The following is a 57,671-nucleotide window of genomic DNA, read 5'->3' as shown; positions in this document are numbered from 1 at the left end:
CCGGGTCGGTGGACGACGGCAAGTCCACCCTCATCGGGCGCCTGCTGCTGGACACCGGCTCCCTGCCCACCGACCACCTCGCCGCCGTCGAGGGCCCCGACGGCCCGGACCTGGCGGCCCTGTCCGACGGGCTGCGCGCCGAGCGCGAGCAGGGCATCACCATCGACGTGGCCTACCGGTTCTTCTCCACGGCCAAGCGCAACTACGTCCTCGCCGACACCCCCGGCCACGAGCGCTACACGCGCAACATGGTCACGGGGACCTCCAACGCCCACCTGGCCATGCTGCTGGTGGACGTGCGCGCCGGGGTGCTCGACCAGACCCGCCGGCACGCGCGCATCGCGACCCTGCTGGGCGTGCCGCACCTGGTGGCCGCGGTGAACAAGATGGACCTCGTCGACTTCGACCGTGCCCGCTTCGAGGCGGTGCGCGAGGAGCTGCGCGCGGTCGCCGAGCGCCTGGGCGTGCGGCTGCTCGTGGTCCCGGTGGCCGCCAAGCTCGGCGACAACGTCGCCCGGCGCTCGGAGCGCACCCCCTGGTACGACGGGCCGACGCTGCTGGAGCACCTGGACGCGGTGGAGGTGCTGCCGCCCGACTTCGGCGTCGGGCGGCTGCGGCTGCCCGTGCAGTGGGTCTCGCGGCCCGTGGCCGGGCGCCGGCGCAGCTACACCGGCCGGGTGGCCGCCGGCACGCTGCGCGCCGGCGACGAGGTGGTGGTGCTGCCCTCCGGGGCCCGCACCCGCGTCACCGCGCTGGACACCCTGGACGAGTCGCGCGAGGTGGCCGTGCCGCCGCTGTCGGTGGCGGTGGAGCTGGCCGACGAGGTCGACGTCGGCCGCGGCGACGTGCTCGTGGCCCCCGGCGCCGAGCCCACCGTCACCCGCGAGCTGCGCGCGCAGGTGTGCTGGATGCACACCGACCCGCTCTCCCCCGGCCGCCGGCTGCTGCTGAAGCACACCACCCGCACCGTGCGCGCCGAGGTCGTGGCGCTGCACGAGCGCATGGACTCGGCCACCCTGACCGAGGTGCCCGACCCGGAGGTGCTGCTGCTCAACGACATCGGCGCCGTGACGCTGCGCACGGCCGTCGACCTCGTCGTCGAGCCGTACGCGCGCAACCGCGACATGGGCGCCTTCGTCCTGGTCGACGAGCACACCCACGACACGGTCGCCGCCGGCGTGGTGCGCGAGGCCGTCGAGCGGCGCGCCGGGTCCCGGGCCGAGGAGGACGCGCGCTGGCGCCCGTCCACCGCGCACCGCGCGCACCCGGGGGCGGCGCTGTGGCTGGTGCCCGGCGAGGGCGCGCCCGACCCGGCCGACGTGGCCGGCGCCGTCGAGGCGGCGCTGCTGGCCGCCGGCCGGCCCGGGTACGCGCTGCGCGCGGAGAACCTGCGCGCCGGGCTGCTCGCGGACCTGGGCGCCTCGGCGCCCGAGCGGGCCGAGGCGCTGCGCCGCAGCGCCCAGGCGGCCCTGCTGCTGGCGGACGCCGGCGTGGTGGCGGTGCTGAGCGCCGAGGACGCGGACGCGGCCGAGGCGGCGGCGCGGGTGGTGCGCGCCGCGGGCGCGGCGGCGCACGTCGTGCCCCTGCTCGCCGGCGAGGACCCCGCCGCGGCCGCGGCCCGCGCACTGGGAGCGCTGGCACCGGGCGCGGAGGACGGGCCGGGCTGATGCAGCCGGTGCACCTGGACCTGCGCGGGCGGCGGGTGCTCGTCGCCGGGGGCGGCCCGCTCGCCGCGGCCTCGGCCCGCGAGCTGGCCGGCGCGGGCGCGGACGTCCTCGTCGTCGCGGCGGCGTTGTGCGAGGAGCTGCGCGAGCAGCACGCGCGCGGGCGGGTGCGCTGGCGCGCGGGCACCGCGGCGGAGGCCGACCTCGTCGGCGCCTGGCTCGTGCACGCCGCCACCGGCGACGCGCGCGAGGACGCCGCGGTGGCCGCCCTGGCCGAGCGGCACCGGCTGTGGTGCGTGCACCCGGGCGACCCGGCGACCGGTTCCGCCGCCGCGCCGGCCGTGGTGCGCCGCGACGACGTGGTCCTCTCCGTCGGCGCCGGGGCGGACACCGGCCGCACCCGGGCGCTGGCCGCCGCGCTGGGCCACCACGTGGACTCCGGGGGTGCCCCGCTGCGCCGGCACCGCCGCGGGCGCGGGCGCGTCGTGCTCGTCGGCGGCGGCCCCGGCGAGCCGGAGCTGCTGACCCTGCGCGGGCGCCGGCGCCTGGCCGAGGCCGACGTGGTCGTCGTGGACCGCCTGGCCCCCACCGGGGTGCTCGCCGAGCTCGACCCGGACGTGCAGGTCGTCGACGTCGGCAAGGCCGCCGGGAACCACCCGGTGCCGCAGGAGGAGATCAACCGCGTCCTCGTCGACGCGGCCCTGGCCGGGCGCACCGTGGTGCGCCTGAAGGGCGGGGACCCCTACGTGCTCGGCCGCGGCGGCGAGGAGGTCCTGGCCTGCCGCGAGGCCGGCGTGGAGGTCGAGGTCGTGCCCGGGGTCACCAGCGCCTTCGCGGTGCCCGCCGCCGCCGGCATCCCCGTCACCCACCGCGGCGCCGCGCGCTGCGTCACCGTGCTCTCCGGCCACGAGGACCTCGACGAGGACGACCTGCACGCCCTCGCCTCCCTGGACGGGACCCTCGTGGTGCTCATGGGCGTCACGGCGCTGGAGCGCCTGGCCGCCGCCCTGCTGGCCGCCGGCAAGGACCCGGCCACCCCCGTCGCCGTCGTGCAGGACGGCTGGAGCCCACGCCAGCGCACCACCACCGCCACGCTCGCCGACGTCGCCGACGTCGCGCGCGCGGCCGGGGTGCGCGCACCGGCCGTCGTCGTGGTCGGCGAGGTCGTCGAGGCGCTGCGCGGCCCCGTCGGCTGAGAACCCCGGGCGCACGCGACCCCGGGCGCACGCGGTGGCGGGCGCACGCTCCCGGGCGCGCGACGGCCCCGGGACCGCGGCTCGTCACCGCGGGTCCCGGGGCCGTCGTGCGCGGGCCGCTCCGCGCTCAGCGCTCGCCGGGCTCGGTGCCCACGACGATGGGCGCGCGCACCGCGTTGCCCCACTCCGTCCAGCTGCCGTCGTAGTTGCGCACCTTCTCCAGCCCCAGCAGGTGGGTGAGCACGAACCACGTGTGGCTGGAGCGCTCGCCGATGCGGCAGTACGTCACGGTGTCCGTCTGCGGGGTCAGCCCGGCACCGGTGAAGTAGATCTCCTCCAGGGCCGCGCGGTCCTTGAACGTGCCGTCCTCGTTCGCGGCCTTCGCCCACGGCACGCTGGCCGCGCCGGCGATGTGCCCGCCGCGCAGCGTGCCCTCCTGCGGGTAGTCGGGCATGTGGGTGCGCTCGCCGCTGTACTCCGGCGCGGAGCGCACGTCCACCAGGCCGCCGCGGTGCTCGCGCACGTCCTGCGCGAAGGCGCGCACGCGGCTGTCGTCGCGCTCGACGACGGGGTACTCGGTGCGCTCGCGCTGCGGCGCCTCGGTGGTCAGCTCGCGGCCCTCGGCGGCCCACTTGGCGCGCCCGCCGTCGAGCAGGCGCACGTCCTCGTGGCCGAACAGGGTGAACACCCACAGGGCGTAGGCGGCCCACCAGTTGCTCTTGTCGCCGTAGAGCACGACGGTGTCCTCGCGGCGGATCCCCTTGCGCGAGAGCAGCTCCGCGAACGCGGCGCCGTCGAGGTAGTCGCGGGTGACGGGGTCGTTGAGCTCGGTGTGCCAGTCGACCTTCACGGCGCCGGGGATGTGGCCGGTCTCGTACAGGAGGACGTCCTCGTCGCTCTCGACGACGACCAGGCCCTCGCGGCCGAGGTTCTCGGCGAGCCATCCGGTGCTGACGAGCTTCTCGGGGTGCGCGTACTCGGCGAACTTCGCCTCGGTGGTCGCGTCGGTGGACGTGGACATGCGTGGCCCTCCAGGGCGTGTGCGGGGTTCTGCGGGCTGGTCGGGGTCGTGCGCTGCGCTGCGTTGCGCGCGGTTGCGCGGTGGTGGTGCGCGGGCCGGGGTGACCGGCCGGGCGGGCGGTGGCGGGGCGCTCCCCGGGTCCGCGGGGGGCGCCCCGCGTCGGGGGACGGGGCGGGTGCCGGCGCGCGGCGTCAGCGACAGGCGGCCGAACCGCAGCGGCACAGGTCGACGTGCCGGCGCGAGTGCAGCTCGGTGGTGCGGTCGTGCGTCATGCCGTGCCCTCCATCGGTCCTGGCGGAAGCACCCACGCCCTCTGCAGGGGGGTTGCTGCGGCGTCGTCGAGCCAGGTCTCTCGGCCGCTCTCGATGGTCGTCGGCATACCGTGCCCGCTGCCCCGGCACCGTGTCAACCGCCGCACGGTGCGCCGCACGGGGCGCCGCACCGGCCACCCGCGGCCCCGCCGCGGGAAGTTCGACGGGGCACCGTGTTAAGGCTGGGTAACACCTGGGCGGCCCGGTGCCGCGACGGCGCGGAGCACCACTGAGCGTGACATATGGTCGGCGACGGCTGCCCGACACCGTCGTCCGGAGACCCCTCCGGCGGCCGGGCGCCGTCCGCTGAGACCAGGAGCACCTGCGTTGAGAAGAACCCTCTGCGCCGTCGTGGGCGCCGCGCTCGTCGCGGCCACGCCCGCCGTCGCCTCTGCAGCACCCGCCGCCCCCGCGGCCCCCGCCCCCGCCGCCGCGAGCGCCTTCGGCGGCGCCGCCGCGCCGGGCCCGCAGGGCGCCGGGCGCAGCCACGACCTGCCCAACCCGCTGGCCGACAAGCAGCGCGCGCTGCGCCAGGCCGGGCTGGAGAAGGTGCTGCGCGGCCAGGCCGCCCCCAGCGGGGACGGGAAGGTCGTCGAGGTCGCCAAGGGCCAGTACGTCGAGCTCGCCCGCGAGGACACCGACCAGATCTTCACCGTGCTCGGCGAGTTCGCCGACCTGCCGCACAACAGCATCCCCGCGCCGGACCGGTCCGTGGACGACACGACCATCTGGACGAAGGACTTCTCCCGGCCGTACTACGAGGACCTGCTCTTCTCGCAGGCCGAGGGCGACGTGTCGATGGCGAACTTCTACGACGAGGTCTCCTCCGGCCGCTACACCGTCGAGGGCGCGGTCACCGACTGGGTGCGCCTGCCCGGCACCGGCAAGTCGTACGGCGACAACGCGCTGGGCGACCGCGCGGCGTGGGGGTTCGTCAACGACTCCCTCAACGGCTGGTACGCGCAGCAGCTGGCCGCCGGCAAGTCGGTCGCGCAGATCGACCAGGAGCTCTCCCGCTTCGACCAGTGGGACCGCTACGACTTCGACGGCGACGGCGACTTCGACGAGCCGGACGGCTACATCGACCACTTCCAGGCCGTGCACTCCGGCGAGGGCGAGGAGGTCGGCGGCGGCGCCCTGGGCCAGGCCGCGATCTGGTCGCACCGCTGGTACAACCAGACCACCCGCGTGGGCACCGGCGGCCCGGCCGTCGGCGGCACCACCAACGCGCTCGGCGGCACCCGCATCGGGCAGTCGAAGTACTGGGTGGGCGACTACACCGTCGAGCCGGAGAACGGCGGCGTCGGCGTGTTCTCGCACGAGTTCGGCCACGACCTGGGCCTGCCCGACCTGTACGACACCTCCGGCAACTCCGGCGGCGCGGAGAACTCCACCGCGTTCTGGTCGCTGATGTCGTCCGGCTCGTACGGCAACAGCGGGCGCCCCGAGGACGGCATCGGCACCGAGCCGATGCACATGGGCGCCTGGGAGAAGCTGCAGCTGGGCTGGCTGGACTACGAGACCGTCAAGCCGGGCGCGAAGGTGAGCACCAAGCTCGGCCCGGCCGAGGCGACCACCAAGCAGGCGCAGGCCCTCGTCGTGCAGCTGCCCGACAAGGAGGTCACCACCACGATCGGCACCCCCTTCGAGGGCGGCGACTTCTGGTACTCCGGCGCCGGGGACGACCTGGACAACACCATGCTCACGCCGCTGCCCGCAGGAGCGAGCACGCTGAGCGCGAAGGTGAAGTACCAGATCGAGCAGGACTGGGACTACGCCTACGTCGTCTACTCCACCGACGGCGGCAAGACCTTCACCCCCGTGGCCACCAACCGCTCCGTCACCACCGACCCCAACGGCCAGAACTTCGGCCAGGGCATCACCGGCAGCACCGGGGGGCAGTGGGTGGACCTGAGCGCCTCCCTGGCGGGCGTGCCCGCCGGCGCGCTGGTCGGCTTCCGCTACTGGACCGACGGCGCGGCCACCGAGCCGGGCCTGCAGGTCGACGCGGTCTCCCTGGGCGGCACGCCGGTGACGAGCTGGACGCTGGACGGCTTCACCGTCAGCACCGGCACCACCACGGAGTCGTTCTTCAACGCCTACCTGGCCGAGTACCGCCAGTACCGCGGCTTCGACGCCAGCCTGGCCACCGGGCCGTACAACTTCGGCGACCCGGCGCACCCGGACCACGCCGAGCGCTACGCCTACCAGGACGGTCTGCTCGTCACGTACTGGAACACCCAGTACGGCGACAACAACGTCGGCGCCCACCCCGGCGGCGGCCTGGTCCTGCCCGTCGACGCCCACCCCGGGCTGCTGTACGAACCCACCGACGACGAGGGCACCAACCGCACCAACGGCGAGAGCTGGCGCCCGCGGGTGCAGTCCCACGACTCCACCTTCGGGCTGGAGGCCACGGACCGCTTCACCCTGCACGACCCGGACACCGGCAAGGCGGGCACCTACGGCGGCCTGCCCGCGGTGGCGACCTTCGACGACACCAAGGACTGGTACGTCGCGGCCGGTGAGCAGCCCGACGCCGACGGCTGGTCCGGCGTGGACGTGCCCAAGACGGGCACGAGGATCACCGTCGTGAGCACCAGCGCCCGCGACTCGTTCATGCAGGTGCGCGTCAACGGCTGACCCCGGCCCGCGCGAGGTGCAGCGGAGGCCCACCGGCGCACGCCGGTGGGCCTCCGTCGTCCCCGGGCGGCGCCGTCCCGGAGCGGCGCCGTCCCGGAGCAGCACCGCCTCCGTGCCAGACTGCGGGCGTGCTCCACGGGTGGCAGGCGGTCGCGGCGGCCGGGGCGGGCTCGTGAGCGACCCGCGCGCCCTGCGCTCGGCGGCGGGCCCCTTCGTGCGGCCGCTGCGCGCCCTCGTGCGCGCCCTGGCCAGCGGGCCGGCGACGCTGCCGGAGCTGGTGGCCGCCAGCGCCCTGACGCGCCGGCGCGTGGAGGCGCTGCTGCGGGAGGTGGCCGACGACCTCGTCGAGGACGGCGGCCGGTACGCGCTGCGCCCCGAGCGCGCCGCCGAGTACGCCGCGGTCTTCGAGGTGGGCACCGCCGAGGACCCCGCCGGCTTCTGGGACCGCGCCCTGGGCGTGGACGGCGCGCTCGTGGCGACGATGGCCGAGCTGATCGCGCAGCGCCCCGCGCCCGACCGCGACCTCGACCACGTCGGGGCCACGCCCGCCACGGCCGCGCGCCGCGGCCGCTGGCTGGCCGACCGCTACGACCTGGCCGCGATGCGGCTGCTGTGCGTGGGCGACCACGACCTGACCTCCCTGGCCGCGGCCGCCACCGACCCCGCGGTGCAGGTCGTCGTCGTCGACCTCGACGAGCGCGTCCTGGAGTTCATCGACACCACCGCCCGCCGCCGCGGCTGGTCGGTGCGCTGCCTGTGGGGCGACTTCCGCCTGGGGCTGCCGGCCTCGGCGCGCGAGTGGGCGGACGTGGTCTTCACCGACCCGCCCTACACCCCCGAGGGCGTCGAGACGTTCCTGCTAGCCGGGCTGCAGGGCCTGCGCGACGCCGAGCGCGGCCGCCTGGTCGTCGCGTACGGCTACGGCGAGCACCAGCCGGCGCTGGGGCTGAAGGTGCAGCAGGCCGTGCAGGGGCTGCACCTGGTGCACGAGGCGGTGCTGCCCGACTTCAACGCCTACGACGGCGCCCAGGCCATCGGCTCGCACGGCGACCTGTACGTGCTGCAGCCCACCGCCCGCACCCGGCGCGCCGCGCCCACCGCGGCCGAGCGCCAGCAGGTGCGCATCTACACCCACGGCAGGCAGTCCCTCGAGGGCGGCGCGCAGGCGCTCGAGGAGGCCGCCGTGGCCGGGGCGCTGGCGCTGCTGGACGGCGCGGGCGGCAACGCCCCGCTGATCGCCGTCACGGCGCAGCCCCTGGAGGACGCGGCCCCCGGCCAGCACGTGCTCCTGCCCACCCTGCTCGCCCAGGGCGTGCCGGCGCAGCTGGCCGGCCGCCGGGCGCGCGCCCTGGTCGACCTCACCGACGCCCCGGAGCCGTGGGTGCTGCGCACCCTGCTGGCGCTGAACGCCGAGGCGGCCGCGCTGCTGCTGCCGCCCGGCGCGCAGGCGTCCCTCGCGCAGTGGCGCGAGCTGCTGAGGGGCAAGTACGAGCTGAGCGCGCACGCGCTGCCGGGCACCGCGCTCACCGCGCTGCTGGCCCGCGCGCGCCCGGGCGGCGGCCCTGCCGCCCGCGTCCTGGCCAGGGCGCACGGCAGGCTGGGCAACGTCGCGCGCGAGGCGCTGGTCGCCGCCGCCCGCGAGCGGGGGCGGGTGCTGACGAAGAACGCCGCGCGCGACCTGCTCGCCGAGCACGTGCGCCCGGAGCTGCTCAGCGCCTCGCTGGTGGAGCTGCCCCGGCACCAGGTCGCCGAGGTGCTGCGGGGCCTGGCGGCGTGCGCGGCGGCGTGGACGGAGACGCCGGCGGAGGCGCCGGGGGGCGGGGACGCGCAGCCGTAGCGGCGCGCCGGCGCAGCAGCAGCAGGGCCACCGCGGCGGCCAGCGCGGCCGCGGTGGCGGGCAGCGACCCGGTCAGCACCGCCCACTGCGCCCCGGCGCGCGTGCCCACCCAGCCGACGAGGGGGGCGCCGAGCACGGCGCCGCCCTGCAGCAGCGCCAGGTACAGCGCGACCACGCGGCCGCGCACCGCCGGGTCGCTGCGCGTCTGCACCGTGGCGTTGGCCGTGGTGAAGAACGTCAGCGACGCCACGCCCATGGGCACCAGGACGAGCAGGTACAGCTCGTAGGTGGGCACCAGCGCCGACAGGCTCGCCAGCGCGCCGAACGCGGCGGCGGCGCCGACGAGCACCCGGTGCCGCGGGCCCTCGCGGCGGGCGGCCACCAGCGCCCCGCCGAGGGAGCCGACCGCCACCGCGGTGCCCGCCAGCCCGAACTCCGCCGCCCCCAGCCCGAAGCGCTCACCCACGACGAGGGCGCTGGTGAGCTGGAAGTTCAGCCCCAGGCCGCCGACGACGGCCACCAGGGCCAGCACCACCACCAGCTCGGGGCGCTCGCGCACGTGCCGCAGGCCCGCGCGCACCCCCCGGGAGGAGGCGGGCGCGCGGGCCGGGCGCCCGGCCCGCCCCTCCGCGCCGGCCGCACCAGCGGCACCACCGGCACCACCGGCACCAGCGGCACCACCGGTGCCGTCGGCGCCGTCGGCGCGGTCCACGTGGCGCACCGCGCGCAGCGCGGCCAGCGCCGGCACGAAGCTCAGCGCGTTGAGCAGGAACACCGGCCCGGCGCCGATCGAGGCGATGAGCAGCCCGGCCACCGCGGGGCCGATCAGCCGGGCGGCGTTGAAGGACGCCGCGTTCAGCGCCACGGCGTTGGGCAGGTCCTCCTCGGGCACGAGCTGACCGGCGAACGTCAGGCGCGCAGGCCCGTCCAGCGCGGTGACGCAGCCCAGCAGCAGCGCCAGCACGTACAGGTGCCACAGCGCCGCGTGCTCGGTGACGACCAGCACGCCCGTGGCGGTGGCCAGCAGCGCCGTGACCACCTGGGTCACCACCAGCAGCCGGCGCCGGGAGAAGCGGTCGGCCAGCCCGCCGGCCAGGGGCGCCAGCAGCAGCACGGGCGCGAACTGCAGGGCGGTCGTCACCCCGCCGGCGGTGCCCGAGGCGCCCGGCAGGACCTGCACGGCCAGCCAGTCCTGGGCGATGCGCTGCATCCACGTGCCGGTGTTGCTCACCAGCGCACCGGCCGCCCACCAGCGGTAGTCGCGGTGCCGCAGCGAGCGGAACGTGCGGCTCACCACGCCCGGCGCCGTCCGCGCGCAGGGCTCGGGGGGCGGCGGGCGGGGCTCACCCCCCGACGCTAGGGGCGCGGCGCCCCCGGGCGGCGCGCGCGGCGCCGCTCGCGGCAGGGCACCGCCGACGTGGGCGGTGCCCCGCCGCCGGTGGACGGCCCGCGCAGCACCGGGCACCCCGGAACGCGGAGAGCGGGTGGCCGTCCTCCTCGGACGACCACCCGCTCTGACCGGAACCTGCTCCGGTCGGGCTGACAGGATTTGAACCTGCGACCCCTTGACCCCCAGTCAAGTGCGCTACCAAGCTGCGCCACAGCCCGATCGACCCGGCCCCTCGCGGGGCGAGCCGGGTAGAACCCTACCTCATCGCTTGCGCTTCTCCCGCACCCGCACGCTCAGCTCGATGGGCGAGCCGGTGAAGCCGAACTCCTCGCGCAGGCGGCGCTCGAGGAAGCGGCGGTAGCCGGCCTCGAGGAAGCCGCTGGCGAAGACCACGAAGCGCGGCGGGCGGGTCGAGACCTGCGTGGCGAAGAGGATGCGCGGCTGCTTGCCCCCGCGCACCGGGTGGGGCTGGGCGGAGACGACCTGCCCGAGGAAGCTGTTCAGGCGCCCGGTGGGGATGCGCGTGTCCCACGACTCCAGGGCGGTGTCCAGCGCGGGCACGAGGCGGTCCACGTGCCGGCCCGTCAGCGCCGAGACGTTCACCCGCGGCGCCCACGGCACCTGCACGAGCTCCTTCTCGATCTCGCGCTCGAGGTAGTGGCGGCGCTCCTCGTCGGTGAGGTCCCACTTGTTGTAGCCGATCACCAGCGCCCGGCCGGACTCCACGACCGTAGAGACGATGCGGATGTCCTGCTCGGTCAGCGGCTCGCTGGCGTCGACGAGCACGGCGGCCACCTCCGCCTTCTCCAGCGCCGCCTGCGTGCGCAGGGAGGCGTAGAAGTCCGCGCCCTTCGTCAGGTGCACGCGCCGGCGGATGCCGGCGGTGTCCACGAAGCGCCAGGTGCGCCCGCCCAGCTCGATGAGCTCGTCGACGGGGTCGCGGGTGGTGCCGGCGGTGGGGTGCACCACGACGCGCTCGGAGCCGGCGAGCTTGTTGAGCATGCTGGACTTGCCCACGTTGGGCCGGCCCAGCAGCGCCACGCGGCGCGGGCCGCCGGTGGGCAGCGCACCGCCGACGGCGGAGACCTCCGGCAGCAGCCGCACCGCGGCGTCCAGCGCGTCGCCGGTGCCGCGCCCGTGCAGCGCGGAGACCGCGTGCGGCTCGCCCAGGCCCAGGGACCACAGCTCGGCGGCGTCGGCCTCCTGGCGCGGGCCGTCGACCTTGTTGGCCACCAGCACGACGGGCTTGCCCGAGCGGCGCAGCATCCGCACGACCTGCTCGTCGGACGTGGTCGCCCCCACGGTGGCGTCCACGACGAACACCACGGCGTCGGCCAGGTCGATGGCGATCTCGGCCTGCTCGGCCACGGCGAGGTCCAGGCCGGCGGCCTTGCGCTCCCAGCCGCCGGTGTCGACGAGGGTGAAGTCGCGCCCGGCCCAGTTCGCCGGGTAGGAGACCCGGTCCCGGGTCACGCCGGGCACGTCCTCCACGACCGCCTCGCGGCGGCCGATGATGCGGTTGACCAGCGTGGACTTGCCCACGTTGGGCCGGCCCACCACGGCCAGCACCGGCAGCGGGCCGGCGGGGGCGTCCTCCGGGCCGCCGGGGCCGTCGGCCTCCAGCAGGGCCACGTCCTCCGGGGAGAGGTCGTAGTCCTCCAGCCCGGCGCGCAGGGCGCCCTCGACGCCGGCGTCCAGGCCGTCGTCGGGGCCGGTGCCCGTGCCGTCGTCGTGCTCGTGCGGGGTGTTCGGGGTGCTCACCGCGGACCTCCGGTCGCGTCGTCGGACGCCAGCTCGCGCAGGCCCAGCCCGGCGGCGTCCAGGTCGTCGGGCAGGGGTGTCCCCGTGCGCCGCATGCTCTCCAGGACGTGCGCGGACAGCTTGTCGCGCACCTGCTCCACGGCCGCGGCCAGCGCCGCCCGGCCCGGCACGCCGGGCTCCTTGACGACGGTGAACGGCTCGCCGAAGCAGTAGTGCAGCCTGCGCCGCGGCGGCGGCGCGGTGCGGCCCCGCTCGCCGGGGCGGTGCGCGCCCAGGCACGCCACCGGGACCACCGGCGCACCGGACTGCAGCGCGATCCAGGCGATGCCCGAGCGCACCGAGGCCGCGTCGCCGCGCCCGCGGGTGCCCTCGGGGAAGACGCCGGCCGCGCCGCCCTCGGAGAGCACGCGCAGCACCGTCTGCAGCGCGTCGCGGTCGCCGTGGCTGCGGTCGATGGGGATCTGCCCGGCGCGCAGCAGCGCCCAGCCGACGGGGCCGTCGAACATCTCCTTCTTCACCAGGAAGGCGACGTCGCGCGGGGCCACGCCGAACAGCAGCGGCCCGTCGGTCAGCGAGGCGTGGTTGGAGGCCAGCAGCACCGGGCCGGTGGCCGGCACGTTCTCGGCGCCGTGCACGGTGGAGGACCACACCACGTGCGCCAGGAACCTGCCCAGCGCCTTCGTCCACGGCTGCGGGCGGCCCGCGCGCGGCACGGCCACCGGGGCGGGGGCCGGCGTCACGCCCGCTCCCCCACCGCGCTGCGCACCAGCTCCAGCAGGGCGGCGACGGTGCCGTCGAAGTCCAGGTGCGTGGAGTCCAGGGTGACCACGCCGTCGGCGGCGGTGGTGAAGGCCGTGGTGCGCGCGTCGACGCGGTCGCGCTCGGAGACCGAGCGGCGCACCGCCTCCAGCGCGGCCTCGTCGGCCGCGCCGAGGTCCTGCTGCGCGCGCCGCGCCAGGCGCACCGACTCGTCGGCGGTCAGCAGCACCCGCACGTCGGCCTGCGGGGCGACGACGGTGGTGATGTCGCGGCCCTCGGCCACCACGCCCGGGCGCGCGCCGGGGGCCGGGGCGGCGCACGCGGCCTCGATGAGCGCGCGCTGGCGCAGCACCAGGTCCGAGCGCACCGCGGGCACGGCGGCCACCGCGCTGACGGCGGCGGTGACCTCGGCCCCGCGCACCTCGGTGGTCACGTTCGTCTCGCGCCCGTCGGGGCCGACCACCGCCACGGCCGGCGCCTGCGGGTCGGTGCCCACCGACAGCGCCACGGTGCGCACGTGCGCGGCCACGGCCACCGGGTCGTGCAGGTCCACCCCGGCGCGCAGCGCCGACCAGGTCACGGCGCGGTACATCGCGCCGGTGTCCAGGAACGCCACGCCCAGGGCGCGCGCGGCGGCGCGGCTGACGCTGGACTTGCCGGAGCCGGAGGGCCCGTCGACGGCGACGACCACGCCCGCCCGTGGCGGGGCGGCGGGGGGCGCGCCGGTGGGCGCGGCGGGACCGCGGGAGGAGGTGGGCACCGGACGAGGTTAGTCGACCGCGCCCGGCCCGCTCGACGCGCGCCCGGCGGCTCAGCGCCCCCGGTGGCTCACGAGGCCGGGACCGTCCAGCCGCGCGCGCGCAGCGCCTCGGCCAGCCGAGCGGCCGCCGCGGGCAGCACGTCCACCGCGGCCAGCGCCACGGCCTGCCCCGGGGAGTGCTCCAGGCGCAGGTCCTCCAGGTTGACCCCGGCCTCGCCCACGTCGGCCAGCAGCCGCGCCAGCGCGCCGGGGCGGTCGGGCACGACCACCACGACGGTGGCGTACAGCGCCGGCGCCCCGCCGTGCTTGCCCGGGATGCGCTCGCGCCCGGCCCCGCCGGCGGCGATCAGCTGCGCCAGGCGCCCGCGCGCGCCGGGCGCGGTCGGGTCCGCCTGCAGGGCGCGCAGCGCGCCGACGACCGCGTCGAGGTCCGTGCGCAGCTCCTCGAGCACGTCGGCGACGGGCCCGGCGTTGGCGGCGAGGATCTGCGCCCACAGCACCGGGTCGCTGCCGGCGATGCGGGTGACGTCGCGCAGGCCCTGCCCGGCCAGGCGCACGGCCGGCTCGGGCGCGCCCCGCAGGCGCGCGGCGACCAGGCTGGCGGCGACCTGCGGGGCGTGCGAGACCAGCGCGACGGCCTCGTCGTGCTCGGCGGCGGGCATGGCCACCGGCACCCCGCCGCAGTCGACGGCGAGGTCGTGCACGCGCGCCACCGCCGCCGGGTCGGCCGCCTCGGTGGCCGCCACCACCCACGGCCGGCCGGCGAAGAGGTCCGCGCGCGCCGAGACGGCGCCGCCGCGCTCGCGCCCGGCCATCGGGTGACCGCCGACGTAGCGGCGCAGGTCCGCGCCCGCGGCGCGCAGCGCGGCCAGGGGCCCGCCCTTGACGCTGGCCACGTCGGTGACCACGGCGCCGGGGTGCGCGGCCAGCTCGGCGACGACCACCTCGGCCACCACGTCCGGCGGGGTGGCCACCAGCACCAGGGACGGCTCGTCGCCCTCGGCGGCCAGGCGCCCGGCGCCCAGGTCGCGCGCCAGCGCCGCCTGGGTGGGCGAGGAGTCGCTGAGCACGACGTCCACGCCGCGCAGCGACAGGGCCAGCCCCGCGGAGGCGCCGAGCAGGCCGGAGCCGACCACGCGCACGGTGCCGGCGGTGCGCGCGGGCGCGGCGGCGTCGAGGGTCACCGGGGCCTACTGGGCGATGTCGCGGCGCAGGGCCTGCGCGCCGCCGAGGTAGACGTGGCGCACCCGCGCGCGCGGCAGGGCGGTCTCCACGTGCGCCATGAGGCGGATCACGCGCGGCATGGAGCCGTCCACCTCCAGCTCGCGCGCGCACATCAGCGGCACGTCGCCCATGCCCAGCTCACGGGCGGCGACGGCGGGGAACTCGCTGGTCAGGTCCGCGGTGCAGGTGAACAGCACGCTGATGAAGTCGTCCAGGGACAGCTCGTTCAGGCGGATCACCTCCGAGACCAGCTCGCGCGTCGCGGCGAGCACGACCTCGCGCTCGTCGACGTCCACCTGCACCGCACCCCGCACCGCCCGCACCGACACGGCGCTCACCGTACCGACGCCGCCGGCCGCGGCGAGCGCGGCCCGCGGGTTCACAGCCCCACGGCCGCCATGAGCTGCTGCACCTCGCCGCGCGTGAGGCGGCGGTTCCTGCCCGGCTTGAGGTCGCCGAGCACCAGCGGGCCCATCTGGGTGCGCACCAGCTTCAGCACCGGGTAGCCCTCGGCGTCGAGCAGGCGGCGCACCACGTGCTTGCGGCCCTCGTGCAGGACGACCTCCACCAGCGCGTAGCCGGGCTTGGAGTCCACCAGGCGGAAGGAGTCCACCGCCACGGGACCGTCCTCCAGCTCCACGCCGGCGCGCAGGTTGCGGCCCAGCTCGCGCTTGACCGGTCCGCGCACCTCGGCCAGGTACGTCTTCTGCACGCCGAAGGAGGGGTGCTGCAGGCGGTGCGCGAGCGCGCCGTCGTTGGTCAGCAGGATCAGGCCCTCGGTGTCCAGGTCGAGGCGGCCCACGTGGAAGAGCCGCTCCTCGCGCGGGCCGACCATGTCGGCGAGGTTGAGGCGGTCCTGCTCGTCGAACATCGTGGAGACCACGCCCTTGGGCTTGTTCACCATGATGTAGACGAGCTGGTCGTCGATGGAGAAGCGCAGGCCGTCGACGTGCACGACCTGGCGGGTGGGGTCGATGCGCACGCCCAGCTCGGTGACGACCTGGTCGTCGACGGTCACGCGCCCGGCGGTGATCATCTCCTCGCAGGCGCGGCGCGAGCCGGCACCGGCCTGGGCGAGGAACTTCTGCAGGCGCACGCCCTCGGGGTCGTGCACGTCGCCGCCGCGGGCGACGGGGGCGGGCCCGCGGCGCGGCGGGGCGGGGGCGGGCTTGATGTCGTCGGTCATCCGGCGCGCGGCGCCGCGGGCACCGGAGCGCCCGCCGGGCCCGCCGCCCTTGGCACCCAACGCCTTGCCGCCCTTGCCGGCGGCGCCGGGCCGGCCGCCGCGGCCCTGGGCGGGCCGGCCTCCGGAGCCGCCCTGGCGGCGGCTGCCGCCCCCTCGGGGCGCGGTGGGGCTCATCGTGGTTCCTCCTGGTCGTCGGGCGTCGCGGGGGCCTGCGGCTGCGCCGTGGCCGCCGGCGCCGCGTCGTCCGCGGCGCTCGCGCGCACCCCACCATCATCCCCCACCCCGGCCGCGGCGCCGACCGCCTCGGCCCCGAGCGCGTCGACCGGCTCGTCGGCCACCGCGTCGACCGGCTCGTCGGCCACCGCGTCGGCCACCGCGCCGGCGAGCAGGGCGCCGGGCTCGGGGGCGAGCACCTCGCGCGGGCCGAGGTCGTCCGGGTCGACGTCCTCGGGCAGGAACGGCGCCAGCGGCGGCAGGTCGTCCAGCGAGCCCAGGCCGGTGCGCTGCAGGAACTCCTCGGTGGTGCGGTACAGCGTCGCGCCGCTGGTGGCCTCCACCCCGGCCTCGGTGACCAGCCCGCGCGTGAGCAGGGTGCGCATGACGCCGTCGACGGAGACCCCGCGCACCGCGGAGACGCGCGCCCGGCTGACCGGCTGGCGGTAGGCGACGATCGCCAGGGTCTCCAGCGCGGCCTGCGTCAGCTTCGCGGTCTGCCCGTCCAGCAGGAACGCCTCGACGACGTCGGCGTGCTCGGCGCGCGAGTACACCCGCCACCCGCCGCCGGACTCGCGCAGCTCGAAGCCGCGACCGGCTTCGTCGTACTCCCCCGCCAGCTCGCGCAGCAGCAGGTCCACCTCGTCGGCGGACTCACCGGTGGCGCGGGCCAGGGCCTGCGCGGCGACCGGCTCGTCGGCCACCATGAGCACCGCCTCGATCGCGGCGCGCACCCGGCGCCCCGGCTCGTCCGGGCGCACCCCGTCGGAGGTCCCCCCGCGCACCTGCTCGCTCACCGCTCTCCCCCCGGCGCGGTGTCCGCGCCCTCGAACTCGTCGACGCCCGCCAGCACCGCCGCCGCGCTCGCGGCGTCGTCGGCGGGGTCCCAGCGCACCGTCAGCGGTCCCAGCGCCTCGGGCTGCTCCAGGCGCACCCGCTTCTCGCGGAACAGCTCCAGCACCGCCAGGAACCGGGCGACCACCACCAGGGTGCCCAGCTCCCCGTCGCCGGCGTCGGCGGCGATCTGGGCGAACGTCAGGTGCCCGGCGCGGCGCAGGCGCTCCACGACGAGCGCGGCCTGCTCGCGCACGCTGACGGCGCTGGCGTGCAGGTGGTCCAGGCCCACCACGGGCACCGGCTTCGGGGTCAGGGCGCGCGCGGCGATCGCGGCGAACTGCTCGGGGCTGACGCTCAGGACCAGCTCGGGCAGCAGCTTCTCGAAGCGCGGTTCGACCGCCACCGCGCGCGCCACCCGCCGCGAGGCCCGCTCGATGCGCTCGCCGAGGACCGCGGCGACCTGCTTGTAGGCGCGGTACTGCAGCAGCCGCGCGAAGAGCAGGTCGCGCGCCTCCAGCAGCGCGAGGTCCTCGGGGTCCTCCACGTCCGCGGCCGGCAGCAACCGGGCGGCCTTGAGGTCCAGCAGCGTGGCGGCCACGACGAGGAACTCGCTGGCCTCGTCCAGGTCCCACTCGCCCTCGCCGGCGGAGGCCGCGCGCAGGTGGGCGATGAAGTCGTCGGTCACCCGGGCCAGGGAGACCTCGGTGACGTCGAGGCGGTGCTTGGCGATGAGCCCGAGCAACAGGTCGAAGGGGCCCGCGAAGTTCTCCAGCCGCACCTCGAAGCCGCCGGTGCCCGCGGGCACCGGGGTCGGGGAGGGAGGCGCCACGGGGCCCACCGTACCGACCCGGCGGCGGCGCCCGCGCCGCTCGGGGGCGGCGGGCGGCGCGGGTGCCGAGCGCCGTCCACGGGGCGGGACGCGCGGGCTTCAGGCGAGCGGGGCGAGGGCCCCGACCCAGGAGCGGTACTGCTGCGGGGTGGCGCGCCGGGCGCGCCCGCGCAGCCCCAGGACGCCGAGGTCCAGGTCGCCGGCCGCGTCGACCGAGAAGCGCCACGCGCCCGTGGGCACGTCGCCCACGCACAGCACCGCCAGCGGGGTGCGCCCGGTGGACAGCAGCCGGTGCACGCGCTCGGCGTCCTGCGGCGACGGCGGCCCGGAGAGCACGACCACGCGCGGGCGCGGCCGGTCGGCCCCGCGCGCCAGGCGCCCGGCGAGCAGGTCCGCCCCCGGGACGGGCGCCTGCCGCTCCAGCTCCTCCAGCAGCCCGGCCAGCGCGGGCCGGGCGCGCAGGTTCCCCGGCGCCAGCACGGTCAGCTCGTCGCCGAAACCCACGAGGTGGACCTCGACGCCGTCCGACCAGCGGTTCGTCGCCAGCTCCAGCGCCACGGAGGTGACGACGTCGCGCGCGACGCCGGCGTCGCCGCCGACGCTGACCACGCCCGGGGCGCTCTCCAGGTCCAGCAGCAGCGCCTGCTCGCCGTCGGCGGCGACGTCGACGAGCGCCGGGTACGGCGCGGGCACGTCGCCGGACGCCCCCGGCGCCCCCGGCGCCCCGTCGGGCAGGTCCTCGCGCAGCACCCGCCACGCTCCGCCGGGCAGTTCGCGCCAGGGCGCCGGCGGGTGCGCGGCCGGTCCCGGCGGCGGGGTGGCGCCCAGGTGCAGCACGAGCTCGTCGGCGCCCAGGTGCGCGGCGACCACCTCCGGCAGCGGGTGCCCGGTGGCGCGCCGGGCCGCGGCGAGCTGGCGCAGGGCGACGTCGAGGAAGCGGGCACCGGCGAGGTCGGCCCCCCGCCGCAGCTCCTCCTCGACCGCGGCCGCGGTCGGGCCGCGCCGGCGCGCGGAGCCGGCGGTGAGCACGCCGGCCAGCAGCAGCCCGCCGCTGACGGCGGCGCGCGACGCCGTGCCGTGCGCGCCCGCGTCCACCTCTCCCGCCGGGGCGGTCGCGGGCGCGGTCGCAGGTGCTGCGTCCGCGGGTGCGGGCGCTGCGGGCGCTGCGGGCGCTGCGGGCGCGGGCCCTGCGGGCGCGGGCGCTGCGGCGGGGACCAGGGGGACGTGCACGTCGCCGGTGGCGTCGGCGGGCAGCAGCAGCACCCACCCGGGACGCACCAGGTCGGCGTCGACGAGGCGGATCCCGTCGGGCTGGACCCGGTCGCGGTTCAGCTCGAAGATCTCCCGGTAGCGCAGCGGGTCGCCCAGCGTGCGCTCGGCGATGTCCCACAGGCAGTCGTGGTGGCGCCCGTCCGGCGGCCGCACGACGTAGCCGACCGGCCCGGCGGGAACCTCGGGGGCGGGTGCGGCGGGAGCCCAGCCGGCGTCCACGCCGGGCAGCACCGCGGCGCCGGACGGCGCCGGCCGTGCCGCCGGCACCCGCGCGCCGGCCGGGTCCGCGGGGTCCGCGGGGTCCGCCGGACGCGCGGCACCGGCCTCGGTGCCGCCGGCGAGGGCAGCGGACACCGGCAGCACCGCCGTGCTCGGCGGCGCCCACACCGCCCCGGCCGCCAGCAGCAGCACCGCGGCCACCAGGCGCTGGGCCAGGACGTGCCCGGGTCCGCCCAGGCGCACCCGGGCGGGGGCCCCGCCGCGCGCCCACGCGGTCAGCTCGGCGAGCACGCACGCGGCGAAGTGCGCCCACAGCAGCCACAGCACGACGGCGAGCACGTCGAGCACGGCGGCCGCGGACAGCTCCGCGTCCAGCCACGAGCGCGTCGGCGCCGTCGAGGGCAGCGGGTTGCCGACGAGCTGGACCAGGGCCGCGGGGACCCCGCCGAGCACGGCGAGCAGGACGAGCGCCGCGACCGCGCCGCGCAGCAGCTCCAGCGGGCGCGCGCCGCGCGACGGCTCGGGCCGCGGCAGCCGGGCCGGGGCGCGGCGGACCGGGGTCGGGGTGGGGACGGGCATGGCTCCTCGTGTTCTCCGGCGCGTTCTCCGGCGCGTTCTCCGGCGCCCGGTGCGGTGGGGGTGCAGTGCGGTGGTCGTTCAGGGGGTCAGGGGCACCACGAGGGTCTGCACCTCGGTGACGCGCAGGCCGGTCGCCGTCTCCAGCTCGGCGACGTGGAAGGGGCGCCAGGTGGCGCCGGCGTCCTCGCTGACCTGGATGTCCCACGTCTCGCGGGCGCGCACGGTGACGTTGCCCGGCGTGCCGCGGAAGTCGCTGCCGGCGGAGGTGCGGCGGTAGGCGTGCGAGCACAGGCCCGGCCCGGTGCGCACCCGGGCGCCGGGTTCCAGGCGGGTCCCCTCCCCCGCGCACCGCAGCGGGGCGCTGCCGGGTTCGCCGGGATCGACCTCCAGCTCGCGCGCGACGGCGCGCATGCGCACCGAACCGGTGCCCAGGACCTTCGGCTCCTCCTCGGAGCCGCGCGAGAACGCCACGGTCTGCCCCACGCGCGGCGTCGTGGACGGTGACGTGCGCACCCCCAGGGTGGGGATCTGCCCGCGCCGCTCCTGCGCGAGCTCCACGTACGCCTGCTGACCGGCGGTCAGCTCGCTCCACAACGGGCAGCGCCGGGGGTCGTCCACGGAGACGAACACCGTGGACGGGGAGAACCGCAGGTCCCACGACGGCACGCCGCTGCGCGGGTCGGGCGCCGGCGTGAGGGTCACCTGCTCGAACTCGCGCGGCGGCGCGGTCGGCGGCGGTCCGGGCGCGGGCGGCGCGACGGTCGGCGACGTGGTGGGCGACGCGGTCGGCGACGCGGTGGGCGACGCGGTCGCCGAGGGCGTCGGGGAAACCGTCGGGGAAACCGTCGGGGAAACCGTCGGAGGAACCGTCGGCAGGGCCGTCGGGGAGATCGTCGGGGTCGCGGTGGCGGCCAGCAGGCGCACGGCGGTCGTCTCCGCCCGCTCGACGGCGCCGCGCGCGGGCGCCACCGCCGCACCTGCCCGCGGGTCCAGCAACCAGCAGGTGGGCGGGGGTGCACCGTGCAGCAGGTCCAGGAAGCTCCTGGCCGCGCGCCCGGTCCCCGCGCAGCGCATCGAGTACTGGCCGGCGGAGGTGGCGCGCGTCAGGCAGGAGCCGGCGGTGCCCTGCGCGCCGGCGGCCGGGCGGGCGGCGCCGGCCTCGGCGGCGACGGCCGCGGGTGCCGCCACGGGCAGAGCGAGCAGCGGCAGCGCGGCGCCGGCGAGCAGCGCGAGCAGCGGCAGCGCGGCGCCGGCGAGCAGCGCGCGCACGCGGCGCGCGGGACGGGTCGGACAGGTCGGACGGGCCGGTGGCATCAGAACCTTTCCTCCCTGACCTGGTCGGCCGGGCACTCCTCGGCCGCGGCGGTCAGGTCGTCGACGAGCCAGCGCCCGCCCTCGCGCACCACCACGGCGGTGGCGCGCGAGCGGTGCGGCGGGTTCAGCGGGCGCCCGGTGGCGCGGTCGACCTGCCACCCGCGGTCCTGCAGGCACAGCGCGAGCTCGACGCGGTCCGGGGTGCGCGTGCTGCCGAGCACGCCCACCGGGTAGGGCCCGGGCATCTCGTCGCCGATGTTCGCCGCCAGCAGCGGCAGCGCCCACGCGCGCGCCGCGGGGGTCAGGGTTGCGGTGAACGCCGGCAGCGCGGCGGGGTCGCTCTGCCGGGCGTTGACGGCCAGGGCCTGCTGGCGCAGGTAGTCGTGCAGCACCGCGACGGCGGCGTCCTCCGCGGCGGGCTCCCCGACGGCGCCCGCCTCCTCGGTGGGCGGCTGCGCGGCGGGCGGCTGCGCGGCGGGGGCGGCCGCCGCGGCGCCGGTGCCCGCCTGCGCCGCGGGCGGGGAGGGCGCGGCAGGCGGCGCCACCGCGGACGTGGCGCGGGTGCAGGCGGACGGGACGGTGAGCAGGGCAGCGCTCAGCAGCAGCACCGCGGCGCGGCGCGCTCGCGCGGCGCTCACGCGGCGTCCTGCCCGTCGGTGCCCTCGAACGGGCGGGCCCGCCCGTCGCCGGCGGCGCGCAGCTCGCGCACGCCGACGATGCCGAGCAGCGTCGCGGGCACGACGACCTCCACGTGGGCCTGCACGACGATGCGGCGCCCGAGCGGGTCGCCCTCTGAACTGGTCCCGCGGAAGCAGTCCCCGCCGACCAGGACGGGCCCGCCGGAGGCGGCGGCCTCGCGGCAGTAGGCGTTCACCCGCTCGGCCACCTCCTGCTCCGGCAGCAGCCGCAGGTCCGGCGCGTCCAGCTCGACGGCGGCCGCGCCGGCGCGGGCGGCCTCCTCGGCGTAGGCGATGGCGCGGGCGCGCGCGGACAGCTGGCGCGAGGCGTCGACCACCAGGCCGGCGAGCAGCAGGAGCACCAGGGCCAGCACGGGCACCGCCGGGGCCAGCGAGCCGTCGTCGGCGCCGGCGCGCCGGCGGGACCGGCGGGGCGGGTGGGACGAGCAGGCGGTCACGACACCTCCCGGTTGGGGTCGAGGGGGCTGGAGAACGACGAGCGCACGCCCACCCCGCCGGGCACGCCCGGCAGGCCCAGGTCGGCCAGGGGGTACGTGCAGCGGGCGCGGACGGTCACGGCCGCGCCGGGCTCGAACCGCTCGACGGGCTCGACGACCAGCGAGGCGGCGCACTCGCCCGGTCCCAGCGCGGTGGCGATGACCTCCCGGGCGCGGGCGGTGGCGTCCTCGGCCGAGCGCGCCTGGGTGGCGGTGCGGGCGGCGTCGCGCACGCCGGCGTCCAGGGTCGCGGAGACCTGCGTGGCGCGCGCGCACGCGAGCAGCAGCGCGACGAGCAGCAGCAGCGCCGGGGCGACGAGCGTGAACTCCAGCGCCACGCTGCCGCGGTCGCCGCCGGAAGTTCGCACGGGCGCGCGGGAGGGGGTCCCGGCGGGTTTCACCGCGCCCCCCGGAACCGCTCCACGGTGCCCACCGCGCGCTGCGTGGTGGTCAGCTCCAGGCCGGGCACCAGGCTGACGACGCGGCCGGAGACCTCCACGGCGACGCGCTCGGCGTCGGGGCGCCACTCGGTGCGCACCCGCGGTTGCAGCAGCGACTCGCGGCCCAGGGTCCAGGCGAAGCGGCGCACGTGCTCCTCGACGGCGGGCTGCCCGGCGTCGGCGGACTGCTGGTCGGGGAACAGGCGCAGCTGGGCGACGCCCTCGCGCGCCGCCTCCAGCGCGATCGAGCGCCCGTGGGCCCACAGGCCGACCTGGATCGCGAAGAACACCAGCAGCAGGAACACCGGCGCGACGAACGCCGTCTCCAGCGCGGCGGAACCCCGGTCGCGGGGGTTCACGACCCGGTGCCGACGGGGGCGACCCCGCCGGCGCACGCCTCGCCCACGGCGACGCCGGCGCACTCGGCCAGGTCCGCGCCCTTGGTCTTGACGACGTTGAACACCACGCCGCCGATGACGGAGGCGGCCACCACCACGACGGCGGCGATGATCGCCCACTCCAGCGCCGAGGCGCCGGCGTCGCGGCCGCCGGCGGCGGCGCGGCGGGCGCGGGCCGCGAGGGCGCGCAGCGCGCGGGTGGAGGGGCGGCGGTCGTGGGTCACGGGTTCCTCCGGGAGGTGGTCGTCGGTGGTGCGGCGCGGGCCCTGGCCCGCAGCGGTGCCGCGGTGGTGGTGCGCGCGGGGCCTCACGAGCGGCCCAGCAGGTTCGAGACGGCGGGGAAGGCGAGGAACACCATGAACGCGGTGCACAGCAGCAGCTGTGCGACGAGCATGGACTGCGACTTCTCCCCCGCCTCGCCCTCCACGTCCGCCATGTCGCGCCGGCGCACCGTGGCCGCGCGCGCGGCCAGCGAGGCGCGGATCTTCGCCCCGTCGTCGGCGGCGAGCACCAGGGCGCCGGCCAGGTCGGTGAGCTCGGCGACGGCCAGCTCCTCGCCCAGCGCGCCCAGCGCGTCCCAGGGGTTCTCCCCGAGCAGCCGGGCGTTCGCCAGCGCCTGCCGGATGCGCACCAGCGCCCAGTAGTCGCTGACGGAGGCGGAGCTGAGCAGCGCCTCGGGCAGGCCGCGCCCGCCGGCGAGGTTCATCGCCACCAGGTCGCAGAACACCCCCACGACGCGGCGGAAGTCGCGGCGGCGCCGGGCGGCGTCGGCGCGCAGCGCCAGGTCGGGCACGGCGAGACCAAGACCGCCCAGCAGCAGGGCCGGCAGCAGGGGGGCGCCCGCCGGCAGCGGGACGCCGCAGGTGCGCAGCACCGCCCAGCACACCGGCGCCAGCAGCAGCAGCACGAGACCGGCGACCACCTTGGTGGCCAGGAACTCCCCCGTGCCGCGGCCGAGCACCGCCAGGTCGGCGCGGGTGCGCCGCAGCCGCCAGCCGCGCTCGGCGCTGAGCACCTCCAGCCGGTCGCCCAGCGCGTGCACCAGGCGGCCGGTGGCGGCGGACAACCCCGGCACGCCGCGTTCGGGCGCCGCGGAGGCGGCGGCCTCGGCGGCGCTGAGCAGCCGGCGCCGCGAGGACCTGCGCAGCCCGTCGTGGCGGGCGACCTGCACCGCCAGCGAGGGGCGCGCCGGCAGCAGCACCGCCAGTACGAGCAGCAGGCCGGCACCGCAGGCGGCACCGCCGAGCAGCGCGGGGGTCACCGCGCCACCGCCGCGGCCGGAGCCGGGGCCGGGGTGACGAGGAACCGCTCGTGCGTCTCCACGCGCGCCAGGCGGCGCAGCCACAGCAGGCCGGCGAGCAGCACCGCGCCGACGACGAGCAGCGCGAGCTGCCCGCCCACGGAGGAGTACGGCGCCACGTAGGGGCGGTTGAACACCGCCAGCAGCCCCATGACGCCGAGCACGACCAGCAGGACGATCTGCACGCTGCGGCGGATGCTGCGCCTGCTGGCGTCGATGCGCCGGCGCACGTCCAGCTCCTCGCGTGTCGAGGCGGCCAGGGCGGTGAGCACGTCGCGCAGGCCCGGCCCGCGCAGCCGGGCGTTGAGCACCAGCGCGGCGCACACCACGTCCGCGCTGGGGTCGTCGACGTCGTCGGCGAAGCGCAGCAGCGCCTCGGGCAGGGGTTCGCGGATCCGCAGCCTGTCCACCAGCAGATTCAGCGACGGGCGCAGCACCGGGGCGGACGTGCTCGCGGTGGCCGGGATGGCCTGGTCAAGCCCTGGCGTGGGACACTTTAAGAATGAAGAGACGCGCCGCCGTGTACTGCCGGATCAGCAAGGACCGCGCCGGCGGCGGACTCGGCGTGACGCGCCAAGAGGACGACTGCCGAGCCCTAGCGAAGCGGTTGGGCTGGGAGGTCGTCGCCGTCTACGTCGACAACGACCTGTCCGCGTACAGCGGTAAGCCCCGCCCTGGCTACCGCGCTCTCCTTGACGACCTCCAGGCCGGGCGTGCCAATGCGGTAGTTGTCTGGCATACCGACCGACTGCATCGCTCCCCGCGTGAGCTAGAGACCTTCGTGGACATTTGCGAAGCGCACGACGTGACCACCCACACAGTGACCGCCGGAGAACTCGATCTGTCCACGCCTTCGGGTCGCCTCTTCGCCCGGCAGCTTGGTTCCTACGCCCGGTATGAAGTTGAGGTCGGCATCGAAAGGCAACGACGAGCCAAGGAGCAGCGGGCTGCCGCGGGTGAGTGGCTGGGCGGGCCCCGACCCTTCGGCTGGCAGACGGACGGGACAGTCGTCGAGGAAGAAGCGCGTGCCTTGCAGCACTGGACGACGTCGATCCTGGCTGGCGTGTCTGTCGCCTCGTTGACGCGGGAGGCCAATGCATCCGGCATCAAGACCACAACTGGCGGTCGCTGGAGCGCAACGGAGCTGCGCCGGGTGGTCTCCCGCGCACGCAATGCTGGCCTCGTGGTGCACCGCGGGACGATCCTCGCCGGTGTCAGCAGTGGATGGCCAAGCATCGTGCCTGAGGACGAATGGCGAGCAGTCAGCACACTGCTCCTCGATCCCGCACGGCGTACGAATCCCAGCCCGTCCCGGCGCCACCTTGGCTCTGGCCTGTACTTGTGCGGGCGCTGCGCGGATGGCACAACGATGACTGCTGGCACCGCAACTGGTGGTGATTTGCGGTACCGCTGCCGCGCTCAACACCACCTCTCCCGCCGCATGGAGCCGGTAGACGACATCGTCCTAGCCGTGGTGGAGAAGCGGCTGCGAGAACCTGATGTGTCGGCACTCCTCGCCAAGCCCGCCAGCCCTGCTGGGGAGGCAAGCACCGAGGCGGCGGCTCTTGCCGCACGGGAGCGCATGACGCATCTCGCCGAGGAATTCGGCGCCGGACGCCTCCCCTTGGCGGCCTTCACCGCTGGGACGGCACTCGCTCAACAGGTGATCGACAAGCACGAGCGCCACCTAGCAGCCCAAGCCGCAGGCACAGCTTTGGCCGGCATCATCGACGCTGGCCGTCCAGCACAAGCGTTCGCCAGTCTCGTCGCTATCGCACGAGACGAGGACCGAGAGACTGCCGCCGCATCACTCGATCGGCTGCGCGCCATCATCGGCACGCTTGTCACTGTGACCATCCTTCCGCAGCATCGAGGCCGCCCCTCGGGATGGCAGGCAGGACAGTCCGTATTCGATCCATCGTCTGTGCAGATCGAGTGGCGTCAGTGATGACTGGCGCCCTACCTCACAGGTACGGGTCACAGTTCGAGCAGCGCCCGACCGAGAGCCGCCAGCCACCGTCTGCAGGCGATCGCCACCACGTCCACCACTCACTCTGCTGCCCACACAAGGGGCAAGTCTGGCGCGGGTAGCTGCGAGTTTCTTCGAGCGTGAAGATGCGATCGGCCTCAGGATGCGCGGAACCGAACCTCATGAGGACATTTCTGCGCGCCAATACTCCTGGGACCCAAGCCCTCGAAGAAGCCGGCCAATCAGCCGACCCACCACCAGGCCGGGACTAGCAGTCATCTCATCTCGAGACGACTCAGTGGTTTCCTGGTATGTCTCAGCGTCGTAAGTGGTTGCTCGCGCCGTAAAGTCGTCGACAACTCTCGAACTTAGCGCTCCGCGCAATCCACCGATCCTCACCCCAAACGCCCACGGCCCGTAATACTCCGTCGCTTGAGCAATGTCTCTAGACCACGCCAGTAGTCGAAAAGCGTATGCAATCGCCAATCCATCAGCGGCCACCCTGGTACCGCTATGGTCACCATCGTGTCCCCTCATCTGCACAAGACGACCGACCAGGAGTCGAATTCCCCCGTCCTCCCTGAACTCAATGTCCAGCAATCCGCCTTCAGGATCACCATAACCGTATTCGGGATCCATAGTGCGACCAGGACCGGAAAGAACGCCGGAATGCATTGAGCATCCCTGGGCTCGAGGCGCGAAGTTCGACGCGTACCTTAAAGTGGGACTCCAATCGCGCACCATCGCTGGAACTAGCGCATCACCCGCGAGGACTCTAGAGAAGAGGCCGTTCTGACTGGTCAGAAGTTCGCGGCCCATTCCAGGGCGCCCTAGAACTGGGTGGGCAACTGCATGCAAATGCCCGAACTTGCGCTCGTGCAGCAAAACCGGGTCACGCAGCTCCTCTTCTTCGAGGGCCGCCTCTGTCAAGCGACCTGCAGAATGCCGACGTGCGTGAAACCGCACAACCTCAGCATCCGAAAGTCTGCTTCGAGTACGGTCCCCCCTGCCGTAATAGATTCCATCCACCATGTGAGGAGACTGGCCAGACTGAGCGATCGTGATGACGAGGTACCCGGTTCGCTCGTCCGCACCGCTCGGAAGGTCAACGCAGGACACATACACCGGTGGATCAATCTGGCTAGTAGCGATCTGTTCGACCCGCTCGCCAAGCCCATCTAACTGCTGAGGGGCTGGAATCCATGTGCGGTTCTCCTTGTCCTCCTCAATGCCAATGAGGAGGGTACCCCCGTCGATAGCAAAACTGGCGATATCGCGAGCCAGTTCCTTACGCCCCCTAGAAGTTGCCTCCACCTCACGCTTGATGTCCATGTAATGGGTTTCTGCGAGAAGTCCTCGCTCAATGCCAGCAAGGATGTCGCCTTCGCTGCGGGGCACCCAACGCTCGAGCTGACCACTCGGTGGCACATACATGGCTTCGACCGTAGTCTGAGGCACCGACGAACCACACCAAGCGACACGCGTAAGACGAGAAGCCCTAGAGCAGACGCTCTAGGGCTTCTCGTCGGCGCTGGTCGGGTCTTCGGTTAGGTGACCTCGCCGACCATCCAGTCCGCCTCGAGCGCCTTCAACGACACGCCCTGCGGTGAGGTTGACGCCGAAGCCGTCACTGCTCCTTGCGAGCGCGGGAACGGCTGGTCTTGGCCGGCACGAGGCTGACCCAGCCGTGCCGGATCCACCGCTGAGCGGTGTCGTGGTCGACGTGCACCTCGGCACCGCCGGTGTGCTGGACGCCGTCGACGTGCACGGCGTAGCCCTCGGTCACGACCACGCTCGTCGTCTGCGCGCCCATCAGGCGGTGACGACCTTGACGACCGACTGCGGGTGCCCGAAGGCGAAACCGACGCGCATGGTGGCGCGGATGGCGACCCGGTCGGACTCGAAGTAGCGCGAGCGGTCCACGTCGAGGGTGACGTCATCGCGCAGGACCGTCCACACGCGCGAGCGGTCGTAGCCCCAGACGGTGCCGGCGGCCACCGCCGGGGACGTCCGCAGCTCCACACCCAGGATCCGGCGCTGCCCGGCGGCGGTGGGGTCCTGCCCCAGCAGCGGCACCGGGGAGCCGTCCGCGGTCTTGATCTTCGCCAGCGCCAGGGCGGTGCTGGGGTGGGTGACGAAGCTGGTGACCTGCGCGCCGACCTGCTCGGCCTTGGAGACGGCCTCGGCGAAGGCGTCGAGGTTGGTGAAGCCCCCGGTGGCGGTGACGGTCTGGATGCCGCTGAGCGCGGCCAGCCCCGACGGTGCCGGCGCCGGCAGAGCGGCGAACCACGCCTGGTCGACCCTGCGGGCGATGTCGCGCGCCAGGCCCTCACCGACGACCGCAGCGGCGGCGGGCGAGGAGTCGTCGGCCAGCTCACGCGAGATGATCGTCAGCCCGGCGACCTTGCGCGGGGTGATGGTGAGCTCGTCGAGGTCGGCGTCGGAGACGGGGATGTCCTGCCCCTCGGCGACCCACGCGGCGGTGGGGTCGTCGGTCACCAGCGGCACCCGGAAGGTGAACCCGGAAGTCGTCACGGTGGTGGACGTCTCGAACGCGATCGAGCCGGCGGTGACGGGCTGGATGACAAGAGGACCGATGTCCTCGGTGGAGATCGGCTGACGGTTCAGCATGACCATGGTGGAGCCCCTTTCAAGAGCAGCGAGGAAGTGAAATGCGCCGCGGTCCTGCCGCGACCAGCGCTGCCCTCCTGGGGCGAGGGGGTGTCCCGTTGCCGGACTCCAGGTCCCGCGCGACGGGACACCACCTCATCACGATCATTCTACGGCGAAACCCTCGAGCCCGTCAGGAACGGGCGCGGATGACGTCCTGCCAGCCGGCGCCCCCGGAGACGTCCACGCCGCGCCGGCCCTGGCCGATGTCCCCGCTGGGGCGGGCCTGCCAGTGCGGGCGGTCCTGCACCAGGCGCGTCACCGCCTGCACCACCCGCTCCTCGTCGACCGCACCGGAGTCGTCCACTACGTCCGCCAGGCCAACGCCGTCAGCCCACAGGTCCGGGCCGTGCCGCAACGTCAACCACCCCTCCCGCGCGGTGGTGGCGATCGCCTCCGCGTCGCGGAGGCGGTAGGCGTCCAACTGCTGCTGCAGACGGTCCCGCTCGGCCTCAGCCTCGCGCAGCCGCGCCCGGTAACCGCCAGCCTCCCGGCGGGCGCTGGACAGGGCGCCGTCCTCGTGCGGCTCCTGAGGCTCCGCGGGGATGGTGTCAGCCTCGACGACCTCGGGGTTGTCCTGCTCGATGTGCTCACTCATCACGGGCTCCGATCGGGTGTGTGGCATGACGCGGGCGGGGGGATACGCGCTGACGGGGCTGGGCGCCCCCGTGGACTGGGACTGCGGGGGGATATTTCTAGACGGTGGCGGCTGTCTAGGAGTGGGCGGGGGAAGGATCCCGCCCCTGGGGTCAGGAATCGTCGTGGTCGAGGCCGGGGACGTGCAGCGTGGCGGGGCCGTGGTCGACACGCTCAACGGAAAGCGGCAAGCCGTCGATGTCCTCGCGCAACTCGTCGGTGCTGACGTTGACGACGTGTCCGTTGGCGGCGAGCAGCTTGTTTCGCAGGTCGGGCGTGAGGTGGTCCCACATGCCGTTGGTGTGCTCGTCGGTCATGGCTGCTCCTATCTCAGGCCGCGTTGCGGCGGTTGGCGAGTGGGGCTTGGCGGTCGATACCAGCCCAGGTGCCGAAGCGTTCGCGAGCGGCATCCGCGTAGGCGCCACACGGGCCGAAGAGAGGGCAGTCGAGACAGGCGTCCGCGGCCCGCGCCCGCTCAGCCCTGTCGTCGGAGAACCACAGCTCAGGCTCCTGCTGGCACGGCGTGAGCTGGTCAAGGTCGTCGAGTGCGTCCTGCAGTGTGCGGTACTCGGTGTCAGCCTGGCTGGGCTTGTGGCTCACGCTGCCTCCTGGGTGCAGGCGGGGTGTGTGGACTGGTGTGGTTCGACGGCGGTCATGGGCTCCCTGCAGGTGGCACATCTAGCGACTGGGGCACCGGGGCCCACTGGGGCCCGACTGGGGCCCGCCCCGGTGCGGATAAGGTGCGTCTGACTGGGGCCCGGGGCCCCCTCTCTTAAGGGGCCCCGGTCCCGGACGCTCCGATGGCTTGAAGAGCCCCCCTGACCGGGGCCCGAATCCAACCCCTCCCGGAAGGGCTTGGTGGACGTGTGCAGCGTCGCGTTGCGGCTGCCGGCCTGGGTGGCGACGTACCCCTCAGCGACCAGGAGCTTGAGGGCAGCCGCCTTCGCCTCGCGCTTGCCCGGGACGTAGGTGGACTCCTTCACCAACGCATTTGCGGACAGAGGCTCGGGAGCAGTCTCGAGAGCCATGGAGATGCGTTCCATGAGGTGCGTGGGCCGGAAGGTTGCACTTCCCTGCCCGTCCTCAGGGGCCAGGACTTGCACGTCGATGGAGTCACCGGTCGAGTCGACGATGATGGTGGCGGCGTGCTGCGTGCGGGACTCGGCGACCCATCGACCGCAGGTGGGGCGAATGGCGCCCTCGCGGTCCTTGCCAATCCACAGTCGCAGGGAGCCACGCATCCCGCGTCCGATGGGCTCACGCACCTCCAGGGAGTAGGACGCACCGCTGAGCGTCGCCATCTTGGCCTGTGCGCCGATGGCGAAGCGGCCACGGTTCTCGCTCGACTTCGTGACGTGGTCGACGAGGACGACCGCGGCACCGGTGGCCTCCGCGAGGCGCTTGGGGACCATCCGCGACCAAAGGGTGACGTCGTCGTTGGAGTTCGTGGCCAGCCCCATCGTGGCGAGGGCTTCGGTAACGCCGTCGATCACGATGAGGTCCACGCTGACGTCCAGCAGCGCACGGAACGCTGTCCGCTCCACGTCTGAGCCGGGATCACGCTCGGGACGGATGTAGCGGAACTGCTGGCGCAGCTCGTCGCTGCTGGCACCCATGCTGAGCATGCGACCTACAACCGTGCCGGCGTTGGACTCGTAGTCGACGTACACCACACGCCCGCCGCTGTGCATGGTGGTGACCGCTGCAGCTTGCATGACGAGGGACTTGCCCGACTCGGACTCGCCCATGATGGCGTGGACGCGGGCGGGGTACAGCAGGCATTGTCCATCGGCGCGCGGCCACCGAGTAGGGATGACCGGTGCGTGAGTGCCGTCGAGGATGGCGGAGATGTCTTCAGCGACCCATGAGGCGTTAAACTCCTCGTCCATCACGCGGCGTCCTCGCGAGGAGTTCTCCATGACGCCATGCACCGGTCGATGAACGCGGCTTTGAGCGCGGGATCCACCTGGGGTGCCGGCGGACGAGGGTCCCGAAGGCCAGTGAGTGTCCAGAACTCACGGATTGCCTGGGCACGTTCGGGCTGTGCACGAAGTTCGGCGAGGACATCCGCCGGCGGGCACTGGGAGATGGCGCTGAGACGCTCGGCTATGGCTTGCCACTTGTGACTGTGAGCGCGCTGAGCGTCGAGAACGCCGCGCCAGTAAGCGTCATCCACTTCATGTTGGCGGGCGGCCCACCCGTCTAGCCAGTCCCGCTCTCGCCGCTCCAAGTTCACAGGGCACCACCCGCCTTGGTAGAATGGCGATGAGTTGCGGTTCCCCTCCACATGCGGCAGGCAGTCGTGGTGCCATCCGGGCGAACCATGACGCTGGCGCCGACACACTCGATGGTTCCCCTGGCCTGGGCGACCGAGAACAGGGCGGCCCAACGTTGGGGAACATCCGGCTCGCAGATCCCCAGCTCGCGCAGACTGTCAGTGTTGAAGGTGTGTTCGGCAGCCGCGAGGGTCTGCAGGGCCATGGTCGCCGGCTGCCACCAGAACGGGTCGGCGTTCGCTGCCGCCCTGCTGCGCCCGCTCGCGGTAAGGTTGTTGGTGAGGACTTCGTGGCTGGGGTTCTGGACGGTGGCGGCGGTCTGCGTGGGGACGCAGGCCGCCGTTCTGCGTGCGGTCACGCGACTGCACCCCTGTCGTTGGCAGGACGGAGTAGCAGCACGAGGCGATCTCGCTGCTCGGCGGTGAGCGGCGGGGCCTGGGCTACGAGGGCAGAGATGTACTCCTCGGCGCGGAGTGCGCGGAGGTCACGTCGTGCGGTGGCTGCCTCTGCGGGTGACCAGCGGGAGACGGCTGCCGTCTTCGCGATGCGCGAACGCATCTCCTGACTTCTGGCGGGCATGGCGATCCTAAGGTCGCCTGATCCGCCACTTCAGGGTTCGTGCTGTCTAGCACGGGCATCCGATGCTGTAGACGATAGCAGAGGGCACTACAGAGCGAGGCGTCGCGCCTTTCCCGGAAGTGTCCCGGTCAAGGCGCGACGGATCTCCGTGATGGTCAGCACCTTCTGCAAGATATGCCTGCAGTTGACGGCATAGCCGACGTTCTGCAAGCCGGTGGCGAATGCGACTTCCTCATCGAGGACGAGCCCGCGAGACCGCCACTTCTTGTCCCCGTCACGTGTGTTCTTGGCTCGAGCCGAGTCCGATGAGGTCGACTCATTGATGACTGGAGACAAGGTGTAGCCCGTGAAGACCATCAGGCGCTGACCTTGGGCCTCGAAGACCTGGGCGAGCAGGCATCGGTGAGCCCCGCACCGCCACTCGGCCAAGAGCTGATCGTTAAGCTGCTTGTGCTCTTTGACGAGCTGCCACAGGGCGACGATCTCTGCACTCGAGCGAGGTGCGCTCATGCCTCCCCCAATGACCTTGACTGCACTGAGCTCGGCTCGGCGGTGCTCATCCAGCGTCCGCGGTGAGGTTACCCCGCGCCCGGAAGGCGGCCAGGTCAGCCGCGACGTACTTGTCGAGCTGAGCGCGCACCTGACGGAGATGCTCACGCAGGTCGGAGCCCTTGATGGCGTAGTCCCCGCCTTGCTCGGCTGCGCGCAACTCGCCGGAACGGATCATCTGCAGGATGTCACCGGCGCTGTGCGGTCCACCCACCTCGGCGGACTTGATGACCGCTGCGTCGTCGAGGTCGACGGTGTAGTCCTGACCGTCAGCGGTCGCCAAGGCCCGCTGCAGCGCCAGCACGAGCTGGACGCCCTCACGCCGGGTCAGGTCCAAGCCGAGCTCGTCTTCGTCAACGCTGACGCGGACACCGATGCAGGCTGACGCCTCCTCCGCGTTCTGAAAAGTCTGCACGCGCACGGTGGGCACCACGAAGCCGCGGTCATAGGCCAACCGGCGGGCGGTGGCGGAGATGACGTGCTCTTCGGCGAAGTACAGGTCAGGCTCGTCATTGAGGTCCCAGGACGGACGGCGCCCGCCTCGCTGGGGCTTGCCGACCTTGGCGGGCGTGGTCGCCGCGGCGTACGTCGAGGCCGCCGAGGGGATCGACACGCCGGCAGCACGCAGGTCCCCGATCGCTGCCTTGTAGCCGTCGCGCCAAGTGGGTGCAGCGGTGAACCGGCGCTTGATCGGCGAGGTGGCCCGCGTGGAGATGGCCTTGATGACGTTGAACGTGGAACGCTTGGACATGGGTCCGCTCCTGGTCGCACAGGTTGGGGATCAAGGCCCTCGACTGAAGTTGCACCTTCAGCGGGGGCCGCCTTGTGCCTAGAAGTGTTACTGAACGGGGGTGGCCTGCTCCAGGCCGACCGCGCCGGCGATGGTGTCGCGCAGCGACTCCGTCCACGTCGCCAGCGCCTCCAGGCGGGCGATGCCGCGCCCGGCCTCCGCGCCGGCGCCGAAGAGCCTGCCCCAGCACGCCACGAGCAGGCCGACGCCGAGCGCGGCCACCAGCCAGCGGGTCAGCACCAGGGCGAGGACGCCGGCACCGGCGCTCAGCAGCACCCGGCGGCTGAGCTGCGGGGCGCGGCGCAGCAGCGCCGGCCGGCCCGGCGCCCCGGCGGGGCGCCCGCTCAGCCCGGCGGCCACGGCGAGCACCCCGCCACCGGCGGCACCGGCGCTCAGCGCGGCGAGCACCTCCGGCGGCAGCGCCGCGAGCAGCGCGCCGTCGACGGCGGCGCTCACGCGCCCCACCTCTCCAGCACCGGCGCCGACCAGCCGGCCGCGGCCAGGTCGGAGGCGCGCTGCACCGGCGCGTGCGCGCGCGCCACGCCGTCGGCGCCCGCGGCGAACACCTCCGAGGACAGCACCCGCCCGTCCACACCGGTGACCTCGCGCACGCTGGCCACGACGCGCCGCAGGCCACCGCCGTCGTGGTACGTGTTCTGCTTGTCGAGGAACACCACGAAGTCCACCGCCCCGGCGACGAGCATGTGGCTGGCCTCCACGGGCAGGTGCTCCTCGGCCTGCAGCGCGTACGTGGCGATGCGGTTGAACACCTCCGCGGAGGAGTTCGCGTGGATCGTGGAGAGCGAGCCGTCGTTGCCCTGGCTCATCGCGTTGAGCATCGTGACGATCTCGTCGCCGAGGACCTCCCCGACGATGACCCGGCTGGGGTTCATGCGCAGCGAGCGGCGCACCAGCTCCGCCATCCCGATCCCGCCGACGCCCTCGGAGTTCGGCAGCCGCTCCTCGAACGCGACCGCGTTCGGGTGCGCCAGCGCGTCCTGCTCCAGCCCCAGCTCCAGGGCCCGCTCGACGGTGATGAGCCGCTCGTGCGGGCCGATCTCGGCGGCCAGCGCGCGCAGCAGCGTCGTCTTCCCCGAGTTCGTCGAACCGGCGATCATGATGTTCTTGCGGGCGCGCACGGCGGCGCGCAGGAACGCCGCCAGGTCCTCGGTCATCGACCCCGCCGCGACCAGGTCGGCCAGGGTCGCGCGGGCCAGGCGCGCGCGCCGGATGCTCAGCGCGGGGCGCTGGCACACGCCCATCACCGCCGACAGCCGCGAGCCGTCCGGCAGGCGCAGGTCCAGCTGCGGGTTCGCCGCGTCGAACGGCCGGCTGGTCAGCCCGACGTTCGCGGCGAGCACCTGCACGAGTTCCACGAGGTCCTCGTCGGAGTCGGCGACCGGCTCGTGCAGCTCCTCGCGGCCGTCGGCGTAGCTGACGAAGACGCGGTCGAAGCCGTTGACGTCGACGTTCTCCACGTCGGGGTCCTCCAGCAGCGGCTGCAGGCGCCCGACGCCGAAGAGCGCGGCGCCGATGGCCGCGGCCACCGCCTCCTCCGCCGCCGGCGTCAGCGGCGGGCGCCCGGCGCCCACCTCGGCGCGGGCGTGGTCCTCCAGCACCTGCACCACCAGCGAGCGCGCGAACTGCCGCTCGTCGGCGCTGGACATCGGCGCGCGCCCGGCGGCGTCGTCGCGCCGGCGCTGCGACGAGAGGCGGTCCGCCACCTGCGCGCGCAGCCGGCGCACCAGGTCGTGGTCGACGCCGCCACCGCCGGGCCCGCCGACCCGGCCGGCCGCGGCGGGCCCGCCGTGCCGGGGGGCGGGCACGTGCCCGGCCGCGCCGGGCGGCACCGCGCTCACGCGGCCCTCCGCTGCCCGCCGCCGGCCGCGGCCACCAGGGCGGCCACGACGGTGCGCCCGGCGCGCACCAGCGCGGTGCGCTCGGGGCGGGCGGTGCGCGCGCCGTCGAAGACGCGCGCACCGGCGGGGTCCAGCGGCAGGCGGCCGAAGTCCTCCACCCACGCGCCCACCCCGCGCAGCACCCCGGCGGCCTGGTCGCCGTCGCCGCGGCGGGCGTCGCAGACCACGAGCACCCCGGTGCGCGGCAGCAGCCCGTCGGCGCGGCGCAGCGAGGTGCCCAGCGCCGCCAGGCGCTCGCGCGCGTGCAGCACGGAGGCGACGTCGTCGCGCAGGACGAGGACGACCACGTCGGAGCCGCGCAGCAGCGGCAGGTGCACCGGCTCGGTGGTCACGCGCCCGGCGTCGACGACGACGTCCGTGCCGGCGGTGCCCAGGGCGGCGGCGGCGTCCGTCAGCGCGGGCCAGCTGCCCGCGGCCGCGCCGGCCTGCTCGGGGCGGGTCAGCCCGCACACGACGGCGGTGCCCCCGGCGGCGGGCTGCGCGCCGGCGAGCAGCTGCTGCGCGCCCAGGCCGCGGCGCGCGGAGGTCAGCAGCCCCAGCAGGCCCTGCTCGGCGTCCAGCACGCCGCCGTCGGCACCGGGCAGGCGCGCGGCGACGTCACCGCCGGCGGGGTCGGCGTCCAGCACGAGGACCTCGCGCGGCCACAGCGCGGCGCTCAGCAGGGCGGCCGTGGTCGCCCCCGGCGAGCCCTTCGCCGAGAGGAAGGAGACGATCGCCACGGCTCAGCCCCGCGCCAGGTCGACGTCGGGGCGGGTGCCGTCGGCCACCCGGGCCACGGCCACCTGACCGGCGGCCGCCGCGGCGACGACGTCCGCGGAGCGCTGCGCGGGCACCAGCAGGGAGACGGCGTCCGAGCCGGTGGCGCCGGTGCCGGCCGCGACGACGCGCGCCGCCTCCAGCAGCACCGTGCCCGCCGGCTCGCCGGTGACCGTCGCGCCGCCGTCGGCGGCGACGAGGAAGGCGCGCACCACGTCCCCCGAGCGCAGCGCCTGGCTGGGGCGCTGCTCGGGCGCGAGGACCACCCCCACGACGGCGGCGTCCGCGGGCACGGCACCGCCGGCGAGGAACATCGTGCGGTTGACGAGGGTGTCGGCCGGCACGCGCGTGGTCGCGTAGGTGCCGACGAAGTTGCCCAGCGCGGCGGCGGGCACCACGGCGGCGCCCTCGGCGGCCACGCGCGCCACCCGCAGGTCCTCGGCCTCGACGAGCTCGCCGGGGGCGATGTCGTGGCGGGCGACGAGCACGTCGACGCGGTCGCCGCTGCGGTGCACGACGAGCGCGCTGCCCAGCGCGCCGCCGACGACGAGCACCAGGCCCAGGGCCAGCAGGGCCGGGCGGCGCTCGCGCACCGGGGCCGGCACGCGGCGGGCGGGGGCGACCGGGGCGCTACCGGGCGCGGCGGCGCGGGGCGGAGCTGCGGTGGGGGGCATGCCACCGACGCTCGCACGCGCCGGGCGGGGCGACCGTCACCGCGTGCGACCGGCTACTCCGGGCGGAGCAGCGGCTTCACCCGTCCTGCGCACGGCGCCGGCACGAGGGGTGACGGGCGCGGGCGCGCGAGCCCCGCTCGAGCCCGCCGGAGCCCCCGCGGGTTAGGCGCGACGCGGTGGGGTGGGGGTTCAGGCCGACGCGGCGGAGCAGCCGCGGTGCGCGGTGCGCTGCGCGGCCGCGGCGTGCAGGGCGGCCGAGACATGCTCGGCGACCCGGTCCACGAAGGGGTCGCGCAGCATCGACATGTGCGCGCCGGGCACGTGCACCATCGACCACTGCCCGCTCAGGTGCCCGTCCCAGCGGCGCCGCAGGTGCGCGTCCCCGTCGTCCTCGGAGACGACGACCAGGGTGCGCCCCCCGTACGGCGGCGCCGAGTAGTACCGCTGGATCAGGTTGCCCTGCTGCCAGAACCGCCAGTAGTGGCCCACGCCGCGGTGCGGGACGACGCCCGTCAGCGCGATGGAGAGGTTGCCGAGCAGGTGCGCGCGCCGGGACGCGAACCTGCGCTCGGGCATGCTGGCGGGGTCCGGCGGGAAGGAGTCCAGGACGGCGAGCAGCTCGACCTCCTCACCGGCGGCACGCAGCCGGTGGGCGACCTCCAGGGCGATGAGCCCGCCCACGGAGTGCCCGCCGATCAGGTAGGGGCCGGTCGGCTGCAGCTCCCGGATCGTGGCCAGGTGCCGGCGGGCGATGCGGCGCAGCGACCAGTCGGGCAGGGCGCGGTTCTCCAGGCCGTTGGCCTGCAGGCCGTGCACCGGCCCGTCGTGGTGCAGCCGCTGCGCCAGGGTGCGCAGGGCGATCGCCGCGCTGCCGGCCCCGGCGACGAGGAAGAGGGGGCGCCCGCTCGGCGCCCGGCGCAGCGGCACCAGGGTGGGGCGCTCGTTGCGCACCGTGCGGCGCGTCGCCGTGGCGAACAGGGCCACCGTGGGCGCCGACGCCAGCAGCGACGTCGTCACCGAGGTGCGCGGGTTCTCCACGAGGTCGCTCATCCGCTCGACCAGCGCCGCGGCGGCCAGCGAGTCGCCGCCCAGGTCGAAGAAGTCGTCGTGGATGCTGAGGGTCTCCAGCTCCAGGACCGCGGCGAACTGCTCGTAGACGACGTCCTCCCAGCTGAAGCGCGGCGCCTGGAAGGGGGCCCGGGAGACGACCGGCTCGGGCAGCGCGGAGCGGTCCAGCTTGCCGCGCTCGGTGCGCGGCAGCGCCTCCAGGAGCACCACGTGCTCGGGGACCATGTGGGAGGGCAGGTGCTCGCGCACGGCGGCGCGCACGGCCGAGGCCTGCAGGCGCTCGCCGGCGGGCACGACGTAGGCGACCAGCGCCGTGCGGCCGGTGCGCGGGCCGGGGCGCCCCACCACCACCGCCTCGCGCACGTCGGGCCGGGCGAACAGCACCGCCTCGACCTCGCCGGGCTCCACGAGCAGCCCGCGCACCTTCACGCTGTGGTCGACGCGGCCCAGCAGGCGCAGGCAGCCGTCCTCGCCGAGGACGCCGACGTCGCTGGTCAGGAACGAGCGGGTGCCGTCGGCGTTGTCCGTGAACACCTCGGCGGTGCGCTCGGGCGCCTCCCAGTAGCGGTTCGTCAGCCACGGCGAGGTCACCACGACGCGGCCGGTGCCGTGCGCGCGCCGCTCGCCGTCCTCGCCGACCACCTCGAACCGCGCGCCGGGCACCGCCCACCCGACGGGCGTGACGCCCCGCGGGGACTCCTCGCCGGGGTCCAGGCGGAACTCGGCCGTGAGCCAGGTCTCCGTGGAGCCGTAGCGGTTGCGCAGGACGCAGCCGGGGTCCAGGGCGGCGCGCAGGGCCCGCAGGTCCGCCTCGTGGAGCGCCTCGCCCGCCGTCGTGACGCTGACCAGGCCGTCCAGGCGCTGACCGGGGCCCAGCGCGGCGAGCGCACCGCGCAGGATCGCCGGGGAGGCGTGCAGGACGTCCACGCCGACCTCGCGCACCCAGGCGGGCAGCTCGGTCACCGAGCGCCGGCGCGGGTCGAACAGCTCCTGGCGGGCGCCGACGAGCAGGCAGGCGAGGGTCGCACCGATGCCGGCGCTGAACCCGAGGGGCAGCAGGTGGGCGACGACGTCGCCGGGGCCGTAGCAGCCGGTGCCCACGGAGTTCACCCAGGCGTCGTGCAGGACCGAGCGGTGGTCGCAGCCGACCCCCTTGGGCGCGCCCGTGGAGCCGGAGGTGTAGACGACGACGGCGGGGTCCCGCGGGCTCGCCGCGGTGGCCAGCAGGTGCTCGGCGGCCACGCGGTGGTCGTCGCCGGCAGGCCCAGGGCCGGCGTCCGGGTCCAGCACCGTGGTGCACACCTCGGCGGCCGTGGCGGCGCGCTGGGCGTCGCTGACGCAGACCGTCGCCCCGGCGGAGCGCGCGTAGTGCCGCAGCCGCGCCGACGGGGTGGCCGGGTCGAGCACGACGACGGGGCTGCCGCTGGCGATCACCCCGACCACGGCGGCCACGGCACCGACGTCGTGACCGCGCAGCACGGCGACCGGGCGGCCGGCGACGCCCTCGGCCAGGACGGCGGCACGCACGCGGGCGGCGCGGCGCAGCAGGTCCGCACCGGTCAGGCGGTGCTCGGCGTCGGCGACCAGCACCCGCTGCTCGGCGTCGAGCGCGACCTCCACGATGCGGGGCAGCAACGTCCCCGAAGCGTGCCCCTCCGACAGCGACGCGATCACCCAGCTACTTCCCGTCTCGCACAACCTCTCCCGCACGACCCGGGCGCACCATAACCGCCGGGCCGAGCCGCGGCCCGGCGTGCACCTGGTCACCCGGGCGAACCATCCACTCGGCCCACAGGACTGACCGCTCGTGAGCAGGCGTCACGGTCAGTGGTCCCCCGCCTCGAGCCCGGCGCACGCGGCCGGGCGCGCTCACGCCACGTCGCCGCGCGCGACGAGCTCGCGGGCCAGCTGCCGGTAGGCCTCGGCGCCGGGGTGGTTGCCGGCGTAGACGGTGATCGGCTCGGCGGCCACCGTGGCGTCGGGGAACTTCACGGTGCGCCCGATCACGGTGTGGAAGACGTCGTCGCCGAAGGCCTCCACCACGCGGGAGACGACCTCGCGGCTGTGCAGGGTGCGCCCGTCGTACATCGTGGCCAGGATGCCGTCGACCTCCAGGACGGGGTTGAGCCGCTCCTGCACCTTCTCGATGGTCTCCACCAGCAGCGCCACCCCGCGCAGGGCGAAGAACTCGCACTCCAGCGGGATCACCACGCCGTGCGCGGCGGTCAGGGCGTTGACGGTCAGCAGGCCCAGCGAGGGCTGGCAGTCGATGAGCACGACGTCGTAGTCGGCCAGCACCGGGCGCAGCGCCCGGGCCAGCACGCTCTCGCGCGCCACCTCGCCGACCAGCTGCACCTCCGCCGCCGACAGGTCGATGTTGGCCGGCAGCAGGTCCAGGCCCGGCAGCCCCGTCCCGCGCACCACCTCGCGCACGTCCGTGCCCGGCTCCATGAGCAGCTGGTAGACGGTGCGGTCCAGCTCGTGGGAGTTCACGCCCAGGCCCGCCGACAGCGCGCCCTGCGGGTCGAAGTCCACCAGCAGCACCCGGCGGCCGTACTCGGCCAGCGCGGCGCCCAGGTTGATGGTCGTGGTGGTCTTGCCCACCCCGCCCTTCTGGTTGCACATGGCGATGACGCGGGCCGGGCCGTGCTGCTGCAGCGGCGCGGGGACGGGGAAGTCGGGGACGGGCCGGCCCGTGGGGCCCTGCTGCGGCCCCAGCTCCATGGCCCCCTGCCCCGCGCCGGGCTCCGGGACCTGCTCCGCCCCCCGCTCGGCGCGCTGCTGCGAGACCTGCTGCTCGGCGGGCTCGGCGGGCTCGGCGGGCTGCGGCGCCCCCGTCGGCGCGCCCGTCGCACCGGGCACCGGCGGGGACGAGGGGGCGGACGTCGAGGGCTCGCTGGTCACTGGCGTGGCACTTCCTCGGGCTGTCTCGGGCGGTGCCCCGCGCCCCGCTTCCGCGGTCGCGCAGGTGCGCTGGCGCGACGACCTTAGTCCGCGGGGCGGGGTGCGCGGTGCGCGCGGGGGTGCGTCTCGGCGTGCACCTCGCGCAGGGAGTCGGCCGTGACCAGCGTGTAGACCTGCGTGGTGGCCACCGAGGCGTGCCCGAGCAGCTCCTGCACGACGCGCACGTCGGCGCCCCCGCGCAGCAGGTGGGTGGCGAAGGAGTGCCGCAGGGTGTGCGGGGAGACCGCCCGCGCGATGCCGGCGCGCCCGGCGGCGGCCTGCAGCACCGCCCACGCGCTCTGCCGCGACAGGCGCGCGCCGCGGCTGTTGAGGAACAGCGCCGGCGTGCCGCGCCCGTGCGAAGCCAGCTCCGGGCGCGCGCGCACGAGGTACTGCTCCAGCGCGCGCCGCGCGAAGGAGCCCAGCGGCACCACCCGCTCCTTCGAACCCTTGCCGCGCAGGCGCACCACCCCGGTCTCGCCCAGCACCTGCGGGGAGGCGTCGTCGACGTCCAGGCCCACGGCCTCGCTGATGCGCGCGCCGCTGCCGTACAGCAGCTCCAGCAGGGCGCGGTCGCGCAGCGCCGCCGGGCCCTCGCCGGCACCGGCCACGTCCAGCAGGCGGGCGACCTCCTCGACCGTCAGCGCCGCCGGCAGGCGCCTCGGCGGGGCCGGCGGGCGCACCAGCGAGGCGGGGTCGGCGCCGCTGCGCCCCTCGGCGTGCAGGAAGCGGTGCCAGCCGCGCACGGCCGAGGCCGTGCGCGCCGCGGAGCTGGCGGTCAGGGGCGCACCGCCGTCGGCGCCGGTGCGCAGGGCCACGACGAAGGCGCTGACGGTGGCCTCGTCCACGGCCGCCGCGTCGTCGACCCCGCGCGCGGCCAGGAAGCGCAGGTAGCGGCGCAGGTCGCGCCGGTAGGCGCCCAGGGTGTTCTCCGACAGCCCGCGCTCGACCTGCAGGTGGCCGAGGTAGTCGCGCACGGCGCCCACGAGCGGCCCCGCCGGCTCGCGCACGCCCCCGAGCACGTCGGCGGGCGGCGCGGGGCTCACGGGCGGCACGCGGCTGACACTAGGGCAGCCGCCGGCGCCGGCGGGGCAGCGACGCGGCGCAGCGCGTCAGCGGCGCAGCACGCCCTCCGGCCACGGCTCGTCGGCCGGGCGCAGCGTGGACCAGCCCGCCGCGCGCGCGGCGTGCACGGCGAGCACGCCGATGACCGTGCCGGGGTTGTGCAGGCGCCCCTCCAGCACGGCGCGCACCGCCTCCTCCAGCGGCACGCGCACCGGCACCAGGTCGCGCTCCTCGTCCTCGCGCTCGTGCCGCTCGTGCTCCGGCACGGCCGACAGCCCGCGCGCCAGGTAGATGCGGTTGGCCTCGCTGGAACCGCCCGGGGAGTTGAACCAGTCCACGACGACGGCCCACTCGGCCGCCACCAGGTCCGCCTCCTCGGCGAGCTCGCGCTGGGCGGCGCGCAGCGGCGCCTCCCCGTCCACGTCCAGCAGGCCCGCCGGCAGCTCCCACAGCTCCCGGCGCACCGGGTGGCGGTACTGGCGCAGCAGCAGCACGTCCTCCTCGCCGTCCAGGGCGAGCACCGTCACCGCGCCGGGGTGGCGCTGCACGTCGCGCGCGACGGTCTCGCCGCCGGGCAGCTCCACCTCCTCGCGCACCACGTCCCACACGTGACCGGTGAAGACGACCTCGGTGGAGCGCAGCGCCCGCTCCACGCGGGTGTCGGCGAGGTCCGCGCCGGCGACGACGGGCACGTCCAGCTCCTCGGGGAAACCGCTCACGCGGTCACCTCCGACAGCTCGGCGGGCAGCTCGGCCGCGGGACGGTGCGCGTGCTCCTCGGCCGGCTCGGGCTCGACGTCGAGCAGCTGCTCCTCGCGCTGGCGCTGCAGCGCGGCGGCCACCAGGCCGGAGAACAGCGGGTGCGCGCGGGTGGGGCGGGACTTGAACTCCGGGTGCGCCTGGGTGGCCACGTAGTACGGGTGCTCCTCGCGGGGCAGTTCGACGAACTCCACCAGCTCCCGGTCCGGGGACAGCCCGGAGAACACCAGGCCCGCGTCCTCCAGCTGCGCGCGGTAGGCGTTGTTGACCTCGTAGCGGTGCCGGTGCCGCTCGGAGATGCGCTCGCTGCCGTAGGCGGCGGCGACCACGGAACCGCTCTGCAGCACCGCCTCGTACGAGCCCAGGCGCATCGTGCCGCCCATGTCGCCGGCACCGGCGACGATGTGCTTCTGCTCGTCCATCGTGGCGATGACCGGGTGCTCGGCGTCGGGCTCGAACTCCGTCGAGCTCGCCCCCGCCAGGCCCGCGACGTTGCGCGCGTACTCGATGACCATGCACTGCAGGCCCAGGCACAACCCCAGCGTGGGCACGCCGTTCTCACGCGTCCAGCGCAGCGCACCGAGCTTGCCCTCGATGCCGCGCACGCCGAAACCGCCGGGCACGCACACCGCGTCCACGCCGTGCAGGTGCTTGCGCGCGCCCTCGGGGGTGGCGCACTCGTCGGCGGCCACCCAGCGGATGTCCACCTTGGCGTCCTCGGCGAAGCCGCCCGCGCGCAGGGCCTCGGTGACCGACAGGTAGGCGTCGGGCAGGTCGACGTACTTGCCGACCAGGGCGACCTCGACGCGGCGGCGCGGGTTGTGCACCCGGCGCAGCAGGTCGTCCCACGTGGACCAGTCCACGTCGCGGAACGACAGGTTCAGCTTGCGCACCAGGTAGGCGTCCAGGCCCTCGCGGTGCAGCACCTTGGGGATGTCGTAGATGGACGGCGCGTCCACGCAGGCCACCACCGCCTCGTCGTCCACGTCGCACATCGAGGCGATCTTGCGCTTGACGCCCTCGGGGATCTCGCGGTCCGAGCGGCACACCACCGCGTCGGGCTGGATGCCGATGCTGCGCAGCGCCGCCACCGAGTGCTGCGTCGGCTTCGTCTTCAGCTCACCGCTGGGGCCGATGTAGGGCACCAGGGAGACGTGCACGAAGAACACGTTGTCGCGCCCGATGCGCTGGCGCACCTGGCGGGCGGCCTCCAGGAACGGCAGGGACTCGATGTCGCCGACGGTGCCGCCGACCTCGGTGATGATGACGTCGATGTCCTCGCGCGCCTGGGCGCGCATGCGCTCGACGATCTCGTTGGTGATGTGCGGGATGACCTGCACGGTGTCGCCCAGGTACTCCCCGCGCCGCTCCTTGGCGATGACCGAGGAGTACACCTGCCCGGTCGTCACGTTCGCCGAGGCGTCGAAGCGCACGTCGAGGAAGCGCTCGTAGTGGCCGATGTCCAGGTCGGTCTCGGCGCCGTCGTCGGTGACGAACACCTCGCCGTGCTGGAACGGGTTCATCGTGCCCGGGTCCACGTTCAGGTACGGGTCGAGCTTCTGCATCGCCACGCGCAGGCCGCGCGCGCGGAGCAGGCGACCGAGGCTGGAGGCCGTCAGCCCCTTCCCCAGGGAGGAGGCCACCCCCCCGGTGACGAAGACGTGCTGGGTGGGGGACTCGGGGTTGCTGCGGTTCGCCACGGACTTCGAGGTTACCCGACTCCGCGGGCACCGCCCGACGCGCGGCGCGCCGCGGCGCGGCGGGCGGCCGCGTGCTCGGCGAGGACCTGCTCCAGCGCGTCGGCGGCCGTCGGCAGCGCGGCGGCGCGCCCGCGCGCGGCGGCGCCGCGCTCGCGGCGCAGCGCCGGGTCGGCCAGCAGCCGCTCGAGCGCCGCCGCCAGCGCCGCCGCGTCGCCCACCGGCACCAGCACCGCCGCGTCCCCGGTGACCTCCGCGGTCCCGCCGGCGTCGGTGGCCACCACCGGCACGCCCGCGCGCAGCGCCTCCTGCACGAACACCGGCTGCCCCTCCCAGGTGCTGGCGCTGACGACCACGTCGGCGGAGGCGAGCAGGTCCGGCACGTCGCCGCGCGCGCCCAGCAGGTGCACCGGCAGCTCCTGCGCCGCCACCCGCGCGGCCAGCCGCTCGCGCAGCGGGCCGTCGCCGGCGACCAGGACCCGCACCGGGCGGCGCAGCAGCGCCACCGCGTCCAGCAGCACGTCCAGGCCCTTCTGCGGCGCCAGCCGCGCCACGACCAGCACCACCGGCTCCCCCGGCGGCAGCACCGCCCGCCCCGGCGGCAGCGGCGGTGCCGGCACCAGCGCCCGCTGCGCGCGGTGCGCGCCGGCCGCCCGCGCCTGCTGCAGCAGGTCGCCGGAGACGGCCAGCACCGCGTCGGCGCAGCGGCACACCGCGTCCTGCACCGCCCTGCCGAGGCGGGCGCGCGCACCGGAGCCCAGGACGGCGTTGTGCAGCGTGACCACCAGCGCCGGGCGGGGGCGCAGGGCGCGCACGGCCAGGGCCGCCACCAGGCCCGCGCGCACGCCGTGGGCGTGCACCACCGCCCCGGCCGCCGACGGCGCGCGCAGGGCCCGGCGCAGGCGCAGCGCGGCGCGGGCGTCGCGCACCGGGTCCAGGGAGGCGCCGACCTCCACCGGCGCCGTCGCGGCGGCGAAGCCGAAGGTGCGCAGCGTCGCGGCGGGGGCGGCCACGTGCACCGCCACCCCGCGCGCGGCCAGCCCCGCGCTCAGCTCGGCCACGTGCCGGCCCACCCCGCCGGCGCTGGTGCCCAGCACGAGCACCACCGCCCCTTCCGCACCGGCGCGTCCAGCACCACCCACCACGTCCACCCCTCCCCGCTCGACCCGTCCCGCGCCGTGCGCCGCTCAGGAGCGGCGCAGCACCCGTCCCGCCGCCCCGCCCAGCGCGCGCAGCTCCCCCGGCGCCAGCAGCCGCGCCACCAGCAGCCACGCCGCGCACGCCAGCGCCGCCGCCGGCACGGCGGTGAGCACGGCGGCCACCGGCCCGTCGGCGTCCACGAGGAGCGTCAGGGCCCGCCCGGCCGCCGCGCCCGCCGCGGCGGCCACCGCCGCGGCCAGCAGCGCGCGGCCCGTCCCGGCCAGCGCCCCGGCGCCGGCCGAGCGGCGCGCGGCGCGCGCCAGCAGCAGCCCGGAGAGCGACAGGCCCACGGCGTGCGCGGCCGCCAGCGCCGTCACCACGCGCCCCGGCGGCAGCAGCAGCGCCCCGGCCAGCACCCCGGCCAGCACCAGGCCCCAGCCGGCCACCGTCCCGGCGGCGGCGGCGCGCCCGGCGCCCAGCGCGTACAGCGCGCGGGTCAGCAGCGCCACCAGGCCGTGCCCGAGCAGGGCCGGGGCGAAGACGACCAGGGCCAGGGACAGGTCCCCGGTGAGCCCGGAGCCGACCCGCCCGCCGACGAAGACGGTCGCCACCGGCAGCGCGGTGGCCGCCAGCACCGCCGCGCCCAGCGAGCTGACCAGCAGCACCGTGCGCACCGAGCGGGCCAGCAGGTCGGCCAGCTCGGCGCGCTCGCCGCGCTCGGCCGCGCCCGCCAGGCGCGGGAAGACCGCCGTGGCCACCGGCACCGCCAGCACCGCGTGCGGCAGCAGGAACAGCGCCCACGCGTAGCTCCAGCGGTTCACCGCCCCCGGTGCGGCGTCGTTGCCCAGCACCGTCACCGCCACGGCCACCACCTGCTGCACCAGCAGCACCGCCAGCCCGGACAGCGCCAGCGAGCGCAGCCGGGGCCAGTCGCCCGGCGCCGGTCGCAGCGCCGGGCGCCAGCGCACCGCCGAGCGCAGCGCCGGGGCGTGCGTGGCCGCCAGCGCCACCACCCCCAGCGTGGTGCCGCCGGCCAGCACCGCCACCGCCGTGCCCGGCACGCCCGCCAGCCCGGCGCCGATGGCGGAGGGCGCCACCAGCAGGCCGACGAGCAGGTACGTGCCCGCCACGACCAGGCTGGAGACCAGGGGCGCGGCCGCCGGGGCGGTGAAGCGCTGCTGCGCCTGCAGCGCACCGGCCAGCACGACCGCCACCGCGTACAGCGGCACCTGCGGCAGGAAGACCCACAGCATCAGCGCGCCGGTGCCCACCGGGTCGCCGTCGCACGCGGCGGCGGTGGTGCCGCTGAGCAGCAGGCGCACCAGCGGGCGCGCCAGCAGCGCCGCGCCGGCCGCCACGAGCACGAGCACGAGCACGCTCCACGTCAGCGCCGCCGAGGCGGTGCGCGAGGCGGCGGCGCGCTCGGCGGGGTCACCCGAGGCCAGCCGGGCCGCCAGCAGCGGCACCAGCACGCCGGACAGCGCCCCGCCGGCCACCACCTCGAACAGGACGTTGGGCACCTGGTTGGCGGTGGTGTAGACGGTGCCCAGGCAGGTGTCGCCCACCGTCTGGGAGAAGGCCAGCAGCCGCCCGGAGCCGGCCAGGCGGGCCGCCACCGTGAGCACCGCCACGGACGCGGCCGCCGCGGCGACCGAGCGCGCGGCCCTCACGGACGCCCGAGCCGGTCCAGCTCCCGCAGCAGCGGGGACGCCTCGACGACGCGGCTGAAGCTGACGCGCTCGGAGGCCAGCGTCAGGGCGGTGACGACGGCCAGCGCGGCCGCGCGGCCCGCGCCGCCCCAGCGGGCCAGGCACGCCACGCCCAGCAGCGCGCCCAGGGCGTTGGCGCCGGTGTCGCCCATCATGCTGCGCCCGGCGAGGTCGTCGGGCAGGACCGCGGCGGCCGCGGCCGCCGCGGCCGCGGCGGGGGGTCGCGCCCGGGCCGCGCCGGTGCTGCCGGGCGCACCCGTCGCCAGGGACGCGGCCACCACGAGCGCGAGCTTGCCGGCGCGCCCGGGCCGCAGGTCGAAGAGGTTGAGCAGGTTCGCGCTGCCGGCCACCAGGGCCGCGTCCACGGCGAGCCGGGCCAGCTCCCGGCGGTGGCGCGGCGCGCGCGGGGCCACCAGCAGCGCGCACGCGGCGCCGGTGGCGCCCAGGCCGGCGACCTTCAGCGCTCCCGTGGTCACCCGGCCGCGGCGCAGCGCCGCGAGGTGGCCGCGCAGCCCGCGCGCGCCCGCCTCGCGCTCCCCGCGCCGCTCGCCGAGGTCGTCGAGCGCACCGCACGCGCCGCCGCCGAGCGCGGCGAGCACCGCGGCCGAGCGCCAGCGCGGCGCGGCCGCCAGCGCACCGGCCGCCGCGGCCAGCGCGACCGACGGCCCCTCCAGGAGGGTGACCGCGTCGCCGCGGTGGTTGCGCCGCTCCCAGCGCGCCGCCCCGCCGGGCACGCGGGTGGGCAGCCCGGCGCCGAGCGAGCGGGCGCAGCGCACCGCCAGCGCCGCCGCGGCGGCGCTGCGCAGCAGCGCGCCGCTCACCGCGCGACCTGCGGCAGGGGTGGGGCGACGGCCGTGGCGGAGGCGGTCGTGCCGTAGTGCCCGGCGCCGCCGGAGAGCTGCTCGCGCAGCGCCAGGACGGCGTTGACGCGCCCGACGGCGCTGTCGACGTCGTCGCTCGTGCTGACCCGGTCGGCCAGGTCGGAGTCGGCGCGCACGGCGGCCACGGCCCCCGTGCTCTCCCCCACCTGCGTCGGCCCGGCCACCACCGCGCCGGCCGAGGCGCCGTCCAGCTGCCGCGCCAGCGCGTCCCAGGCCGCCGCCTCGACCTCGGCCTGCGCCTCGCTGGTGTCCGGGTCGCCGGCGCCGGCCACCACCAGGGCCAGGGTGCCGCGCTCGGTGACGTCCCCGTCGACCTCGACGAGCCCGGCGTCGCCCAGCGCGGCCAGCACCTCGCCGGTGGCCGGGTCGGCCACGACGGTCTGGGCCAGGTCGGGGGTGACCAGCGCGCGCGCCAGGGCCGCGGCCAGCACCTCGGCCGAGCCGTCACCGGCGCCCTCCCCGGAGCCGTCCTGGGCGGGGGCCGGCGCGGACGCCTCGCCCGGGCGGGCGGCCAGCTGCTCGGCGGCGCCGCGGCGCGCCTGCTCGCCCTCCTCGGCGGTCCACTCGTCCTGCACGGTCACGCGCGCCGAGACGGTGCCGCCGGCCGCGAGCAGCGCCTCCACGACCGCGTCGGCCTGGCCGGAGTCCGCCCCGGGCAGCTCGACGACGGCGACGGCGCGCCCGGCGAGCTGGCCGTCCACCAGGGCGGGCGAGACCGCCTCCGCCCAGGCGTCCTGCGCCTCACCGGTGGTCAGCGCCTGGTCGCGCTCGGCGCGCAGCTGGTCCCTGCTCTGCGTCAGCTGGCGCACCTGGTCGGTGATGCCGGTGGAGATGCCCTCGTTGAGCGGGCCGGCACCGAGGACGATGCCGACGGCCAGGGCCAGGAACACCGACACCAGCGAGACCACGTGGTACCGGAAGTCGATCACTGCGCGTCCTGTCGTCGTCGAGCCGGTCGGGGGCGCCGCGGGGCGGCGCTGAGGCGCACGGCGGCGCTCACGGCCCCACCCCGGGCAGCAGGCCGGTCAGGAACGCCCACGCGCCGTCCAGGCGCGCGCCGGTCACCGCGAGGATCGCCTGCCCGGTGGGGGTCACGGCCAGGGCGGCCACGAGGGCCAGCACCCCGGCCAGCACCAGCAGCAGCACCTGCGCGTCGGACACCCGGGAGCGGTACAGGCGCGAGACGCCCTTGGCGTCGACGAGCTTGCCGCCCACCCGCAGGCGGGTCAGGAACGTGCTGGCCATGCCCGCGCGGCCCTTGTCGAGGAACTCCACCAGGGTGACGTGGGTGCCCACGGCGGCGATGAGGCTGGCGCCCTTGTCGTCGGCCAGCAGCATCGCCACGTCCTCGCTGGTGCCCGTGGCGGGGAAGACCACGGCGTCGATGCCCAGCCGGCGCACGCGCTCCAGGCCGGGGGCGCGCCCGTCGCGGTAGGCGTGCACCACGACCTCCGCGCCGCTGCGCAGGGCGGCGTCGGAGACGGAGTCCATGTCGCCGACGATCATGTGCGGCTTCCAGCCGGCCTCGAGGATGGCGTCGGCGCCGCCGTCGACGCCGATGAGCACCGGCTTGTACTCGCGCACGTACGGGCGCAGCGTGACGAGGTCCTCCTTGTAGTGGTACCCGCGCACCACGATGAGCACGTGCCGGCCCTCCAGCGGGGTGCGCACGTCGGGCACGCCCACGCCGTCGAGCAGGAGGTCGCGCTCGCGGCGCAGGTACTCCATGGTGTTGGCCGCGAACGCCTCCAGCTGCAGGGACAGCCCGGCGCGGGCGGTCTCCGCGTCGGCGGCGACCAGCTCCGGCGTGAGCCGGCGGCCGCGGGCGAGCACCTCCCCGTCGGCCAGCAGCTCCTCGCCGTCCAGCTGCACGCGGGTGCCCTCGGCGAGCGCCGTCATGACCCCGGTGCCCACGGCGTCGAGCACCGGCACCCCGGCGGAGACGAGGATCTCCGGGCCGAGGTTGGGGTAGCGCCCCGAGGTGCTCGCGGAGGCGTTGACCACGGCCGCCGGCGCGCAGGCCACCAGGGCCTCGGCCGAGACGCGGTCGAGGTCGAGGTGGTCGATGACCGCGACGTCACCGGGGCGCAGCCGCTTGGTCAGCGCCTTGGTGCGCCGGTCGACGCGGGCGGTGCCCGCCACGGCGCCGGTGCGCACCTGCGCGGCGCCGCCCGCGCCGCCCGCCCGGGCCGGCCCGCGTCCCCACCGGCGCCTGCTCACGCTGCTGCTCCTCACCCGACGGCACGGCCGTCCTCGCTCCTCGTCCCGCGGCGGCCGCCCCGCCGGGTGCCGCCGCGCCCCCGGCCCGCCGCGACGGACGGCCTCAGCCGCCGGCGCGGTCGGCCGCGCGGTCGGCGGTGCGCGCCGATCGTCGCACGCGCGGCGGGGCCGGCCGCCGCGACGGTGGGCGCGCCGGTGCGGCGGCGCGGGCGGCCTCCTCGCGCGAGGAGCGCAGCAGCTCCTCGGCGTGCGCCCGCGCGGTGCCCGAGCCGCGGCCGGAGAGCATGCGCGCCAGCTCCTCCACGCGCCCGTCGTCGTCCAGGCGCACCACGCCGGACTCGGTGACGCTGCCGTCGTCGGTCTTGACCACCGTCAGGTGCGCGTCGGCGAAGGCGGCCACCTGCGCCAGGTGGGTCACGACGATGACCTGGGTGCTGCGCGCCAGGGCCGCCAGCCGCCGGCCGATCTCCACGGCCGCCCGCCCTCCCACACCGGCGTCGACCTCGTCGAAGACCATCGTGGGCACGGGGTCGGCCCCGGCCAGGACCACCTCCAGCGCGAGCATGACGCGCGAGAGCTCCCCGCCGGAGGCCCCGCGCGCCAGGGGCCGGTAGCCGGCCCCCGAGTGCGCGGCCAGCTGCAGCTCCACCGCGTCGCACCCGTGCGGGCCCAGCTCCGCACCGGTGCGCACCTGCACGCGCACCCGCGCGCTGGGCATGGCCAGGGCCGCCAGCTCGGCCGCCACGCGCTCCTCCAGCTCGCGCGCGGCGCGGGTGCGGGCCTCGCTCAGGCGCCGCGCCAGCTCGCGCAGCTCGCCCTCCACGGCGTCGCGCTCGGCGGCCAGCCGCTCCAGGCGCCCGTCGTCGTCCAGCTCCAGCAGCCGGGCCGCGGAGCGCTGCGCCCACGCCAGCACGGCGTCCACGCCCTCCAGGCCGTCCTCGCCGGGCACCGGGGCGAAGCGGCGCACCAGGGCGGTCAGCTGCGACCGGCGCTCCTCCACCGCGGCCAGGCGCGCCGGGTCGGCCTCCAGGCCCGTGGCGTACGCGGCGACCTCCGTGGACAGGTCGGCCAGCAGGTACGACAGCTCGCCGGCGCGCGCGGCCAGCGCGGCCAGCGCCGGGTCGTGCTCGCCGGCCAGGGCCAGCGCGCGCCGGGCGCTCTCGACCAGCACGTCCGCGCCGGCGCCCGGACCGTCCTCACCGCCGGCGCTCTCGCCCGTCAGGGCCTCGTGCGCCCCGGCGGCCGCGCTGCGCAGGACCTCCACGTGCGCCAGCCGGCCGGCCTCCTCGCGCAGGGCCACGTCCTCGCCGGGGCGCGGGTCCACGCGCGCGACGTCCTCCAGGCCGAGGCGCAGCAGCTCCGCCTCGCGGGCGCGCTCGACGGCGCGCGCGGTCAGGTCGTCGTGCTCGGCGGCCAGCGCGCGCCAGCGCGAGAAGCGCTCGGCGTACGCGGTGCGGTCGGCGTCCAGCGCCGCCCCGGCGAAGGCGTCCAGCACCCGCAGCTGCTGCCCCGGCGAGCGCAGCCGCAGCTGGTCGGTCTGCCCGTGCACGGCCAGCAGCTGCTCGGCGAGCTCGGCCAGCACGCCCACGGGCGCGGCGCGCCCGCCCACGTGGGCGCGGCTGCGCCCGCCGGCGGACAGGGTGCGGGCCACCACCAGCTCGCCCTCGTCCAGCTCCCCGCCGGCGTCGCGGGCGCGCACGGCCGCCGGGCCGTCGGGGTCGACGCTGAGCCTGCCCTCCACGGAGGCGGACTCGGCGCCGGCGCGCACCGCGGTGGCGTCGGCGCGCTCGCCCATGAGCAGCCCCAGGCCGGTGACGACCATGGTCTTGCCCGCACCGGTCTCACCGGTGATCACGGTCAGGCCCGGGCCCAGCGGCAGACGGGCGTCGCGGATGACGCCGAGCTGGCGGATGCGCATCTCCTCGATCACGGCGTCACGCCCCGTCCGCGGCCGCGCGCGGGCCGCGCCAGCCGTGCACCGGCAGGCCGAACTTCGCCACGAGCCGGTCGGTGAAGATGCCCGTGCTCAGCCGGGCCAGGCGCACCCGCTGCGCCGAGCGGCGCACCTCCACGCGCGCGCCGGTGGGGGCGGCGAAGGTGCGCCGCCCGTCGCACCAGACGACCCCGCCGTCGTCGAGGCTGGGCAGCACCTCCACCCCCACGCTGGAGGTGGGGGCGATCACCAGGGGGCGCGCGAAGAGGGCGTGCGCGCTGATCGGCACGACGAGCAGGGCCTCGACCTCGGGCCAGACGACCGGGCCGCCGGCGGAGAAGGCGTAGGCGGTGGAGCCGGTGGGGGTGGCGGCGATGACGCCGTCGCCGCCGAACGTGCTCAGCGGGCGGCCGTCGACGTCGACGACCACCTCGATCATGCGCTCGCGGTTGCCCTTCTCCACGGAGACCTCGTTGACGGCCCACGAGCGGGCGACGACCTCGCCGTCGAGGACGACCTCGACGTCCAGCGTCATGCGCTCCTCGACGCGGTAGTCGCCGGCCACGACGCGCGAGACGGTGCCGACGACCTCCTCGCGCTCGGCCTCGGCCAGGAAGCCGACGTGGCCGAGGTTGACGCCCAGCAGCGTGGTGCTCGTGCCGCGCACCAGCTCCGCCGCGCGCAGGATCGTCCCGTCACCGCCCAGGACGATGACCATCTCGGCGCCCTCGACGGCGCCCTCGAGGTCGCGCTCGGCCACCAGCCGGCGGTCGGAGACGCTGAGAGCGCGCGCCTCCTCCGGCGTCATGAGGGTGCGCACCCCCGCGTCGTGCAGGCGGCGCACCACCTGGGTGAGCGCGGTGACGGCCTCGGGGCGGCCGGTGTGGGCCAGCACGAGCACGCTGCGCGCGCCCGCGGCGGGGACCCCGCCCGCCGCGCCGACGGCGGTGGCGCTCACGACAGCCCCGCCTGCGGGCCCTCGGCGACGGCGCGCTGCAGGGCGTCCTCGTCCAGGGCGGGCGCGCCCGCGGCCAGGTGCAGGAAGTACTCCACGTTGCCGCTGGGGCCGGGCAGCGGGCTCGCGGCCACGCCGCGCACCCCCAGAGCGCAGCCGGCGGCCGCGGCGGCCACCGAGCGCACCGCGTCGGCGCGCAGCGCGGCGCTGCGCACCACGCCGCCGGCGCCGAGGGCCTCCCGGCCGACCTCGAACTGGGGTTTGACCATCAGCACGTGCTCAGCCTCCGGGGTGACGCACCGCACCAGCGCGGGCAGGACGAGGGCCAGGGAGATGAAGGACAGGTCGGCCACGACCAGGGAGGGCGCCGGCGCGACCTGCTCGGGCTGCAGGGTGCGCACGTTGGTGCGCTCGAGCACCGTCACGCGCGGGTCCTGGCGCAGCGGCCAGGCCAGCTGGCCGTAGCCGACGTCGACGGCGACGACGTGCCCGGCCCCGCGCCGCAGCAGCACGTCGGTGAAGCCGCCCGTGCTGGCCCCGGCGTCCAGGCAGCGGCGCCCGGCCACCTGCACGCCGAAGGCGTCCAGCGCGCCGACGAGCTTGTGGGCCCCCCGGCTGACGTAGGCGACCTCGCCCTCGCGCTCCTCCACGACGATCGCCGCGCCCGGGTCGACCTGGGTGGCCGCCTTGCCGGCCGCGGTGCCGCCCACGCGCACGCGGCCGGCGGCCACCAGCTCCCCGGCGTGCTCGCGGGAGCGGGCCAGGCCCCGGCGCACGAGCTCGGTGTCCAGGCGCAGCCGTCGGGCCACGTCAGCCCTCCGTGCCGGCCAGGCGCTCGCGCAGCGCGTCGTCGACCTCCGCGTAGACGGCGGCGTGCTCGTGCACCTGGAGGGCGTCGAGCTCGTCGAGCCGGCCCAGGGCCCGCTGCAGCGCCCGCTCGGCGGCGCCCTCCTCGGGGCGCGTCGGCCCCGCCGCCGCACGGGCGGGCGGCGCGGGCCGGGGCGGCGGGGTGGACTGCTCGCTCACCCGGGTGAGGCTACAAGCCGCGCCCGACAGCGCCGTGCCCGCCGCCCGCCGCGGGCGCGGCGTCCACGCTGCGCGCGACCGGCTCGAGCAGCGTGGCGGTGTCCACGCCCCAGCGCTCGTCCAGCCCGGCGTCGCGCACGCGCCAGACCGCCTCGCTCGCGGCGCGCAGCAGGTCCAGCCCGTCGGGCCCGCCGTGCGCAGCGGTCACCTCCGCCGCGCCGGTGGCCACGCGCACCTCGGCCCCGCGGCAGCGGGCGGTGAGCGCACCGTCGCGCTCCTCGAGCACCGTGGCGGGGTGCGCGTCGCCCAGCGAGCGCAGGTCGCGGCCGACCAGGTGCGGGCGCTCGTGCTCGCCGGCGGCGAAGAGCTCCGCCACACCGGTGACCCCCGTCAGCACGAGCAGGCCGGTCAGCCCGGCGGTGCGCGCGCCCTGCAGGTCGGTGTCCAGCCGGTCGCCGACGACCAGGGCCCGCCGCGCGCCCAGCCGCTCGACCGCCTCGTCGAACAGCGCGCGCTCCGGCTTGCCGCACACCACGTCCGGCCGGCGACCGGCGGCGCTGGCGACCAGCTGCACGAGCAGGCCGTTGCCGGGGGCCGGCCCGCCGGGGGTGGGCACGGTGGCGTCGAGGTTGGTGGCCACCCACAGCAGGCCGGAGCGCACCGCGTGGGTGGCCTCCGCCAGCCGCGCCCAGGAGGTGTCCGGGGAGAAGCCCTGCACCACGGCCGCGGGCCCGTCGGCCAGGGATGCCACCGGTGTCAGCCCGGCCAGCTCCAGCGCCTCGCGCAGCCCTGCCCCACCCACGAGCATCACCGGGGAACCGGGGGCCAGGCGCTGCGCGAGGTGGCGGGCCGCGGCCTGGGCGGAGGTGACGACGTCGCCGTCCTCGGCGGGCACGCCCAGCTCGCGCAGGTGCGCGGCCACGGTGGCCGGCGGGCGGGAGGCGTTGTTGGTGATGTAGGCGAGCCGCGCGCCGCCGCCGGCGGCGGCGGTGAGCGAGTCGGCGGCATGCGGGACGGCGTGGGGCCCCACGTAGACGACGCCGTCGAGGTCCAGCAGGACGGCGTCGTGCTCGGTGAGCAGCGCGCCGGCGGTGCCGCGCAGCGTGGTCGGCGTGGCGCCGGACCCGGTGGTGGCGCTGGTGCTCTCGGTGGTGCTCACGGACTCCCCGGGCTCTGCCGCGCCGCCAGGGTGGCGCGGACCTGTCGCAGACGGTCGGCGTACTCGGGCCGGTCCGGGCGCATGGCGTGCGCCATCGCCAGGTGCTCGGCGGCCAGGCCGAAGCGCCCGAGGCGGCTGAGGCTGAGCCCCAGACCGAAGTGAGCGTAGTCGTCGGCGGGCCGCGCCTGGGCGAGGTGGCGGAAGGACTCGGCGGCGGCGGCGACGTCACCGGCGTCGTACTGCGCCCGGGCCAGCGCCTCGAGGACACCGGTGGAGCCGGGTTCCTGGGCGTGGGCGCGCGCCAGCAGCGTGGCCGCGGCGGCGGCCTCGCCGTCGGCCAGCAGGGCCAGCCCGCGCTGCAGCCACTCGTACGGGCCGCCCCGGGGCCGCCCCGGCTCGCGCGCCCCACCGTCGGGAGCGGTCGCGGCGTCGGGATCGTCGGGCACGGCAGGACCTCCTGGGACGGGCGCGGTGACCGCGGCGCAGCACGGCTCGACCGTAGGATGCGCCGGGTGGAGGCCGGACGCACGGGGGCGCGCGCCACCGCTCCGGCCGCGTCCAGGGACCCGGCCCCGTCGGCACCGCTGCTGCGCCCGTTCCCCGGTCTGCGCTACGACGAGGACGTGGTCGGTCCGCTCGGGTCGGTCCTGGCCCCGCCGCACACGGAGATCGCGCGCGAGCGGCGCGAGGCCGCCCTGGCGGCCGGCCCGCACCTGGTCACGCACCTGGAGCGCCCGGAGTACGCGGACCCGGGCGACGGGCCGCGCCCGGCGGTGCTCACGTGGCTGCAGCGGGGGGTGCTGGTGCAGGACCCCCCGTCGCTGTACGTCCTGCAGCAGAGCGCCGGGGGGCGCTCGCACCAGTTCCTCCTCGGGGAGCTGACGGTCGGCGCCCACGGCGACGAGCGCGTCCACCCCCACGAGGCGACCATGGAGCACGCTGTGCGCTCCCGCCTGGAGCGGCTCGAGGCCACCCGGGTCGACTCCGAGCCCCTGCTGCTGGCCGACGCCGGGGTCGCCCGGCCGGGCGACGACCCCGTGGACGCCCCTGCGCTCGGTCCGCTCGTGGAACAGGTCACGCGGCACGGGGCGCACGTCGCGTCGACCCGCGACGGCGCCGGGACCGCGGTGGACGTGTGGCGCGTCGACGACGAGCACCAGGTCCACGCCCTGGCGACGGCTGCAGGCGGTCGCCGGTGGATCATCGGTGACGGTCACCACCGCTACAGCGCCGCCCAGCGCGACGCCCAGAGGTCGACGGCGGGCACGAGCGCGGTGCTGGCCGCCCTGGCCGTCCCCGGCGCTGCACCGCTGGAGGTGCGGGCGCTGCACCGCGTCGCCCCCCGTGGAGCGGGAGAGCTGCTCGTCCGGGCCGCGCCCCGCGCCGAGGTGCTGGCACCCGTGGACGGCACGGCGCTGCGCGAGGCCGTCGCCGGGCGCGAGGCCGTCGCCGGCCTGCAGGAGCCGCAGTGCGTGCTGCTCAGCGCCGGGGACACGTGGTTGCTGCACACGCCGGGGGGCACCGCCACGGCGACGGGCGCCGCGGCGTGGGTCGACGAGATGCTCGCGGCTGGAGGCGTGCCGGGGCAGCTCGTGCAGTACACCACCGACCCCGGTGCGGTCCTGGAAGCCGGCGACGGCGTCGACGTGGTGCTCTTGCCGGCTCCGCGCTGGAGCGAGCTCGCGCGTGCGGTCACGCAGGGACGCCTCATGGGACGCAAGACGACGTCGTACCGCCCGAAGCCGCTCGCCGGAGCCGTGCTGCGGCTGCGCTGAGTGCTGGCCCGTCCCGGCTGACGCGCCGGCGTGAACGCGAAGAGGGGGGGGGGGGGGGGGGGGGGGGGGGGGGGGCGGGGGGGGGGGGGGGGGGGGGGGGGGGGGGGGTGGGGGGGGGGGGGGGGGGGGGGGGGGGGGGGGGGGGGGGGGGGGGGGGGGGGGGGGGGGGGGGGGGGGGTGGGGGGGGGGGGGGGCGG

At 76.4% G+C, this 57,671-nt stretch carries 53 protein-coding genes, 1 tRNA gene, 2 pseudogenes and 1 riboswitch (1 of these 57 running past the window's edge); of the genes and pseudogenes, 6 read left to right on the top strand and 50 right to left on the bottom strand.

Going from position 1 to position 57,671, the window contains the following annotated elements; genetic code table 11:
* A pseudogene (locus ACRYMN_RS03950) lies at window positions 1-1,508 on the top strand (sulfate adenylyltransferase subunit 1) (its annotated part extends 28 nt beyond the left edge of the window); the annotation flags it as partial.
* A gap of 158 nt (window positions 1,509-1,666) precedes the next feature.
* Window positions 1,667-2,860 carry a uroporphyrinogen-III C-methyltransferase gene (gene cobA / locus ACRYMN_RS03945; protein ID WP_432492182.1) on the top strand — a complete coding sequence of 398 codons (1,194 nt, stop codon included), beginning with the start codon at window positions 1,667-1,669 and terminating at the stop codon, window positions 2,858-2,860.
* A 127-nt stretch (window positions 2,861-2,987) separates the two neighbouring features.
* Here cobA and ACRYMN_RS03940 read toward each other — a convergent pair whose 3' ends face one another.
* Window positions 2,988-3,881, bottom strand: a complete 894-nt coding sequence (locus tag ACRYMN_RS03940) for a sulfurtransferase (RefSeq protein ID WP_432492180.1) — start codon at window positions 3,879-3,881, stop codon at window positions 2,988-2,990.
* A 279-nt stretch (window positions 3,882-4,160) separates the two neighbouring features.
* Window positions 4,161-4,253, bottom strand: a riboswitch (SAM riboswitch).
* A gap of 266 nt (window positions 4,254-4,519) precedes the next feature.
* On the opposite strand from ACRYMN_RS03940, the gene ACRYMN_RS03935 reads away from it, so the two are divergent.
* Both ACRYMN_RS03935 and ACRYMN_RS03930 read left to right on the top strand, forming a co-directional pair.
* Window positions 4,520-6,835, top strand: coding sequence for an immune inhibitor A domain-containing protein (locus ACRYMN_RS03935; protein ID WP_432492178.1), 2,316 nt, complete (start codon window positions 4,520-4,522; stop codon window positions 6,833-6,835).
* 481 nt (window positions 6,836-7,316) lie between these two features.
* Window positions 7,317-7,856 (top strand): annotated as a pseudogene (locus ACRYMN_RS03930) (bis-aminopropyl spermidine synthase family protein); the annotation flags it as partial.
* A gap of 688 nt (window positions 7,857-8,544) precedes the next feature.
* Here the strand turns inward: ACRYMN_RS03930 and ACRYMN_RS03925 are convergent.
* From ACRYMN_RS03925 to ACRYMN_RS03835, 19 genes are all read right to left on the bottom strand, one after another.
* The gene (locus tag ACRYMN_RS03925; protein ID WP_432492176.1) at window positions 8,545-9,969 is read right to left on the bottom strand and encodes an MFS transporter; all 1,425 of its coding nucleotides are present in this window, start codon (window positions 9,967-9,969) and stop codon (window positions 8,545-8,547) included.
* Window positions 9,970-10,206: 237 nt separating this feature from the next.
* Window positions 10,207-10,280, bottom strand: a tRNA-Pro gene (locus ACRYMN_RS03920).
* Window positions 10,281-10,323: 43 nt separating this feature from the next.
* Window positions 10,324-11,823 carry a ribosome biogenesis GTPase Der gene (gene der / locus ACRYMN_RS03915; protein ID WP_432492174.1) on the bottom strand — a complete coding sequence of 500 codons (1,500 nt, stop codon included), beginning with the start codon at window positions 11,821-11,823 and terminating at the stop codon, window positions 10,324-10,326.
* The gene (locus tag ACRYMN_RS03910; RefSeq protein WP_432492172.1) at window positions 11,820-12,563 is read right to left on the bottom strand and encodes a lysophospholipid acyltransferase family protein; all 744 of its coding nucleotides are present in this window, start codon (window positions 12,561-12,563) and stop codon (window positions 11,820-11,822) included. Before ACRYMN_RS03910 ends, der begins: the two co-directional genes overlap by 4 nt.
* Window positions 12,560-13,342, bottom strand: a complete 783-nt coding sequence (cmk, locus tag ACRYMN_RS03905; protein WP_432492170.1) for a (d)CMP kinase — start codon at window positions 13,340-13,342, stop codon at window positions 12,560-12,562. Before cmk ends, ACRYMN_RS03910 begins: the two co-directional genes overlap by 4 nt.
* A gap of 68 nt (window positions 13,343-13,410) precedes the next feature.
* Window positions 13,411-14,526 carry a prephenate dehydrogenase gene (locus ACRYMN_RS03900; protein WP_432492168.1) on the bottom strand — a complete coding sequence of 372 codons (1,116 nt, stop codon included), beginning with the start codon at window positions 14,524-14,526 and terminating at the stop codon, window positions 13,411-13,413.
* Window positions 14,527-14,532: 6 nt separating this feature from the next.
* Complete coding sequence (gene aroH, locus ACRYMN_RS03895) at window positions 14,533-14,895, bottom strand: chorismate mutase (protein WP_432492166.1); 363 nt, start codon at window positions 14,893-14,895, stop codon at window positions 14,533-14,535.
* Window positions 14,896-14,945: 50 nt separating this feature from the next.
* The gene (locus tag ACRYMN_RS03890; RefSeq protein ID WP_432492164.1) at window positions 14,946-15,926 is read right to left on the bottom strand and encodes a pseudouridine synthase; all 981 of its coding nucleotides are present in this window, start codon (window positions 15,924-15,926) and stop codon (window positions 14,946-14,948) included.
* Window positions 15,923-16,762, bottom strand: coding sequence for an SMC-Scp complex subunit ScpB (gene scpB / locus ACRYMN_RS03885; protein WP_432492162.1), 840 nt, complete (start codon window positions 16,760-16,762; stop codon window positions 15,923-15,925). The genes ACRYMN_RS03890 and scpB overlap by 4 nt, the downstream gene beginning before the upstream one ends.
* Window positions 16,759-17,631: a segregation and condensation protein A gene (locus tag ACRYMN_RS03880; protein ID WP_432492160.1), complete on the bottom strand. Its 873-nt coding sequence runs from the start codon at window positions 17,629-17,631 to the stop codon at window positions 16,759-16,761. The genes scpB and ACRYMN_RS03880 overlap by 4 nt, the downstream gene beginning before the upstream one ends.
* A gap of 99 nt (window positions 17,632-17,730) precedes the next feature.
* The gene (locus ACRYMN_RS03875; protein ID WP_432492158.1) at window positions 17,731-19,701 is read right to left on the bottom strand and encodes a LysM peptidoglycan-binding domain-containing protein; all 1,971 of its coding nucleotides are present in this window, start codon (window positions 19,699-19,701) and stop codon (window positions 17,731-17,733) included.
* 78 nt (window positions 19,702-19,779) lie between these two features.
* The gene (locus ACRYMN_RS03870) at window positions 19,780-20,970 is read right to left on the bottom strand and encodes a hypothetical protein (RefSeq protein ID WP_432492156.1); all 1,191 of its coding nucleotides are present in this window, start codon (window positions 20,968-20,970) and stop codon (window positions 19,780-19,782) included.
* Between the two features lie 44 nt (window positions 20,971-21,014).
* Complete coding sequence (locus ACRYMN_RS03865; RefSeq protein WP_432492154.1) at window positions 21,015-21,653, bottom strand: hypothetical protein; 639 nt, start codon at window positions 21,651-21,653, stop codon at window positions 21,015-21,017.
* Window positions 21,650-22,150 carry a pilus assembly protein TadG-related protein gene (locus ACRYMN_RS03860; RefSeq protein ID WP_432492152.1) on the bottom strand — a complete coding sequence of 167 codons (501 nt, stop codon included), beginning with the start codon at window positions 22,148-22,150 and terminating at the stop codon, window positions 21,650-21,652. Before ACRYMN_RS03860 ends, ACRYMN_RS03865 begins: the two co-directional genes overlap by 4 nt.
* Complete coding sequence (locus tag ACRYMN_RS03855; RefSeq protein ID WP_432492150.1) at window positions 22,147-22,527, bottom strand: TadE/TadG family type IV pilus assembly protein; 381 nt, start codon at window positions 22,525-22,527, stop codon at window positions 22,147-22,149. Before ACRYMN_RS03855 ends, ACRYMN_RS03860 begins: the two co-directional genes overlap by 4 nt.
* Before the next feature lie 59 nt (window positions 22,528-22,586).
* Window positions 22,587-22,988 (bottom strand): TadE family protein, encoded by a 402-nt coding sequence (locus tag ACRYMN_RS03850; RefSeq protein WP_432492148.1) that lies wholly within the window; start codon window positions 22,986-22,988, stop codon window positions 22,587-22,589.
* Window positions 22,985-23,251: a hypothetical protein gene (locus ACRYMN_RS03845; protein WP_432492146.1), complete on the bottom strand. Its 267-nt coding sequence runs from the start codon at window positions 23,249-23,251 to the stop codon at window positions 22,985-22,987. Before ACRYMN_RS03845 ends, ACRYMN_RS03850 begins: the two co-directional genes overlap by 4 nt.
* An 83-nt stretch (window positions 23,252-23,334) precedes the next feature.
* On the bottom strand, window positions 23,335-24,288 hold the full coding sequence (locus ACRYMN_RS03840; RefSeq protein WP_432492144.1) for a type II secretion system F family protein: 954 nt from the start codon (window positions 24,286-24,288) through the stop codon (window positions 23,335-23,337).
* Window positions 24,285-24,794: a type II secretion system F family protein gene (locus ACRYMN_RS03835; RefSeq protein WP_432492284.1), complete on the bottom strand. Its 510-nt coding sequence runs from the start codon at window positions 24,792-24,794 to the stop codon at window positions 24,285-24,287. The genes ACRYMN_RS03840 and ACRYMN_RS03835 overlap by 4 nt, the downstream gene beginning before the upstream one ends.
* 35 nt (window positions 24,795-24,829) lie before the next feature.
* On the opposite strand from ACRYMN_RS03835, the gene ACRYMN_RS03830 reads away from it, so the two are divergent.
* Entirely contained in the window at window positions 24,830-26,275 is a 1,446-nt protein-coding gene (locus ACRYMN_RS03830) for a recombinase family protein (RefSeq protein ID WP_432492142.1), read from the top strand.
* Between the two features lie 201 nt (window positions 26,276-26,476).
* Here the strand turns inward: ACRYMN_RS03830 and ACRYMN_RS03825 are convergent, their stop codons facing one another.
* From ACRYMN_RS03825 to ACRYMN_RS03680, 30 genes are all read right to left on the bottom strand, one after another.
* Complete coding sequence (locus tag ACRYMN_RS03825) at window positions 26,477-27,628, bottom strand: AlbA family DNA-binding domain-containing protein (protein ID WP_432492282.1); 1,152 nt, start codon at window positions 27,626-27,628, stop codon at window positions 26,477-26,479.
* Window positions 27,629-27,923: 295 nt separating this feature from the next.
* Window positions 27,924-28,082, bottom strand: a complete 159-nt coding sequence (locus tag ACRYMN_RS03820) for a hypothetical protein (protein ID WP_432492140.1) — start codon at window positions 28,080-28,082, stop codon at window positions 27,924-27,926.
* Window positions 28,083-28,108: 26 nt separating this feature from the next.
* Window positions 28,109-28,933: a phage major capsid protein gene (locus ACRYMN_RS03815; protein WP_432492138.1), complete on the bottom strand. Its 825-nt coding sequence runs from the start codon at window positions 28,931-28,933 to the stop codon at window positions 28,109-28,111.
* Window positions 28,934-29,099: 166 nt separating this feature from the next.
* Window positions 29,100-29,564: a hypothetical protein gene (locus ACRYMN_RS03810; RefSeq protein WP_432492136.1), complete on the bottom strand. Its 465-nt coding sequence runs from the start codon at window positions 29,562-29,564 to the stop codon at window positions 29,100-29,102.
* A gap of 151 nt (window positions 29,565-29,715) precedes the next feature.
* Window positions 29,716-29,919, bottom strand: coding sequence for a hypothetical protein (locus ACRYMN_RS03805; protein ID WP_432492134.1), 204 nt, complete (start codon window positions 29,917-29,919; stop codon window positions 29,716-29,718).
* Window positions 29,920-29,932: 13 nt separating this feature from the next.
* Window positions 29,933-30,202 (bottom strand): WhiB family transcriptional regulator, encoded by a 270-nt coding sequence (locus ACRYMN_RS03800; RefSeq protein WP_432492132.1) that lies wholly within the window; start codon window positions 30,200-30,202, stop codon window positions 29,933-29,935.
* Window positions 30,199-31,491 (bottom strand): AAA family ATPase, encoded by a 1,293-nt coding sequence (locus tag ACRYMN_RS03795; protein ID WP_432492280.1) that lies wholly within the window; start codon window positions 31,489-31,491, stop codon window positions 30,199-30,201. The genes ACRYMN_RS03800 and ACRYMN_RS03795 overlap by 4 nt, the downstream gene beginning before the upstream one ends.
* Before the next feature lie 343 nt (window positions 31,492-31,834).
* The gene (locus tag ACRYMN_RS03790) at window positions 31,835-32,236 is read right to left on the bottom strand and encodes a hypothetical protein (protein ID WP_432492130.1); all 402 of its coding nucleotides are present in this window, start codon (window positions 32,234-32,236) and stop codon (window positions 31,835-31,837) included.
* A gap of 308 nt (window positions 32,237-32,544) precedes the next feature.
* Window positions 32,545-32,967 carry a hypothetical protein gene (locus ACRYMN_RS03785; RefSeq protein WP_432492128.1) on the bottom strand — a complete coding sequence of 141 codons (423 nt, stop codon included), beginning with the start codon at window positions 32,965-32,967 and terminating at the stop codon, window positions 32,545-32,547.
* A 46-nt stretch (window positions 32,968-33,013) separates the two neighbouring features.
* Entirely contained in the window at window positions 33,014-33,757 is a 744-nt protein-coding gene (locus ACRYMN_RS03780; RefSeq protein ID WP_432492126.1) for a hypothetical protein, read from the bottom strand.
* An 87-nt stretch (window positions 33,758-33,844) separates the two neighbouring features.
* Window positions 33,845-34,252: a hypothetical protein gene (locus ACRYMN_RS03775; RefSeq protein WP_432492125.1), complete on the bottom strand. Its 408-nt coding sequence runs from the start codon at window positions 34,250-34,252 to the stop codon at window positions 33,845-33,847.
* Window positions 34,249-35,544 (bottom strand): TadA family conjugal transfer-associated ATPase, encoded by a 1,296-nt coding sequence (locus ACRYMN_RS03770; protein ID WP_432492278.1) that lies wholly within the window; start codon window positions 35,542-35,544, stop codon window positions 34,249-34,251. Before ACRYMN_RS03770 ends, ACRYMN_RS03775 begins: the two co-directional genes overlap by 4 nt.
* Before the next feature lie 107 nt (window positions 35,545-35,651).
* On the bottom strand, window positions 35,652-36,434 hold the full coding sequence (locus ACRYMN_RS03765; RefSeq protein ID WP_432492123.1) for a hypothetical protein: 783 nt from the start codon (window positions 36,432-36,434) through the stop codon (window positions 35,652-35,654).
* 3 nt (window positions 36,435-36,437) lie between these two features.
* Entirely contained in the window at window positions 36,438-37,145 is a 708-nt protein-coding gene (locus tag ACRYMN_RS03760) for an SAF domain-containing protein (RefSeq protein WP_432492121.1), read from the bottom strand.
* A 189-nt stretch (window positions 37,146-37,334) separates the two neighbouring features.
* Window positions 37,335-39,848, bottom strand: a complete 2,514-nt coding sequence (locus ACRYMN_RS03755; RefSeq protein WP_432492119.1) for an AMP-binding protein — start codon at window positions 39,846-39,848, stop codon at window positions 37,335-37,337.
* 234 nt (window positions 39,849-40,082) lie between these two features.
* On the bottom strand, window positions 40,083-40,937 hold the full coding sequence (locus ACRYMN_RS03750; RefSeq protein ID WP_432492276.1) for a ParA family protein: 855 nt from the start codon (window positions 40,935-40,937) through the stop codon (window positions 40,083-40,085).
* A 263-nt stretch (window positions 40,938-41,200) separates the two neighbouring features.
* Window positions 41,201-42,202, bottom strand: a complete 1,002-nt coding sequence (locus ACRYMN_RS03745) for a tyrosine recombinase (RefSeq protein WP_432492274.1) — start codon at window positions 42,200-42,202, stop codon at window positions 41,201-41,203.
* A gap of 66 nt (window positions 42,203-42,268) precedes the next feature.
* Window positions 42,269-42,940 carry an NUDIX domain-containing protein gene (locus ACRYMN_RS03740; RefSeq protein WP_432492117.1) on the bottom strand — a complete coding sequence of 224 codons (672 nt, stop codon included), beginning with the start codon at window positions 42,938-42,940 and terminating at the stop codon, window positions 42,269-42,271.
* Window positions 42,937-44,679 carry a CTP synthase gene (gene pyrG / locus ACRYMN_RS03735; protein WP_432492115.1) on the bottom strand — a complete coding sequence of 581 codons (1,743 nt, stop codon included), beginning with the start codon at window positions 44,677-44,679 and terminating at the stop codon, window positions 42,937-42,939. Before pyrG ends, ACRYMN_RS03740 begins: the two co-directional genes overlap by 4 nt.
* A gap of 11 nt (window positions 44,680-44,690) precedes the next feature.
* Window positions 44,691-45,821: a glycosyltransferase family 4 protein gene (locus ACRYMN_RS03730; RefSeq protein ID WP_432492272.1), complete on the bottom strand. Its 1,131-nt coding sequence runs from the start codon at window positions 45,819-45,821 to the stop codon at window positions 44,691-44,693.
* Window positions 45,822-45,863: 42 nt separating this feature from the next.
* Window positions 45,864-47,486 (bottom strand): murein biosynthesis integral membrane protein MurJ, encoded by a 1,623-nt coding sequence (gene murJ, locus ACRYMN_RS03725; protein ID WP_432492113.1) that lies wholly within the window; start codon window positions 47,484-47,486, stop codon window positions 45,864-45,866.
* Complete coding sequence (locus ACRYMN_RS03720; RefSeq protein WP_432492111.1) at window positions 47,483-48,346, bottom strand: hypothetical protein; 864 nt, start codon at window positions 48,344-48,346, stop codon at window positions 47,483-47,485. The genes murJ and ACRYMN_RS03720 overlap by 4 nt, the downstream gene beginning before the upstream one ends.
* The gene (locus tag ACRYMN_RS03715; RefSeq protein WP_432492109.1) at window positions 48,343-49,335 is read right to left on the bottom strand and encodes a copper transporter; all 993 of its coding nucleotides are present in this window, start codon (window positions 49,333-49,335) and stop codon (window positions 48,343-48,345) included. Before ACRYMN_RS03715 ends, ACRYMN_RS03720 begins: the two co-directional genes overlap by 4 nt.
* Window positions 49,336-49,402: 67 nt before the next feature.
* Complete coding sequence (gene steA, locus ACRYMN_RS03710; RefSeq protein ID WP_432492107.1) at window positions 49,403-50,626, bottom strand: putative cytokinetic ring protein SteA; 1,224 nt, start codon at window positions 50,624-50,626, stop codon at window positions 49,403-49,405.
* Window positions 50,627-50,729: 103 nt separating this feature from the next.
* Window positions 50,730-52,544, bottom strand: coding sequence for a DNA repair protein RecN (gene recN / locus ACRYMN_RS03705; protein ID WP_432492270.1), 1,815 nt, complete (start codon window positions 52,542-52,544; stop codon window positions 50,730-50,732).
* A gap of 16 nt (window positions 52,545-52,560) precedes the next feature.
* On the bottom strand, window positions 52,561-53,517 hold the full coding sequence (locus ACRYMN_RS03700; RefSeq protein WP_432492105.1) for an NAD kinase: 957 nt from the start codon (window positions 53,515-53,517) through the stop codon (window positions 52,561-52,563).
* Window positions 53,514-54,323: a TlyA family RNA methyltransferase gene (locus ACRYMN_RS03695; RefSeq protein ID WP_432492103.1), complete on the bottom strand. Its 810-nt coding sequence runs from the start codon at window positions 54,321-54,323 to the stop codon at window positions 53,514-53,516. Before ACRYMN_RS03695 ends, ACRYMN_RS03700 begins: the two co-directional genes overlap by 4 nt.
* A gap of 1 nt (window position 54,324) precedes the next feature.
* Window positions 54,325-54,540 (bottom strand): hypothetical protein, encoded by a 216-nt coding sequence (locus ACRYMN_RS03690; protein ID WP_432492101.1) that lies wholly within the window; start codon window positions 54,538-54,540, stop codon window positions 54,325-54,327.
* 10 nt (window positions 54,541-54,550) lie between these two features.
* Window positions 54,551-55,699 (bottom strand): HAD-IIA family hydrolase, encoded by a 1,149-nt coding sequence (locus ACRYMN_RS03685; protein WP_432492099.1) that lies wholly within the window; start codon window positions 55,697-55,699, stop codon window positions 54,551-54,553.
* Window positions 55,696-56,145, bottom strand: coding sequence for a tetratricopeptide repeat protein (locus ACRYMN_RS03680; RefSeq protein WP_432492097.1), 450 nt, complete (start codon window positions 56,143-56,145; stop codon window positions 55,696-55,698). Before ACRYMN_RS03680 ends, ACRYMN_RS03685 begins: the two co-directional genes overlap by 4 nt.
* A gap of 66 nt (window positions 56,146-56,211) precedes the next feature.
* Between ACRYMN_RS03680 and ACRYMN_RS03675 the strand changes: the two genes are divergently transcribed.
* A complete protein-coding gene (locus tag ACRYMN_RS03675; protein ID WP_432492095.1) occupies window positions 56,212-57,474 on the top strand; it encodes a DUF1015 family protein in 1,263 nt (420 codons plus the stop codon).
* The last annotated feature ends 197 nt before the right edge of the window (window positions 57,475-57,671 follow it).

This window comes from Kineococcus gypseus (assembly GCF_050871305.1).
Lineage (GTDB): Bacteria > Actinomycetota > Actinomycetes > Actinomycetales > Kineococcaceae > Kineococcus > Kineococcus gypseus.
This window is presented reverse-complemented; position numbering and strand designations above follow the sequence as displayed.

Coding starts and splice junctions, on each gene's coding strand:
- cobA (WP_432492182.1), top strand. CDS start 1,667: ATGCAGCCGGTGCACCTGGACCTGCGCGGGCGGCGGGTGCTCGTCGCC.
- ACRYMN_RS03940 (WP_432492180.1), bottom strand. CDS start 3,881: ATGTCCACGTCCACCGACGCGACCACCGAGGCGAAGTTCGCCGAGTAC.
- ACRYMN_RS03890 (WP_432492164.1), bottom strand. CDS start 15,926: ATGAGCCCCACCGCGCCCCGAGGGGGCGGCAGCCGCCGCCAGGGCGGC.
- ACRYMN_RS03875 (WP_432492158.1), bottom strand. CDS start 19,701: ATGCCCGTCCCCACCCCGACCCCGGTCCGCCGCGCCCCGGCCCGGCTG.
- ACRYMN_RS03830 (WP_432492142.1), top strand. CDS start 24,830: ATGAAGAGACGCGCCGCCGTGTACTGCCGGATCAGCAAGGACCGCGCC.
- ACRYMN_RS03825 (WP_432492282.1), bottom strand. CDS start 27,628: ATGGACATCAAGCGTGAGGTGGAGGCAACTTCTAGGGGGCGTAAGGAA.
- ACRYMN_RS03815 (WP_432492138.1), bottom strand. CDS start 28,933: ATGGTCATGCTGAACCGTCAGCCGATCTCCACCGAGGACATCGGTCCT.
- ACRYMN_RS03810 (WP_432492136.1), bottom strand. CDS start 29,564: ATGAGTGAGCACATCGAGCAGGACAACCCCGAGGTCGTCGAGGCTGAC.
- ACRYMN_RS03805 (WP_432492134.1), bottom strand. CDS start 29,919: ATGACCGACGAGCACACCAACGGCATGTGGGACCACCTCACGCCCGAC.
- ACRYMN_RS03795 (WP_432492280.1), bottom strand. CDS start 31,491: ATGGACGAGGAGTTTAACGCCTCATGGGTCGCTGAAGACATCTCCGCC.
- ACRYMN_RS03785 (WP_432492128.1), bottom strand. CDS start 32,967: ATGAGCGCACCTCGCTCGAGTGCAGAGATCGTCGCCCTGTGGCAGCTC.
- ACRYMN_RS03780 (WP_432492126.1), bottom strand. CDS start 33,757: ATGTCCAAGCGTTCCACGTTCAACGTCATCAAGGCCATCTCCACGCGG.
- ACRYMN_RS03760 (WP_432492121.1), bottom strand. CDS start 37,145: ATGCCCCCCACCGCAGCTCCGCCCCGCGCCGCCGCGCCCGGTAGCGCC.
- ACRYMN_RS03750 (WP_432492276.1), bottom strand. CDS start 40,937: ATGGAGCTGGGGCCGCAGCAGGGCCCCACGGGCCGGCCCGTCCCCGAC.
- recN (WP_432492270.1), bottom strand. CDS start 52,544: ATGCGCATCCGCCAGCTCGGCGTCATCCGCGACGCCCGTCTGCCGCTG.